At 68.4% G+C, this 55,055-nt stretch carries 52 protein-coding genes, 4 tRNA genes and 1 pseudogene (2 of these 57 only partly in view); 38 read left to right on the top strand and 19 right to left on the bottom strand.

Annotation, left to right across the window (positions count from 1 at the left end):
* Positions 1-112 carry the beginning of an MFS transporter gene (locus tag FOZ74_RS01330; RefSeq protein WP_146911310.1) on the bottom strand. 1,106 nt of this gene lie to the left of the window's left edge, so only the first 112 of its 1,218 coding nucleotides appear in the window; it begins with the start codon at positions 110-112; the stop codon falls past the left edge of the window.
* Between the two features lie 88 nt (positions 113-200).
* Here FOZ74_RS01330 and FOZ74_RS01325 point away from each other — a divergent pair, with 88 nt between their 5' ends.
* The 10 genes and pseudogenes from FOZ74_RS01325 to plsY all read left to right on the top strand — a co-directional run bounded on the left by FOZ74_RS01325 (position 201) and on the right by plsY (position 8,941).
* Entirely contained in the window at positions 201-2,171 is a 1,971-nt protein-coding gene (locus FOZ74_RS01325) for a DNA topoisomerase IV subunit B (protein ID WP_146911308.1), read from the top strand.
* A gap of 49 nt (positions 2,172-2,220) precedes the next feature.
* Positions 2,221-2,466, top strand: coding sequence for a type II toxin-antitoxin system CcdA family antitoxin (locus tag FOZ74_RS01320; RefSeq protein WP_146911307.1), 246 nt, complete (start codon positions 2,221-2,223; stop codon positions 2,464-2,466).
* A gap of 19 nt (positions 2,467-2,485) precedes the next feature.
* Positions 2,486-2,815: a CcdB family protein gene (locus FOZ74_RS01315; protein ID WP_146911305.1), complete on the top strand. Its 330-nt coding sequence runs from the start codon at positions 2,486-2,488 to the stop codon at positions 2,813-2,815.
* A 71-nt stretch (positions 2,816-2,886) separates the two neighbouring features.
* A pseudogene (locus FOZ74_RS01310) lies at positions 2,887-3,051 on the top strand (type II toxin-antitoxin system RelE/ParE family toxin); the annotation flags it as partial.
* Between the two features lie 12 nt (positions 3,052-3,063).
* Positions 3,064-3,366: a HigA family addiction module antitoxin gene (locus FOZ74_RS01305; RefSeq protein ID WP_146911302.1), complete on the top strand. Its 303-nt coding sequence runs from the start codon at positions 3,064-3,066 to the stop codon at positions 3,364-3,366.
* 213 nt (positions 3,367-3,579) lie between these two features.
* On the top strand, positions 3,580-5,964 hold the full coding sequence (gene parC / locus FOZ74_RS01295) for a DNA topoisomerase IV subunit A (RefSeq protein WP_146911300.1): 2,385 nt from the start codon (positions 3,580-3,582) through the stop codon (positions 5,962-5,964).
* 17 nt (positions 5,965-5,981) lie between these two features.
* Positions 5,982-6,149: a hypothetical protein gene (locus tag FOZ74_RS01290; RefSeq protein ID WP_255437721.1), complete on the top strand. Its 168-nt coding sequence runs from the start codon at positions 5,982-5,984 to the stop codon at positions 6,147-6,149.
* An 85-nt stretch (positions 6,150-6,234) separates the two neighbouring features.
* Positions 6,235-6,741: an aminoacyl-tRNA deacylase gene (locus tag FOZ74_RS01285; protein ID WP_146911297.1), complete on the top strand. Its 507-nt coding sequence runs from the start codon at positions 6,235-6,237 to the stop codon at positions 6,739-6,741.
* 262 nt (positions 6,742-7,003) lie between these two features.
* On the top strand, positions 7,004-8,209 hold the full coding sequence (locus tag FOZ74_RS01280) for a GGDEF domain-containing protein (RefSeq protein ID WP_146911296.1): 1,206 nt from the start codon (positions 7,004-7,006) through the stop codon (positions 8,207-8,209).
* Between the two features lie 99 nt (positions 8,210-8,308).
* Positions 8,309-8,941: a glycerol-3-phosphate 1-O-acyltransferase PlsY gene (plsY, locus tag FOZ74_RS01275; RefSeq protein WP_146911295.1), complete on the top strand. Its 633-nt coding sequence runs from the start codon at positions 8,309-8,311 to the stop codon at positions 8,939-8,941.
* A 10-nt stretch (positions 8,942-8,951) separates the two neighbouring features.
* On the opposite strand, the gene FOZ74_RS01270 is transcribed toward plsY, so the two are convergent.
* From FOZ74_RS01270 to FOZ74_RS01260, 3 genes are read right to left on the bottom strand one after another with little or no spacing between them, the layout of a single operon-like run.
* The gene (locus FOZ74_RS01270; protein WP_146911293.1) at positions 8,952-9,956 is read right to left on the bottom strand and encodes an HD-GYP domain-containing protein; all 1,005 of its coding nucleotides are present in this window, start codon (positions 9,954-9,956) and stop codon (positions 8,952-8,954) included.
* 13 nt (positions 9,957-9,969) lie between these two features.
* A complete protein-coding gene (locus tag FOZ74_RS01265) occupies positions 9,970-10,599 on the bottom strand; it encodes a retropepsin-like aspartic protease family protein (RefSeq protein WP_146911292.1) in 630 nt (209 codons plus the stop codon).
* A gap of 8 nt (positions 10,600-10,607) precedes the next feature.
* Entirely contained in the window at positions 10,608-11,093 is a 486-nt protein-coding gene (locus FOZ74_RS01260; protein ID WP_146911290.1) for a YajQ family cyclic di-GMP-binding protein, read from the bottom strand.
* 65 nt (positions 11,094-11,158) lie between these two features.
* Between FOZ74_RS01260 and murB the strand changes: the two genes are divergently transcribed.
* From murB to queC, 3 genes are all read left to right on the top strand, one after another.
* Complete coding sequence (gene murB, locus FOZ74_RS01255; protein WP_146911289.1) at positions 11,159-12,241, top strand: UDP-N-acetylmuramate dehydrogenase; 1,083 nt, start codon at positions 11,159-11,161, stop codon at positions 12,239-12,241.
* A 134-nt stretch (positions 12,242-12,375) separates the two neighbouring features.
* Positions 12,376-13,053 (top strand): 7-cyano-7-deazaguanine/7-aminomethyl-7-deazaguanine transporter, encoded by a 678-nt coding sequence (locus FOZ74_RS01250; RefSeq protein WP_146911288.1) that lies wholly within the window; start codon positions 12,376-12,378, stop codon positions 13,051-13,053.
* Entirely contained in the window at positions 13,050-13,760 is a 711-nt protein-coding gene (gene queC, locus FOZ74_RS01245; RefSeq protein WP_146911286.1) for a 7-cyano-7-deazaguanine synthase QueC, read from the top strand. The genes FOZ74_RS01250 and queC overlap by 4 nt, the downstream gene beginning before the upstream one ends.
* 84 nt (positions 13,761-13,844) lie before the next feature.
* Here the strand turns inward: queC and FOZ74_RS01240 are convergent, their stop codons facing one another.
* The 5 genes from FOZ74_RS01240 to FOZ74_RS01220 form a co-directional block, all read right to left on the bottom strand.
* Positions 13,845-15,956, bottom strand: a complete 2,112-nt coding sequence (locus FOZ74_RS01240) for a TonB-dependent copper receptor (RefSeq protein WP_146911285.1) — start codon at positions 15,954-15,956, stop codon at positions 13,845-13,847.
* Between the two features lie 109 nt (positions 15,957-16,065).
* A complete protein-coding gene (locus FOZ74_RS01235) occupies positions 16,066-16,458 on the bottom strand; it encodes a DUF2946 family protein (protein ID WP_146914027.1) in 393 nt (130 codons plus the stop codon).
* A gap of 112 nt (positions 16,459-16,570) precedes the next feature.
* Positions 16,571-17,911 carry an argininosuccinate synthase gene (gene argG, locus FOZ74_RS01230; RefSeq protein ID WP_146911283.1) on the bottom strand — a complete coding sequence of 447 codons (1,341 nt, stop codon included), beginning with the start codon at positions 17,909-17,911 and terminating at the stop codon, positions 16,571-16,573.
* Positions 17,912-18,000: 89 nt separating this feature from the next.
* The gene (locus FOZ74_RS01225; RefSeq protein ID WP_146911281.1) at positions 18,001-18,681 is read right to left on the bottom strand and encodes a glycine zipper 2TM domain-containing protein; all 681 of its coding nucleotides are present in this window, start codon (positions 18,679-18,681) and stop codon (positions 18,001-18,003) included.
* A gap of 126 nt (positions 18,682-18,807) precedes the next feature.
* Positions 18,808-19,170: an arsenate reductase gene (locus FOZ74_RS01220; protein ID WP_146911280.1), complete on the bottom strand. Its 363-nt coding sequence runs from the start codon at positions 19,168-19,170 to the stop codon at positions 18,808-18,810.
* Positions 19,171-19,216: 46 nt separating this feature from the next.
* Here FOZ74_RS01220 and folC point away from each other — a divergent pair, with 46 nt between their 5' ends.
* The 9 genes from folC (at position 19,217) to FOZ74_RS01175 (ending at position 26,955) form a co-directional block, all read left to right on the top strand.
* Entirely contained in the window at positions 19,217-20,674 is a 1,458-nt protein-coding gene (folC, locus tag FOZ74_RS01215; RefSeq protein ID WP_146911278.1) for a bifunctional tetrahydrofolate synthase/dihydrofolate synthase, read from the top strand.
* A gap of 119 nt (positions 20,675-20,793) precedes the next feature.
* The gene (locus FOZ74_RS01210) at positions 20,794-21,579 is read left to right on the top strand and encodes an SPOR domain-containing protein (protein ID WP_349291075.1); all 786 of its coding nucleotides are present in this window, start codon (positions 20,794-20,796) and stop codon (positions 21,577-21,579) included.
* 176 nt (positions 21,580-21,755) lie between these two features.
* Positions 21,756-22,253, top strand: a complete 498-nt coding sequence (locus tag FOZ74_RS01205) for a CvpA family protein (protein ID WP_146911275.1) — start codon at positions 21,756-21,758, stop codon at positions 22,251-22,253.
* A 27-nt stretch (positions 22,254-22,280) separates the two neighbouring features.
* Complete coding sequence (gene purF / locus FOZ74_RS01200; protein WP_146911273.1) at positions 22,281-23,786, top strand: amidophosphoribosyltransferase; 1,506 nt, start codon at positions 22,281-22,283, stop codon at positions 23,784-23,786.
* 100 nt (positions 23,787-23,886) lie between these two features.
* A complete protein-coding gene (locus FOZ74_RS01195; protein WP_146911272.1) occupies positions 23,887-25,107 on the top strand; it encodes an O-succinylhomoserine sulfhydrylase in 1,221 nt (406 codons plus the stop codon).
* The gene (gene gltX / locus FOZ74_RS01190; protein ID WP_146911271.1) at positions 25,104-26,513 is read left to right on the top strand and encodes a glutamate--tRNA ligase; all 1,410 of its coding nucleotides are present in this window, start codon (positions 25,104-25,106) and stop codon (positions 26,511-26,513) included. The genes FOZ74_RS01195 and gltX overlap by 4 nt, the downstream gene beginning before the upstream one ends.
* Positions 26,514-26,669: 156 nt before the next feature.
* Positions 26,670-26,745, top strand: a tRNA-Glu gene (locus FOZ74_RS01185).
* Positions 26,746-26,796: 51 nt separating this feature from the next.
* Positions 26,797-26,873 (top strand) — tRNA-Asp (locus FOZ74_RS01180).
* 6 nt (positions 26,874-26,879) lie between these two features.
* Positions 26,880-26,955: transfer RNA gene (locus tag FOZ74_RS01175), tRNA-Ala, on the top strand.
* Positions 26,956-27,171: 216 nt separating this feature from the next.
* On the opposite strand, the gene FOZ74_RS01170 is transcribed toward FOZ74_RS01175, so the two are convergent.
* The 3 genes from FOZ74_RS01170 to FOZ74_RS16190 form a co-directional block, all read right to left on the bottom strand.
* Positions 27,172-27,247: transfer RNA gene (locus FOZ74_RS01170), tRNA-Ala, on the bottom strand.
* Positions 27,248-27,328: 81 nt separating this feature from the next.
* Complete coding sequence (locus FOZ74_RS16195) at positions 27,329-27,691, bottom strand: GGDEF domain-containing protein (protein ID WP_255437717.1); 363 nt, start codon at positions 27,689-27,691, stop codon at positions 27,329-27,331.
* Positions 27,691-28,032, bottom strand: coding sequence for a hypothetical protein (locus tag FOZ74_RS16190; RefSeq protein ID WP_255437716.1), 342 nt, complete (start codon positions 28,030-28,032; stop codon positions 27,691-27,693). Before FOZ74_RS16190 ends, FOZ74_RS16195 begins: the two co-directional genes overlap by 1 nt.
* Before the next feature lie 149 nt (positions 28,033-28,181).
* Between FOZ74_RS16190 and uvrC the strand changes: the two genes are divergently transcribed.
* The gene (uvrC, locus tag FOZ74_RS01160) at positions 28,182-30,143 is read left to right on the top strand and encodes an excinuclease ABC subunit UvrC (RefSeq protein WP_146911269.1); all 1,962 of its coding nucleotides are present in this window, start codon (positions 28,182-28,184) and stop codon (positions 30,141-30,143) included.
* 265 nt (positions 30,144-30,408) lie between these two features.
* On the opposite strand, the gene pdxH is transcribed toward uvrC, so the two are convergent.
* Both pdxH and FOZ74_RS01150 read right to left on the bottom strand, forming a co-directional pair.
* Complete coding sequence (gene pdxH, locus FOZ74_RS01155) at positions 30,409-31,062, bottom strand: pyridoxamine 5'-phosphate oxidase (RefSeq protein ID WP_146911267.1); 654 nt, start codon at positions 31,060-31,062, stop codon at positions 30,409-30,411.
* On the bottom strand, positions 31,059-31,679 hold the full coding sequence (locus FOZ74_RS01150) for a gamma-glutamylcyclotransferase (protein ID WP_146911265.1): 621 nt from the start codon (positions 31,677-31,679) through the stop codon (positions 31,059-31,061). The genes pdxH and FOZ74_RS01150 overlap by 4 nt, the downstream gene beginning before the upstream one ends.
* 190 nt (positions 31,680-31,869) lie before the next feature.
* Here FOZ74_RS01150 and greA point away from each other — a divergent pair, with 190 nt between their 5' ends.
* From greA to kdoO, 3 genes are read left to right on the top strand one after another with little or no spacing between them, the layout of a single operon-like run.
* Positions 31,870-32,346: a transcription elongation factor GreA gene (gene greA / locus FOZ74_RS01145; protein ID WP_146911264.1), complete on the top strand. Its 477-nt coding sequence runs from the start codon at positions 31,870-31,872 to the stop codon at positions 32,344-32,346.
* Between the two features lie 9 nt (positions 32,347-32,355).
* Positions 32,356-32,796 carry a DUF4149 domain-containing protein gene (locus tag FOZ74_RS01140; protein ID WP_146911262.1) on the top strand — a complete coding sequence of 147 codons (441 nt, stop codon included), beginning with the start codon at positions 32,356-32,358 and terminating at the stop codon, positions 32,794-32,796.
* Complete coding sequence (kdoO, locus tag FOZ74_RS01135) at positions 32,777-33,670, top strand: Kdo hydroxylase KdoO (protein WP_146911261.1); 894 nt, start codon at positions 32,777-32,779, stop codon at positions 33,668-33,670. The genes FOZ74_RS01140 and kdoO overlap by 20 nt, the downstream gene beginning before the upstream one ends.
* 46 nt (positions 33,671-33,716) lie before the next feature.
* Here kdoO and FOZ74_RS01130 read toward each other — a convergent pair whose 3' ends face one another.
* Both FOZ74_RS01130 and yhbY read right to left on the bottom strand, forming a co-directional pair.
* Positions 33,717-34,469: a glycosyltransferase gene (locus tag FOZ74_RS01130; RefSeq protein ID WP_146911260.1), complete on the bottom strand. Its 753-nt coding sequence runs from the start codon at positions 34,467-34,469 to the stop codon at positions 33,717-33,719.
* The gene (gene yhbY / locus FOZ74_RS01125; protein WP_146911258.1) at positions 34,469-34,939 is read right to left on the bottom strand and encodes a ribosome assembly RNA-binding protein YhbY; all 471 of its coding nucleotides are present in this window, start codon (positions 34,937-34,939) and stop codon (positions 34,469-34,471) included. Before yhbY ends, FOZ74_RS01130 begins: the two co-directional genes overlap by 1 nt.
* A gap of 19 nt (positions 34,940-34,958) precedes the next feature.
* Between yhbY and FOZ74_RS01120 the strand changes: the two genes are divergently transcribed.
* The 6 genes from FOZ74_RS01120 to FOZ74_RS01095 all read left to right on the top strand — a co-directional run bounded on the left by FOZ74_RS01120 (position 34,959) and on the right by FOZ74_RS01095 (position 42,985).
* Positions 34,959-35,612, top strand: a complete 654-nt coding sequence (locus FOZ74_RS01120) for an RlmE family RNA methyltransferase (RefSeq protein ID WP_146911257.1) — start codon at positions 34,959-34,961, stop codon at positions 35,610-35,612.
* A 132-nt stretch (positions 35,613-35,744) separates the two neighbouring features.
* On the top strand, positions 35,745-37,661 hold the full coding sequence (gene ftsH, locus FOZ74_RS01115) for an ATP-dependent zinc metalloprotease FtsH (protein WP_146911255.1): 1,917 nt from the start codon (positions 35,745-35,747) through the stop codon (positions 37,659-37,661).
* A gap of 64 nt (positions 37,662-37,725) precedes the next feature.
* Positions 37,726-38,571: a dihydropteroate synthase gene (folP, locus tag FOZ74_RS01110; protein WP_146911253.1), complete on the top strand. Its 846-nt coding sequence runs from the start codon at positions 37,726-37,728 to the stop codon at positions 38,569-38,571.
* 25 nt (positions 38,572-38,596) lie between these two features.
* On the top strand, positions 38,597-39,928 hold the full coding sequence (gene glmM, locus FOZ74_RS01105) for a phosphoglucosamine mutase (RefSeq protein WP_146911252.1): 1,332 nt from the start codon (positions 38,597-38,599) through the stop codon (positions 39,926-39,928).
* Positions 39,929-39,970: 42 nt separating this feature from the next.
* Positions 39,971-41,578: an HD family phosphohydrolase gene (locus tag FOZ74_RS01100; protein WP_146911250.1), complete on the top strand. Its 1,608-nt coding sequence runs from the start codon at positions 39,971-39,973 to the stop codon at positions 41,576-41,578.
* 87 nt (positions 41,579-41,665) lie between these two features.
* Entirely contained in the window at positions 41,666-42,985 is a 1,320-nt protein-coding gene (locus tag FOZ74_RS01095) for a tetratricopeptide repeat protein (protein WP_146911248.1), read from the top strand.
* Between the two features lie 19 nt (positions 42,986-43,004).
* Here FOZ74_RS01095 and FOZ74_RS01090 read toward each other — a convergent pair whose 3' ends face one another.
* Positions 43,005-43,562 carry an HNH endonuclease gene (locus tag FOZ74_RS01090; RefSeq protein WP_146911247.1) on the bottom strand — a complete coding sequence of 186 codons (558 nt, stop codon included), beginning with the start codon at positions 43,560-43,562 and terminating at the stop codon, positions 43,005-43,007.
* Between the two features lie 155 nt (positions 43,563-43,717).
* Here FOZ74_RS01090 and FOZ74_RS01085 point away from each other — a divergent pair, with 155 nt between their 5' ends.
* The 3 genes from FOZ74_RS01085 (at position 43,718) to lspA (ending at position 48,217) form a co-directional block, all read left to right on the top strand.
* A complete protein-coding gene (locus FOZ74_RS01085) occupies positions 43,718-44,755 on the top strand; it encodes a bifunctional riboflavin kinase/FAD synthetase (protein WP_146911245.1) in 1,038 nt (345 codons plus the stop codon).
* A gap of 83 nt (positions 44,756-44,838) precedes the next feature.
* Positions 44,839-47,694, top strand: a complete 2,856-nt coding sequence (ileS, locus tag FOZ74_RS01080; protein WP_146911244.1) for an isoleucine--tRNA ligase — start codon at positions 44,839-44,841, stop codon at positions 47,692-47,694.
* Entirely contained in the window at positions 47,687-48,217 is a 531-nt protein-coding gene (lspA, locus tag FOZ74_RS01075) for a signal peptidase II (RefSeq protein WP_255437714.1), read from the top strand. The genes ileS and lspA overlap by 8 nt, the downstream gene beginning before the upstream one ends.
* A gap of 70 nt (positions 48,218-48,287) precedes the next feature.
* Here lspA and FOZ74_RS16005 read toward each other — a convergent pair whose 3' ends face one another.
* Together FOZ74_RS16005 and FOZ74_RS01065 are read right to left on the bottom strand one after the other, a co-directional pair.
* Positions 48,288-49,148, bottom strand: coding sequence for a hypothetical protein (locus FOZ74_RS16005; protein WP_186764628.1), 861 nt, complete (start codon positions 49,146-49,148; stop codon positions 48,288-48,290).
* Between the two features lie 227 nt (positions 49,149-49,375).
* Positions 49,376-50,242, bottom strand: coding sequence for a Kae1-like domain-containing protein (locus tag FOZ74_RS01065; RefSeq protein ID WP_146911242.1), 867 nt, complete (start codon positions 50,240-50,242; stop codon positions 49,376-49,378).
* Between the two features lie 98 nt (positions 50,243-50,340).
* Here FOZ74_RS01065 and FOZ74_RS01060 point away from each other — a divergent pair, with 98 nt between their 5' ends.
* The 3 genes from FOZ74_RS01060 to FOZ74_RS01050 form a co-directional block, all read left to right on the top strand.
* Positions 50,341-52,005 carry a Na/Pi cotransporter family protein gene (locus tag FOZ74_RS01060; protein WP_146911240.1) on the top strand — a complete coding sequence of 555 codons (1,665 nt, stop codon included), beginning with the start codon at positions 50,341-50,343 and terminating at the stop codon, positions 52,003-52,005.
* 244 nt (positions 52,006-52,249) lie between these two features.
* Entirely contained in the window at positions 52,250-54,772 is a 2,523-nt protein-coding gene (locus FOZ74_RS01055; protein ID WP_146911239.1) for a ribonucleoside-diphosphate reductase subunit alpha, read from the top strand.
* 17 nt (positions 54,773-54,789) lie between these two features.
* Positions 54,790-55,055, top strand: the start of a protein-coding gene (locus FOZ74_RS01050) for a ribonucleotide-diphosphate reductase subunit beta (protein WP_146911238.1). Its footprint extends 832 nt past the window's final position; the window shows 266 of its 1,098 coding nt (coding positions 1-266); its start codon is at positions 54,790-54,792; its stop codon lies beyond the right edge, outside the window.

Raw genomic sequence — 55,055 nt, 5'->3', positions numbered from 1 at the left:
TCGGCAGCATCCACAGGCCGAAGCCGTGGCGTATGCCCAGCGAGAGGGTGACGATGATGCCGCCGCACAGCAGCACCTGCGTGGCGGGAAGGGTGCGCGGCGTTTTTTGCATCACGGCAAATGTAGCGAAATTGCGCTGGGCCCGTGGGCAGCAGGGCGCATGAAAACTGGTTTTATATCCAGTCATACAATCCGCCGCCATGGCGAAATCACCCACCCCCGAATACTCCGAAAGCACGATCCGCGTTCTCAAGGGCCTGGAGCCGGTCAAGCAGCGCCCGGGCATGTACACCCGCACCGACAACCCGCTGCACGTCATCCAGGAAGTGATAGACAACGCCGCCGACGAGGCGCTGGCGGGCTACGGCAAGAAGATCCGCGTGACGCTGCATGCCGATGGCTCGGTCGGCGTGGAAGACGACGGCCGCGGCATCCCCCACGGCCTGCACCCCGAGGAAAAGGCGCCGGTGCTGGAGCTGGTCTTCACGCGGCTGCACGCGGGCGGCAAGTTCGACAAGGGCAAGGGCGGCGCCTACAGCTTCTCGGGTGGGTTGCATGGCGTGGGCGTGTCGGTGACCAATGCGCTGGGCAGGCGCATGGAGGTGCAGAGCCTGCGTGACGGCGTGGTGGCCAGCATGGTGTTCGAGGGCGGCGAGGTGGTGCAAAAGCTCAAGGTCCGGGCGCAGGCGGAGGGCGAGCGCAAGCACGGCACCACGGTGCGCGTCTGGCCCGACGCCAAGTACTTCGAGTCGGCACAGTTGCCGATGGCGGAGCTTGCCCACCTGCTGCGCAGCAAGGCGGTGCTGTTGCCGGGCGTGAAGGTGGAGCTGATCGACGAGAAAAAGAAGGACACGCAGAGCTGGCAGTACAAGGGTGGCCTGCGCGACTACCTGGAGCAGAGCCTGCCAGCCGACCCGGTGGTGCCGCTGTTCGAGGGCGAGGGCTATGCGGCGGCGGACGACGACCACTTTGCCGAGGGCGAGGGGGCGCAATGGGTGCTGGCCTTCACCGAAGAGGGCCACCCGGTGCGCGAGAGCTATGTCAACCTGATTTCCACGACGGCGGGCGGCACGCACGACAGCGGCCTGCGCGACGGGCTGTTCCAGGCGGTGAAAGGTTTCATCGAGCTGCATGCGCTGCTGCCCAAAGGCGTCAAGCTCATGCCCGAGGACGTGTTTGCACGCGCCAGCTATGTACTCTCGGCCAAGGTGCTTGATCCGCAGTTCCAGGGCCAGATCAAGGAGCGGCTGAATTCACGCGATGCGGTGCGGCTGGTGAGCGGCTTCGTCAAACCCGCGCTGGAGCTTTGGCTGAACGCCAACGTCGAGTGGGGCAAGAAGCTGGCCGAGCTTGCCATCAAGGCCGCGCAGACGCGCCAGCGCGCCGGGCAGAAGGTGGAAAAGAGGAAGAGCAGCGGCGTGGCCGTGCTGCCCGGCAAGCTCACCGACTGCGAGAGCCGCGACCTTGCCTTGAATGAGGTGTTCCTGGTCGAGGGCGACTCGGCTGGCGGCAGCGCCAAGATGGGGCGCGACAAGGAAACGCAAGCCATCCTGCCGCTGCGCGGCAAGGTGCTCAACACCTGGGAGGTGGAGCGCGACCGCCTGTTTGCCAATACCGAAATCCATGACATCTCGGTCGCCATCGGCGTCGATCCGCACGGGCCGGAAGACGAAGTCGATTTGAGCGGCCTGCGCTACGGCAAGATCTGCATCCTGTCAGATGCCGATGTGGATGGCGCGCACATCCAGGTGCTGCTGCTGACGCTGTTTTTCCGGCACTTTCCGAAGTTGCTGGAGGCCGGCCATGTTTACGTGGCACGCCCGCCGCTGTATCGCATCGATGCCCCCGCGCGCGGCAAGAAGCCTGCCGCCAAACTCTACGCGCTGGACGATGCGGAGCTCGCCGCGATCACCGAGAAACTGCGCAAGGACGGCGTGCCCGAAGGCAAATGGAGCGTGAGCCGCTTCAAGGGCCTGGGCGAGATGAATGCCGAGCAGTTGTGGGACACCACGCTCAACCCCGACACCCGGCGCCTGCTGCCGATTCAGCTGGGTGCGATGGGCCTGCAGCCCACGCAGGATTTGATGACCCGGCTGATGGGCAAGGGCGAGGCGGCGGCGCGGCGCGAGCTGATGGAGCTGCATGGGGATGCGGTGGAGGTGGATGTGTGACACCTTGCTTGTCATCATGCGCATAGAATGCGCATAAAGGAGCCAAACCATGACCGCCCTGGAATCTGCCGCCAAAAAACCCGTCAATCTGTCCCTCAATGAGGCGCTGGTGCGCGAGTCACGCGCCTATTGCGGCAACCTGTCCGCCAAGGTTGAGGAAATGCTGCAAGCTTATGTGGACGCGCAGCGACAGGTGCGCAGCCAGCATCGGCAGCAGGCGCAAGCGGCAGTGGTCGACTGGAATGCGCTGCATGATGCAGCCGGCTCGTTTGCGGATGCGCATTCCATCTTGTAAGTCCTTTGCACACTCTGTCATGCCGCAGTTTGACGTTCACCTCAACCCCGGCCCACAGCGCGATACCGTACCCATGGTGGTGCTGGTGCAGTCGGCGCTGTTCGACGGCTACCGCCGCCGCGTCGTCGTGCCGCTGGTGCGCCGCTCGGCCCTACCGGCTGGCGGCCGCGTGGTCGGAACGCGCATGAACCCCGTCTTTGAAATCGGTGGGCAGACCGTGGTGCTGCACCCGCTGGACATGGTGTCTGTCGCCATGGATCAGCTCGGGCCGGTGGTGGGAAACCTGGCAGAGCAGGGGCAGGTGATCAGCGACGCGCTGGATGAGCTGTTGACGCGCAGCTGGGGTTAGTGATTCGCTATGCGGATGGGTGAAATTTGAATGTTTTTGGACTCTGGCGTGGGACTCCACGTTCAACCCAGGCAACCGTGCTGGACGACTTGCGCATCCCGCCCGGCAACCGCCTGGAGGTATTGCAAGGCGACCGCAAAGGCCAGCACAGCATCCGCATCAACGATCAATGGCGCGTGTGCTTTGTCTGGCAGGGCGGGCACGCCACGCAAGTGCAAATCGTTGACTACCACTGAAAGGAATACGCCATGACCGCAAAAGTCCCATGGCCGCACCCTGGCGAAATCCTGCTGCATGAATTCCTGGAGCCCATGGGTCTGACCCAGTACCGGCTGGCCAAGGAAATTGGCGTGCCGCAGCGGCGCATCGGCGAAATCGTCGCGGGCACGCGCTCCGTCACTGTCGATACGGGCTTGCGCCTGTCCCGCTTCTTTGGCACGTCCGACGAGTTCTGGGCCGGGCTGCAGCTTGATTACGACGCGGCGGTAGCCAAGGAAAAAATGGCCGATGTACTGGGGCAGATCAGGCGGTTTGAGCACCAGCCCGCTTGAGCAAAATTGCCTCGTGCGCAGCAAGACCATCAAGCTAACGCCCGAGGAGGCCGTACGCCAGCTTTACCTGCGCGCGCTGCAAAGCGACCTGGGTTAGCCCCCCCATCCCGACCTTCCCCAGACGGGGGAAGGGGTGCGAAACCCATTGAAAATCAAGATGAATTGGCCTTTTGCGCCCAGTCATAAAGCGCAAACAGCTATTGTTTTTGAATCATGTCTGACCAACCCGTTTTCGATTTCGAAGTCCCCGAAGCGGACGATTCCCTCGCCAGCTACGCCCAGCGCGCCTACCTGGAATACGCGCTTTCCGTGGTCAAGGGCCGCGCGCTGCCCGACGTGGCCGATGGGCAAAAGCCGGTGCAGCGGCGCATCCTGTACGCGATGGAGCGCATGGGGCTCGGTTATGGCGGCGCGGGCGGCAACGTGCCGGCGCGGCCGGTCAAGAGCGCGCGCGTGGTGGGCGACGTGCTGGGGCGCTTTCACCCGCATGGCGACTCGGCCGCGTACGACGCGCTGGTGCGCATGGCGCAGGATTTTTCGCAGCGTTACCCGCTGATCGACGGCCAGGGCAACTTCGGTAGCCGCGATGGCGACGGCGCAGCGGCGATGCGTTATACCGAAGCGCGCCTGGCCAAGATCACGCGGCTGTTGCTGTCCGAAATCGACCAGGGCACGGTGGATTTCGTGCCCAACTACGACGGCAGCACCGAAGAGCCCAGGCAGTTGCCCGCGCGCCTGCCGTTTGCGCTGCTCAATGGCGCGAGCGGCATTGCGGTGGGCCTGGCGACCGAAATCCCCAGCCACAACCTGCGCGAGGTGGCCGATGCCTGCGTGGCGCTGGTGAAGAACCCCAGGCTGGACGACGACGCGCTGTTTGCGCTGCTGCCGGGGCCGGACTATCCGGGCGGCGGGCAGATCATCAGCAGCGAAGCCGACATCCGCGCGGCGTACGAGAGCGGGCGCGGCAGCCTGAAGGTGCGCGCACGCTGGCAGATCGAGGACCTGGCGCGCGGGCAGTGGCAGATGGTGGTGACCGAGCTGCCGCCGGGCACGTCCACGCAGAAGGTGCTCGAAGAGATCGAGGAGCTCACCAACCCCAAGCTCAAGAGCGGCAAGAAGGCCTTGACGCAGGAGCAGAACCAGCTCAAGAGCACCATCCTTGCGGTGCTCGACGGCGTGCGCGACGAGTCGAGCAAGGATGCGCCGGTGCGCCTGGTGTTCGAGCCCAAGAGCCGCACCATCGGCCAGGACGAACTGGCCAACACGCTGCTGGTGCACACCAGCCTGGAGACGTCGAGCCCGATCAACCTCACCGGCATAGGGCTCGATGGCCGGCCGGTGCAGAAGTCGCTGCGGCAGATGCTCACCGAATGGGTGGCCTTTCGCCAGCAGACGATCACGCGGCGCAGCGAACACCGCCTGGCCAAGGTGCTGGAGCGCATCCACATCCTCGAAGGGCGCCAGCTCGTGCTGCTCAACATCGACGAGGTGATTGCCCTCATCCGCACGGCCGACGAGCCCAAGGCGGCGCTGGTGGCGCGCTTTCATCTCACCGAGCGCCAGGCCGACGACATCCTGGACATCCGCCTGCGCCAGCTCGCGCGGCTGGAGGCGATCAGGATCGAGCAGGAACTGGCCGAGCTGCGCAAGGAGCAGGGCCAGCTGGAGGACGTGCTGGCCATCCCGGCCACCTTGCGCCGGCTGATGGTGAAAGAGATCGAGGCCGACGCCGGGGAGTTTGCCGACGCGCGCCGCACCCTGATCCAGGCGGAAAAAAAGGCCGTGGCCGAGGTCCGGGTGGTCGATGAGCCGGTGACCGTGGTCGTCAGCGAAAAGGGCTGGGTGCGCGCGCGCCAGGGCCATGGGCACGATGCGGCAGGCTTTGCCTTCAAGGCGGGCGACGCGCTCTATGGCACCTTCGAATGCCGCACGGTCGATCACCTGCTGGCGTTCGGCAGCAATGGGCGGGTGTACAGCGTGGCCGTGGCGCTGCTTCCGGGCGGGCGCGGCGATGGCCAGCCGATCACCACGCTGATCGAGCTGGAAGCCGGCACCGAGGCGCTGCACTACTTCGCCGGGCCGGCGCAGGCGCTGCTGCTGCTCAGCGGCACGGGCGGCTACGGCTTCGTGGCGCGCGCCGCGGACATGCTCTCGCGCCAGCGCGCGGGCAAGGCCTTCGTCACGCTGGGCGAGGGCGAGCGCATCTGCCGGCCCTCGCTGGTGCTGCTGGGTGCAGAGCCAAAAACGCCTGCAGCGCAGGAGGGGCAAGCGCAGCCAGCTATCGGCACGATAGCGGCAAGCCATGTGGTCTGCGTCTCCACCGGCGGACGCATCCTGAGCTTCGCGATGGATGAGCTGCGCCAGATGGACAAGGGCGGGCGTGGTCTGATGCTGATGGCGCTGGAAACGGGCGACAGCCTGGCCGGTGCGGCGGCCTATCTGCGCAGCGTGCGCATTGCGGGCGTGGGGCGCGGCGGCAAGGCGCGCGAGGAGCAGCTGGAGATCCGCAGCCTGAACAATGCCCTGGCGGCCCGCGCGCGCAAGGGCAAGGCGGGCAACTTCGGCTTCAAGCCGCACGACGTCGTGAGGGTGGTGTGATGCCGGGGAATCTGTCCGTGCCGGAACTTCTGCTGCTGGTCCTGCTGGGCCTGATCAGCGCGGTGCTGGGGCGCTGGGCCGGCGCGCGCTGGCGTGCGCGTCGCCACGAACGGGCGCAGGCGGCCGCGCGCGCCCGGGAAAGCCGCCAGGTGCGCCGTGCGCGCGAGCGGCGTGAACGCGACTGACGGCCTGCAAAAATTCAAGTAAAAAGCGGCTCAAACGCTTGCTGGGCAAGCGCTGACAGCTATCAAACCAGAGAAACCACCCGCCATGGCCAGGAAGGACAAAGCCAGCCACGTCAGCGAAACCCCGGCCACCCAGTGGCTGCGCGCCCATGGCGTGGCCTTCGAGGAGTTCAGCTACGAGTACGTGGAGCACGGCGGCACGCACGAATCGGCGCGCCAGCTCGGGCTCGATGAGCATGCGGTGGTCAAGACCCTGGTGATGCAGGACCAGGACGCGCGCCCGCTCATCGTGCTGATGCACGGCGACTGCAAGGTCTCCACCAAGAACCTGGCACGCCAGATCGGCGCCAAGAGCGTGCAGCCCTGCAAGCCCGAGGTGGCGCAGCGCCACAGCGGCTACCTGGTGGGCGGCACCTCGCCCTTTGGCACGCGCAAGGCCATGCCGGTCTATATCGAGCAGAGCATCCTGGAGCTGGCGCGCATCGCCATCAACGGCGGGCGGCGCGGCTACCTGGTGCAGATCGCGCCGCAGGTGTGCGTGCAGCTGCTGGGCGCGCAGCCGGTGCACTGCGCGCTGGCCGAAGAGGCCTAGGAGCCTGCCGCTCCTGGAAATCGTTGGCTGCAAATCGGCCGCAGCGGCCCATTGTTGCCGTCTTCTTGCCCAATCACTCAGCTGTTGGGCTGCACATTCGGCAAAAACGGGTCTGGCCGGTGCCAAGTTTCGCTTTCGACGCTCCAAGTCCGCCAGGCCCCTGGCATCCCGCCATCCTGGTCCGGGGCGCGCGCCTTCGCCCGGGCTGCCTTAGGATCGGCAGCCTGCCGGCGCGCCGGTCGCCCCGTTTCTGGATTCACCCATGGTTGCAACCCTCATCGTCGCGATGCTGTGCGTGCATTTGCTGTGCTTCGCGCTGATGTTCTGGCTGATCAGCCGGCGCCTGCAGGGCGGCAGGATGGGCGTGGACGCGCTGGCCCTGGGCAATGCGCTGCTGGGCCTGGCCTACGTGCTGCAACTGGCGGCCGGCCCGGCGGGCTGGAGCGCGGCCAGCGTGGCCAGCCACACGCTGACGCTGTGCGTGCCGCTGGTCTACTGGGTGGGCGGCATGCGCTTCTTCGGCCACCCCGGGCCGCTGCTGCGGCCGCTGCTGGCCTGGGCGCTGGTGGCCACCGCGGCGCAGGTGCTGGTGCAGTGGGGGCTGGGTTCGGTGGCGCGCTACGCGATGCTGTCCTTCACCATGGCGCTGATCTTCCTGGCCATGGCCGTGGCGGCGGTGCGGCTGCTTGGCGGCCCGGCCAGGGACTTGCGCGTGGAGATGGCGCTGGTGGCGCTGCTGGCGGGTATGCTGGGTGTGCTCAATGTCGTCAAGGGCGTGCGGGTGCTGGACGGCGGGCTGGCGGCGCTGGACATGGGGCAGCGCTTTCAGGTGGCCTTCTACATCTACATGTCCTTCCTGGCCACGGTGCTGGCGCCCTTGATGATCTGGCTGGTGCTGCGCCGCCTGACCGATGCGCTGCGCGCCAGCGCCGAGCGCGACCCGCTGACCGGGCTGCTCAACCGCCGCGGTCTGCTCGCCGCGCTGCACGGGCACTGGAAGGCGCGCGACGCGGCCCCGCTGCGCCTGTTGCTGCTGGACATCGACCACTTCAAGCACATCAACGACAGCCACGGCCACAAGGTGGGCGACACCGTGCTGTGCCGGGTGGCCGAGGTGCTCGCGCGCTCGCTGCGCACCGGCGACCTGGCCAGCCGCATCGGCGGGGAGGAATTCGTCGTCGTCTGCCCGGGCGGCGATAGAGCGGGCGTGCGGGCTGCGGCCGAGCGCCTGCGCAGCGCCATCGAGCGGGTGCAGATCGCGCTGGAGCACGGGCACGGGCCGCTGGGCTGCACCGTGACCATCGGCATCTCGCCGCTGCTGCACGGCCCGCAGGCCTTCGACGCCGCGCTGCAGCAGGCCGACGCGGCGCTGTACCGCGGCAAGGCGGGCGGGCGCAACCGCGTGGAGTGGGGCGACGCCGCGCCCGGCGTGCGCGTGCCGGCGCCGGAGCTGGCGGCGGCGGGCTGAGGCCGCGCCGGCCGGTGCCGGTGGCAGAATGCGGCGTTCGTTCGGGCGGCGCGCCAGGCCGCGCCGCAGCCCTGCACCCCTTTCGTCGAGAGAGCTTTCGTGCCCACCCTCTACAGCGCCCTGGCGGTCGTCGCCGCCTACCTGCTCGGTTCCCTGTCGTTCGCCGTCATCGTCAGCCGCCTGATGGGCCTGGCCGACCCGCGCAGCTACGGCAGCAAGAACCCGGGGGCGACCAACGTGCTGCGCTCGGGCTCGCGCGCGGCGGCCGTCGTCACGCTGGTGCTCGACGCCGCGAAGGGCTGGCTGCCCGTGGCGCTGGTGCGCCTGTACGGGCCGGCCTGGGGCCTGGGTGAGGGCACGCTGGCGCTGGTGGCGCTGGCGGCGTTTGCCGGGCACCTGTGGCCGGTGTTCTTCGGCTTCAAGGGCGGCAAGGGCGTGGCCACGGCGCTGGGCGTGCTGCTGGGCGTGAGCGGCTGGCTGGCCCTGGCCACGCTGGCCACCTGGCTCATCATCGTGGCCTTCTTTCGCTGGGTGTCGCTGGCTTCGCTGGTGGCGGCGGCGTTCGCGCCGTTTTTCTACCTGCTGGTGGGCGGTGTGGCCTGGGAGGTACACCCCGGCGTCGGCCTGGCGATTGCGCTGATGGCGGCGCTGCTGGCCTGGCGCCATGCGCCCAACATCCGGCGCCTGATCCAGGGCAAGGAGCCGCGGCTGGGCGAGAAGAAGAAGGCCTGAAGGCGCGGGTTCAAACCAGCGGCGGCATGCCCGACTCGCGCACCGGCAGCTCGTTGGTCATGCGCGCGGCGTACAGGCCCAGGCGCACCATCATGTGGTGGTTGATGTCGGTAGTGACGGCCGAGCGCGCCAGCGCCGCCGCCACCTGGGGCTGGCCGCGCGCGGTGTGGTAGAGCACCGGGGCGTCCAGCGCCTCGCCGTCGGCGCTGGCGACGCTGGCCACCAGCGGCTGGCTGGCCTGCTCGCTGCGGCGCAGCACCACCGCGGTGTCGCCGTTGTCCAGGCGCACGAAGGTGCCGGGCGGGCACAGGCCGACGGTGCGCATCAGCGCGGCAATCACTTCGTCGTTGTGCTGCGTGCCCTGGGCGACGATCTCGCGCACCGAGTCGCTGGCGGTGCGTTCGGTGCGTGACTTGCGCGGCGAGATCATGGCCGCGTAGCGGTCTATCGTCGAGAGGATGCAGGCCAGGCGCGTTTCCGCCGGCAGGTCGGCCAGCGTGTCGTAGGGCTGCATGGGGCTGTGGTGCGCGGCCACCACGTCCAGCCACAGGTCGTCGCGGATGTCGAGCTCTTCGAGCAGCGCCACGCTCTGCCCGGGGTGCTCGGCGATGGCCAGCTTCTGCGGCGCGCTCAGGGGTGTGCCCTGCAGCGCCAGCTCGTTTTGCAGCGCCGTCATGCTCAGGTTCATGGTGATGGCCGCGCGCACCAGGCTGTCGCGCTCGGGGCGGGGCAGCTGCAGCTCCTGCGCCAGGATCTGGCACAGCGTGGCGCAGACCAGCGCGTGTGCCGCGCTGTAGCCCACGGTGGAGGTGCTGGCGAGCTGGAACATCAGGTACAGCGCGGCGTCGATGTCGTGGCCGGTGATGTCCTGCAGCCACTGGTCGCACAGGCGCACCTTGCCAGTGAAGTCCAGCACCAGGCGCGGGTGCAGCAGCAGGGCGGAGAGCGCGGCCTCCAGGTCCTGCCACTGTGCCAGCAGGTCCTCGTAGTCGTCGTCGGCGGCTTGCACGGACATGGCGGCTTGGCTCTCAGCGCTGCAGCAGCGTCAGTTCGCTGCCCTTGCGCGCCATCTCGTAGGGCTTGAGGAAGCTGTTGCCCAGCAGCACGTAGGGCATGGGCTGCTGCACCACGATGGCCACCACGCCGCTTTGCTGCAGCGGCCCGATGCGCACCGAGTCGAGCCGCACGCGCCAGCCCGTGGCGGTGCCGTTGGCGGTGTGCATGCGCACCGGCTCGCCGGCCTGCACCCGGATGCCCAGGCGCTCGGCCTCGGCGCGGCCCAGGGCCACCGTGGTGGCACCGGTGTCCACCATGAAGCGCACCGGGCGGCCGTTGATGCTGCCCTCGTCGGTGAAGTGCCCGCCCGCGTCGGCCTGCAGCACCAGGCGCCGGCCCGGGGCGCTGCGCTCGCCTATGCTGACGGGCGCCTGGCCCAGGCGCAGCTGCCGGCGCTGGCCGCCGGCTTCGATCAGCACCTCGTCGCGCCCCACCGAGAGCACGCGCGCGCCGGCAAAGCTCTCGCCCGCGGCGACCGCGCGCGGCGCGCCGCTGCCGGCCACCAGCAGCGCCTTGGCCCCCAGGATGCCGGCCAGCTGCAGCTCCTGCGCGCACAGCGGGGCGCACAGCAGCGCGGCCATCAGCGCCAGGGCGGGTTTCATGCGGTGCTTCAGTCGCGCAGGTTGTCAAACGACAGCGGCAGCTCGGCCATTTCCTTGCGCAGCAGCGCCATCGCGGCCTGCAGGTCGTCGCGCTTGGCGCCGGTGATGCGCACCTTGCCGTCCTGGATGGCGGCCTGCAGCTTGAGCTTGCTGTCCTTGATGAGCTTCTGGATCTTCTTGCCCTGCTCGGCGTTGATGCCGTTCTTCACGTCGATGGCCTGGCGCAGCGTGTCGCCGCCGGCCTTCTGGGGCTTTTGCACGTCCAGAAAGCGCACGTCCACGCCGCGCTTGGCGAGCTTGGCGCGCAGGATGTCCTGCAGCTGCTGCAGCTGGAATTCGGCGTCGCCGGTGAGCGTGATCTGCTTGTCCTTGAGCTCGATCGCGGCCGCCGTGCCCTTGAAGTCGAAGCGCGTGCCCACCTCCTTGACGGCGTTGTCCACGGCGTTTCGCACCTCGACGAAATCGGCTTCACAAACGGTATCGAACGATGGCATCGGCTTGCCCTCCTGCGGCTGCGTGGCGCCCCGGCGGCGGATGCGCGGGTGCGACAATCTCCGGGATGTTAGTCCAGAAGAATGCCCCGCTGCAGCAGGCCAACAGCTTCGGCATCGCCGCACGCGCCCTGACGCTGGTGCGCGTCGCGAGCGAGGACGACGTGCGCGCGGCCATCGCGCGCTTCGATCTGGCCCGGGCGCCGTTTTTCGTGCTCGGCGGGGGCAGCAACATCGTGCTCACCGGCGACGTCAAGCCGCTGGTGCTGAAGATGGAGATCGCCGGGCTGCGCCTGGTCGATGAAACGCCGCGCGCCTGGATCATCGAGGCCGGCGCGGGCGAGGTCTGGCACCGGCTCGTCGCCTGGAGCCTGGCCCAGGGCTGGCCTGGGCTGGAAAACCTGGCGCTGATTCCCGGCACCGTGGGCGCGGCGCCGGTGCAGAACATCGGCGCCTACGGGGTGGAGCTGCAGGACCGCTTTCATTCGCTCACCGCCATCGATGGCCTCACGGGCGAGGGCTTCGAGCTCGACGCCGCGCAGTGCGCCTTCGGCTACCGCGACTCGGTCTTCAAGCACGCCGCGCCGGTGGCCCCCGAGGGCGCCGCCTGGCGGCGCGGCATGGGTCTGGCCGGGCGCGCCATCATCACGCGCGTGCGCCTGGCGCTGCCCAAGGCCTGGCGGCCCGTGATCGACTATCTGGACCTGCAAAAGAAGTGCGAGGAAACGGGTGTGCCCCAGCCCGATGCGCAGCAGATTTTTGACTGGGTCTGCGCGATCCGCGGCGCCAAGCTGCCCGACCCGGCGGTGCTGGGCAACGCGGGCAGCTTCTTCAAGAACCCCACCGTCACGCCCGAGCAGTGCCGCGACATCATCGCGCGCGAGCCGCGCATCGTGCACTACCCCATGCCCGACGGCAGCATCAAGCTGGCCGCGGGCTGGCTGATCGACGCCTGCGGCTGGCGCGGCAAGAGCGTCGGGCGCGCGGGCGTGTACGAGAAGCAGGCGCTGGTGCTGGTCAACCGCGGCAACCGGGCCGACCCCGAGGCCAGCGTCACCGGCGGCGAGGTGATGACGCTGGCGCGCGCGATACAGACCAGCGTGTACGAGCGCTTCGGCATCCGCCTGCAGCCCGAGCCCGTGGTGGTGTGAATTCCTGCTTTGATAGCTGCCCGCGCCCGCCGGCATTGGGCTGTGGCCTGGAAACACCTTGAATTCCTGCCTTGCGGCGGCGGCTACAATCGCACGCTCCCGGGTTCCCTCGCCCCCATCCAAAAAGGACCACCATGACTTCCCGCCAGGCCGCCGCGCCGCTGTCGGCGCGCGCGCCGCTGTACCTTCCCATCCTCGTCGCGCTGCACATCGCGATCGTCATCGCCAGCAACTACCTGGTGCAGCTGCCCGTCGATCTGCTGGGCTTTCACAGCACCTGGGGGGCCTTCAGCTTCCCCTTCATCTTCCTGGCGACCGACCTGACGGTGCGCCTGATCGGCAAGGCCAGCGCGCGGCGCGTGATCGGGCGCGCCATGCTGCCGGCGCTGGTGGCGTCCTACATCGTCGGCGTGCTGTTTCATGACGGCGGCTTCAACGGCTGGGCGGCGCTCGCGGAGTTCAACACCTTCGTCTTCCGCATCGCCTTCGCCAGCTTTGCCGCCTACGTGCTCGGGCAGTTGCTGGACATCCAGGTGTTCGACCGCATCCGCCAGAAGAGCGCCGTCTGGTGGCTGGCCCCGGCCGCGTCGGCGGTGGTCGGGCAGTGGTTCGACACCGCGGCCTTCTTTTCCCTCGCCTTCTGGCACAGCAGCGACGCCTTCATGGCGGCCAACTGGGTGGAAATCGCCTGGGTGGACTACGCCATCAAGCTCAGCGTGAGCCTGGCGGTCTTCGTGCCGGCCTATGGCGTCGCGCTGGCAGCCATCATGCGCTGGCTGCGGCCCGAGCCGCCCATGGCCGTGGCGCCATGACGCCCGACCCGCGCCGCGCGCTGGTGCTGTTTTCGGGCGGGCAGGATTCGGCCACGTGCCTGGCGTGGGCGCTGTCGCGGTATGCCGAGGTTCAGACCATCGGCTTTGACTACGGCCAGCGCCACCAGGTGGAGCTGGCGTGCCGCGAGCGCCTGCGCAAGGGCCTGCGCACCATGCGCTGGGGCGGCGTGCTGGGTGAGGACCATGTGCTGCACGTGGGCGTGCTCAAGGAACTGGGCGCCAGTGCCATGACCGATGACGTGGCGATCGCGCTGCAGCAGGATGGTTTGCCCAACACCTTCGTGCCGGGGCGCAACCTGCTGTTCTTCACGCTCGCGGCGGCGCTGGCGTACCGGCGTGGCCTCACCGTCCTGGTGGGCGGCATGAGCGAGACCGATTACTCGGGCTACCCCGATTGCCGCGACAACACGCTCAAGGCGCTGCAGGTGGCGCTCTCCCTGGGCGTGGAGCGCCCGCTGGTGATCGAAACCCCGCTGATGTGGCGCGACAAGGCCGCCACCTGGGCGCTGGCGCACGCGCTGGGCGGCGGCGCGCTGGTGGAGCTGATCCGGCGCGAATCGCACACCTGCTACCTGGGCGAGCGCGGCGTGCCGCACGACTGGGGCCATGGCTGCGGCCAGTGCCCGGCGTGCGAGCTGCGGGCGCGCGGATGGCGCGCCTGGGCACAAGAAAACGCCAGCGTGTGAGATGGCGTTTTTGATAGCTGCTCGCGCTTGACTGGCAAGCGCTGGAGCCACTTTTTATGCTTACTTTTGTGCCGTGTCGCGCGGTCAGAACTTCACGTCCGCCCGCAGCCAGAACGTGCGCCCCGGCTCGTTGATGCGCACGCCGCCGGGGTAGCCGAAGCCCGCGTTGCCCGCCAGGTTCAGGTGCTCGGCATAGGTCTTGTCGAAGACGTTGTCGATGCCGAAGGACAGCTTCAGGCGCTGGTTCACGCGGTAGTCCGCGTGCAGCGAGAACACGCCGAAGCCGGCGCTGGGCCCCAGGTCGCGCCCCACGACGTTGCCCTGGCCCAGCGCGTAGCGGCGCTGCGCGGCCACCAGGCGCCACAGCACGCCGGCGCTCCAGGGGCCTTGCGCGTAGTCCAGGCCCAGCCGGGCTTCGAGCGGCGGCATCTGCGGCAGCGGGCGCTGGTCGGTGGTGTTGCGGCCCCAGCTGTAGGCCAGCGTGCCCTGCAGCGTCCAGGCGGCGCTCAGGCGCCGGCTGCCGCCAAGCTCGAAACCGGCGGTTTGCGCGTTCACGTTGCGCACGCTCGAACCCATGCCGGGGTAGTCGAACAGGATGTAGTCCTGCACCCGCCCGACGTAGGCCGAGCTCCAGAGTTGCCAGTCCTGGCCCTTCCAGTTCACCCCCGCGTCGACCTGCGTGGTCTTCTCAGGCTGGAGCGTGGCGAAGGCGTTGCCGCTGGCCGCGGCGCTGTTGCCGGGGGAGATCAGTTCCCAATAATCAGGAAAGCGCTGCACGTGGCCCAGGCCCACGTAGGCCGTGGTGCCCGGCTGCAGGGTGCGCTCCCAGCGCACGAAGCCGCTGGGCAGGGCCTGGCGCTCGCGGTGGTTGCCGTCCGCCGAGGCGGGCATGCCCATGCCGCCCATGCCTGAACCGCCCATGCCACCCATGCCCGCATTGCCGGCGGGATAGCGCCAGGCCTGGGAATGGTCCAGGCGCAGGCCGCTCACCCAGCGTGTGTCGGGCCGGGCCTGCCAGGTGGCTTCGGCGAACACGCCCAGGTTGTCGAATTTTGCGTCGCCCTTCCAGGGCTGATCGGCGTAGGGCATCGTGGGCGTGCCGCTGCGTGCGTCGTGCGGGCTGCGCGAAAAATCCAGCCCCGTGACCAGCGACAGGGCATCGGCCGGCTGCAGGGTGGCCGCCAGGCGCCCCCCGGTGGTGGTGCGCCTGACGTTGCTGGCCATGCCGCCGGCCATCATGCCGGTGGTGGGCGGCGTGCGCAGCGTGAAGTTGTCCATCACGTGGTCGGCCCGGTTGCGGTAGAGCTGCGCCTCCAGCCTGGTGAGCCAGGGCGTGAGGTGCTCTTTTTTGAGGCGCAGGCCCAGGCTGTCGCGGCGGAACTGGGTGCCGTCCATGCCGCGGCCGCCGTAGCGCGCCTGGCCGTCGCCCGTGCCCGCGCTCAGCTCCATCAGCGCGTGGGCATCGGGCGTCAGGCCCACGGCCACGTCGGTGTTCCATTTGTCCCAGGCCGAAGGCACGCGCCGGCCCTGGCCGTCCTCGTAGTCCTGGCTGTGCGAGTGGTTGGCCGTGGCGCGCAGGTACATGCGTTCGCTGCCCGCTGCCAGATCAGCCGTCTGGTCGTTGCGCCCCGCGCTGGCGCCCAGCAGGCTGGCGCTGAAGTGCACGCCGCCCTCGCTGAAATCGGGCCGCTCGCGGTCGAAGCGCACCAGGCCGGCCGAATTCCCCGGCCCCCAGGTGACGGTCTGCGGCCCCTTGACCAGGGTGAGGGTGTCGAAGGTCTCGGGCGAAATGTAGGAGCTGGGCGCGTCCATGCGCCCAGGGCAGGCGCCCAGCATCAGCGTGCCGTTGGTCAGCAGCGGCAGGCGCGAGCCGAACTGGCCGCGAAACACCGGGTCGCCGTTGGAGCCGCCGCTGCGGATCGCCGAGAAGCCCGGGATGGTCTTGAGGTAGTCGGCCGCGTCGCTGGCTGGCACCGGCTGGCGCGGCTGCTTGGGGTCGGCCACGACGTGGGCCGGGGAATCGTCGTGCACGGCGGTGACGACCACCTCGGGCAGCGTGTGTGCGGTCGATGGAGGATCTTCGGCCGCCATGGCAGGGCCGGTCAGCAGCAGCGCGCAGGCCAGCGCGCACGGGGTGAGGGCGGGGGGCGAAGCGGAACAGGTGCGCGCGCCCGCGAAAAAAAAGGTCGAGGTCATGAAAAGCATCCACGCCCGAACGCCAGCCACGCGCGCAGGCGCGGGCCGCGTTCGGACAAACAAAAAGAGAACCGCGCCGGGCCGCGAGGGTCTGGCGCGAGGCGAAATGTCAGGCGTGGAAGAAGGCGGGCGGTCCGCGCGCGGGCAGCGGCGCCTGCGCGCTCCAGGCCGGCGTGACCTGGGTGGGGCTGCGGCGGTCCTGGCGGGCCGCCGGCATCGGTGCGCGCCCGGCTACCAGCGCGGGTGTCGGCGGCGTGGCCAGACCGATGCACAGCAGGCAGTCCGGCGCATGGTGGTGCGTGTACCCGGCGGGTGTGTCCGCATCGCCGTTCTGGCCGTGCAGCGCATGCGCACCCTGCGTGGAGCAGACATCGGCAGCTTGGAGCTGCGCCAGTGCCGCGCGGGTCTGCGCGCCTGCGACCAGCGCCACCAGCCACGCCAGCGCAAGCACCGTGAAAACCACGGCGTGCAGGCTTCGGCGTTGGCGCAGGCGCTGGAGCATGCAGAGATTATCGACGTACATGAAAAACCGCTCGTTCGCGAAGACGGGCGGTTGTTCCTTTTCCGATAGCTGCTCGCGCTTGATGGTCAAGCGCTACAGCCGTTTTCTGTACTTATTTCTTGGCGCCGTCTTCCAGCTGCGCCAGCGCCGCGTTGCCCCCGAGCGAGAGCAGCCCCACGCGCGCGTACACCCCGAGCTTGTCGCGCGTATCCGAGATGTCCAGATTGCGCATGGTGAGCTGGCCGATGCGGTCCAGCGGGCTGAACGGCGCGTCTTCCACCTTCTCCATCGATAGGCGCTCGGGAGCGTAGGTCAGGTTGGGGCTTTCGGTGTTCAGGATCGAGTAGTCGTTACCGCGGCGCAGCTCCAGCGTGACGGTGCCGGTCACGGCGCGCGCCACCCAGCGCTGGGCGGTTTCGCGCAGCATGATGGACTGCGGGTCGAACCAGCGGCCCTGGTAGAGCAGGCGCCCGAGCTTGAGGCCGTTCAGGCGGTACTGCTCTATCGTGTCCTCGTTGTGGATGCCGCTCACCAGGCGCTCGTAGGCGGCGTGCAAGAGCGCCATGCCGGGGGCTTCGTAGATGCCGCGGCTCTTGGCCTCGATGATGCGGTTTTCGATCTGGTCGCACATGCCAAGGCCGTGGCGCCCGGCTATGCGGTTGGCTTCCACGAAGAGCTCCACCGGGTCGTCGATCTCGTGGCCGTTGAGCGCCACCGGGCGGCCTTCGTCGAAGCTGACCGAGACTTCCTCGGCCTTCACGGGCACCTCGTCCTTCCAGAAGGCCACGCCCATGATGGGGTTGACGATGCGGATGCTGCTGCTCAGATACTCCAGGTCCTTGGCCTCGTGCGTGGCGCCCAGCATGTTGGAGTCGGTGGAGTAGGCCTTCTCGGCGCTCATCTTGTAGCCGAAGCCCTCGCGGGTCATGAAGGCCGACATCTCGGCGCGCCCGCCCAGCTCGTCGATGAAGGCCTGGTCCAGCCAGGGCTTGTAGATCTTCAGCTGCGGGTTGGTCAGCAGTCCGTAGCGGTAGAAGCGCTCGATGTCGTTGCCCTTGAAGGTGGAGCCGTCGCCCCAGATGTGCACCTCGTCTTCCTTCATGGCGGCCACCAGCATGGTGCCGGTGACGGCGCGGCCCAGCGGCGTGGTGTTGAAGTAGGTGGCCCCGCCGGTGCGCACGTGGAAGGCGCCGCACTGGATGGCGGCGATGCCCTCTTGCGCCAGTTGCGTGCGGCAGTCCACCAGGCGCGCCTTCTCCGCGCCGTATTCCATGGCCTTGCGCGGGATGGCGTCGTAGTCGTCCTCGTCGGGCTGGCCCAGGTTGGCGGTGTAGGCGTAGGGCAGGGCGCCCTTGTTCTTCATCCAGCGCAGCGCGGCGCTGGTGTCCAGGCCGCCGGAGAAGGCGATGCCGACTTTCTGGCCGGCTGGAAGCGATTGCAGGATGGTTGCCATGGCAGCGTGCGCGGCGCGGCCTTGCGCCGCGCCCTCAAGTCGTGGGTGGAAAAGCTGCCGATTCTAGGGGGCCGCGCCGGCCCCGGGGTTCAGCGCCGGTGGTGGCGCCAGCCGTGGTCCCAGCCGCCGCCGCTGCGGTATTCGATGGTTGCGGTCACGGGCGGGGCGACGTAGACGGGGCTGGTGTACACCGGCGTGGTGTAGGCGGGCGACTCGCGCACCACCACCGCGGGCTGGGGCGCGTCGTCGTAATAGCCGTAGTCCTGCGGATAGCCGGAGGCGGGCGCCACCGCGGGCTGCACCGTCACCGGGATCCATTGGCCGGGGTCGGCCTGGGTGCGCGTGGTGTACTGGCGCCCGCCGTATTCATAGACCACGTCGTAGCCCAGGAACTGGCTGTCGTAGCGCGTCTGCGTGCTGCAGCGCTGCACCGTGCGGTAGCCCGGCCCGCCGCTTTCCACGCTGTTGCCCAGCATGGCGCCGCCGATCACGCCGGCGGCGGTGGCCGCCGCGCGGCCCGAGCCGCCGCCGATGGCATTGCCCACCAGGCCGCCCGCGACCGCGCCCAGCACCGCGCCCGCGCCCGAAGGCTGGCGCGCACCGCTGTAGATGGTCTCGTCACGGCACAGCTGCTGGGGCACGGCCACCTGTTGGGTGACCGGCGTGACCGAGAGCACGCGCCCCATCTCGCGCCCCTGGGGCTGGGCCTGCGTGGGCAGCGCCATGAACGCGGCGCTGGCGACGAGGGTAAGTGCAAGGGTTTTTTTCATGGTGCGACTTCCTTTCGGCGGATGCCGGCCCACCGGGGCCGGTGTCATGAGCGACAAGTGTAGGCGGGGCTTGTGAAATTGCACCATGGGCACCGTAAAGCTGCGTAAACGGGTTGGCCGGGCGTGTCAGCCCAGGCGCCGCGCCCAGTCGCCGGCGTCGAAGCCCGCGGTGGCGGCGTCGCTCCATTCGACCACGGGACGGCGGATCAGCGAGGGCAGCGCCTGCATCAGCGCGCAGGCGCTGGCCGCGTCGTGCACGCCCTCCCGGGTGGCGGCGTCCAGCCCGCGCCAGGTGGTGCCACGCCGGTTGAGCAGCGCCTCCCAGCCCAGGGCCTGCGTCCAGCGCGCCAGTGCGCCGGCGGGCACGCCCTGCTTCTTGAAGTCGTGGAAGTCGTGAGCCACGCCCCGGGCAGTGAGCCAGGCCCTGGCCTTTTTCACGGTGTCGCAGCCGGGGATGCCGTAGAGGGTGATGGATGCAGGGTTACTCATGGGCGCAATGATCGCCCGGCGGGCGCTGCATGACAATCGCTCGCCTATGCAAACACCAAACACCCTGCAAGAGTGGCTTGCCTACTGCGAGCGCCTGCATCCGCACACCATAGAGATGGGCCTGGACCGCGTGGCGCGGGTCAAGCAGCGTTTGAACCTGCGCCTGGACTGCCCGGTGATCACCGTCGCCGGCACCAACGGCAAGGGCTCCACCTGCGCGATGATCGAGGCGGTGGCGCTGCAGGCGGGCTATCGCCCCGGGGTCTATACCTCGCCGCACCTGGTGCACTTCGAGGAGCGCTGCCGCATCCACGGCGAAACCGTGAAGGCCGAGGACTTGCTGCCCCACTTCGCGGCGGTGGAGCGCGCGCGCACCGAGGGCGAGGAGGTGCAGCTCACCTATTTCGAGTTCACCACGCTTGCCATCCTGCGCCTGATCAGCCAGGCGAGGGTGGACGTGGCGGTGCTGGAAGTGGGCATGGGCGGGCGCCTGGACGCGGTGAACGTGATCGACGCCGACTGCGCGGTCATCACCATGATCGACGTGGACCACGCCGAGTACCTGGGGCCGGACCGCGAGAGCATCGGCCGCGAGAAGGCCGGCATCATGCGCGCGGGCCGCCCGGTGGTGGTCTGCGACCCGCTCCCGCCCGAGAGCGTGGTCGAGCACGCCGCGGCCATCGGCGCGGACTTGTGGCGCTTTGGCAGCGACTTCAACTACTCGGGCGACAAGCTGCAGTGGTCCTGGGCCGGGCGCGGGCGCCGCTACGCGGGCATGGCCTACCCGGCGCTGCGCGGCGCCAACCAGCTGTTCAATGCCTCCGGGGCGCTGGCGGCGCTGGAGGCGATCCGCGACAAGCTGCCGATCTCCGCCCAGGCGGTGCGCGCAGGTTTGGCGCTGGTGGAGCTGCCGGGGCGTTTCGAGGTCGCGCCGGGCCAGCCGGTGGTGGTGCTGGACGTGGCGCACAACCCGCACGCGGTGGCCACCCTGGCCGCGAGCATGAGCACCATGGGGCATTTCCGGCTGACGCACGCGGTGTTCGGCGCGATGCAGGACAAGGACATCACCGGCATCTTCGAGAAGATGGGGCCGCTGGTCGACCGCTGGTACTTCACCGACCTGCCCACGCCGCGCGCCGAAACCGCCGCGCACCTGCAGGAGCGCTGGGAGCGCTACCACGCCCGGCAGGAGGCCTTGAATGCCCCCGCGCAGGTGGTGCAGGACGACGCGCCGCGCATGGATCTGGCCGAGGCGCTGAAGCAGCAGGACGACAAGCCCCATCTGTCGGTCACGCGCTCGCGCCGGGGCAGCAGCGGCGAGGGCGGGGGCGGGCGACGCATCGTCAAGAGCGAGGTGTTCGCCGACCCGCAGGCGGCGCTGGATGCGGCCCTCGCCGCTTCCAGGCTCACTGATAGAATCGTCGTCTTCGGATCGTTCTACACGGTCGGCGGCATCCTCAAGAACGGCGTGCCGCAGATGCACGGCAAGCACTTCGACCTTTGACCTGGCAGGCGCCGGTTTTCATGGCATTTTTCAAGTTTCCCTGGACCCCCCGAGCGCAAGAGCCGGCCAGGGCCGCGCCGCCAAAGCGGGGTCGCGCCGCGCAGGCGCAGGCCCAGAGCATGGAAGAGCTGCGTCGCAACGCCCGCCATCGCCTGATGGGGGCGGCGCTGCTGGTGCTGGTGGGGGTCATCGTCTTCCCGCTGGTCTTCGATACCGAGCCGCGCACCATGGCGGTGGATGTGGCCATGGACATCCCCGACCGCAACACGGTCGCTCCCCTGGTGGTCGGCGCGGCGCATCCGCCTGCCGAGGGCGAGCCGCCCCTGGCCAACGCCGGACTGACGCCGGGCGAAGAACAGCTGCAGGCCAGCGCGCCCAGGGCCGCCAGCGCTGCCGCGCAGCCCGAGGTGGACGCCGGCGCGGCGCACAAGGCAGCGCCTGAAGCGGCGCCCGCGGCCCCCGCCCAAGCCAGGGCGGAGCCCAAACCCGAGCCCAAACCCGAGCCCAAGGCAGAGCCCAAGCCCGAACCCAAGCCGGAGCCGGCCAAGTCCGCCCCCGCGCCGACGCCAGCCGCCAGCAGCGAGGCGCAGCGTGCGCGCGCCTTGCTCGAAGGGCACGCGCCGGCCACCGTCGCCAGTGCCGCGGCGCCAGCCGCCGCGACCGCTGGCCAGGGCGAGCGCTACATCGTCCAGGTCGGTGCCTATGCCGACCAGGGCAAGGTGCGCGAGGTGCGCGCCCAGCTCGAGCGCGCCGGCATCAAGACCTATGCGCAGGACATCCAGGGCAAGGGCGGGGTGCGCACGACGCGGGTGCGCGTCGGGCCCTTTGGCAGCCGCGCCGAAGCGGGCAAGGTGCTCGAGCGCGTCAAGGGCCTGGGGCTCGACGGCGTGGTGCTCACGCTCTAGGCAACGGAATTTCGATGAACCTGTCGCCCGAGCGCCATGCAGGCTTGCACCTCCTCGCCAGGGTCGGCGCGGCGGCCCGTGCCATGCGGCGCACGGGGAGCGCGCGCCTGCCGATGCACGGCGGCCGCCTGGGCTCGGGACGCTGACGGCGGGCGCCCGCGCACGCACGCATTGCCATGGCCGCACTCGATTGGGGCTTGCTCGCGGCGCTTCTGGTGTCCTTCGTGCTTGGCGCCTGGCGCGGCCTGGTCTTCGAGCTGCTGTCGCTGGCCGGCTGGGTGGTGGCCTTTTTCGTCGCGCGCGCCTGGGGCGCATCGCTCGGCGAGCTCCTGCCGCTGGGCGAGGCCCAGGCCGCCTGGCGCCCCGCGGCCGGCTTCGGGCTCTTGTTTGTGGCCACGGTGTTTGCCTGCGGCCTGCTGGCGACGCTGGCGCGCAAGCTGATGCTGGTGGCCGGCTTGCGTGCGGCCGACCGCGCGCTGGGCGCACTGTTCGGCCTGGTGCGCGGCGTGGCGCTGCTGCTGCTGGCCACCTGGCTGGCGTTGCACACGCCGCTGGCGCAGCAGCCGTGGTGGCAGGCTTCGCGCATGGCGGCGCTGCTGGAAGACACGGTGGCGCAGGCCGGCGTGGCGCCGGCGCAGGATTGGCTGCGGCATCTTTCCGGCCCGGAGCACTGACGCGCAAGCGGATCAAGGAATCAAGCGATGTGTGGAATCGTGGGTGTGGTCGGCCAGTCGGCCGTCAATCAACTGATCTATGACGCCTTGCTGCTGCTGCAGCACCGCGGGCAGGACGCGAGCGGCATCGTCACCGAGCAGGGCCGCAAGTTCTTCATGCACAAGGCCAGGGGCATGGTGCGCGACGTCTTTCGCACGCGCAACATGCGCGCGCTGCCGGGCAATGCGGGCCTGGGCCAGGTGCGCTATCCGACGGCGGGCAGCAGCACCAGTGAGGAAGAAGCGCAGCCGTTCTACGTCAACGCGCCGTTTGGCATCGTGCTGGCGCACAACGGCAACCTGACCAACGCCCACGCCCTGCGCCGCGAGCTGTTCGACAACGACCACCGCCACACCAACACCGGCAGCGATACCGAGGTGCTGCTGAACGTGCTGGCGCACGAGCTGGCGCGCGCCAGCAGCGGCAACCGGCTGCAGGATGCGCAGGTCTTCGATGCGGTGCGCGCGGTGCATGCGCGCCTGCGCGGCTCTTACGCGGTGGTGGCGCTGATCGCGGGATTTGGCCTGCTGGCCTTTCGCGATCCCTGCGGCATACGCCCGCTGTGCCTGGGCCGCGGCGACGATGGCACGGTGATGGTGGCCAGCGAATCGGTGGCGCTGGAGGGCACGGCGCTGCACCTGCTGCGCGACGTGGCGCCGGGCGAGGCGGTGCTGGTGCGGGGTGACGGCCGCATCGAAACCATGCAGTGCGCCCAGGCTCCCGAGCTGCACCCCTGCATCTTCGAATACGTCTACCTCGCGCGGCCCGATTCGGTGATGGACGGCATCTCGGTCTACCAGGCGCGGCTGAACATGGGCGAGACCCTGGCCAAGCGCGTCATCTCCACCGTGCCGCCGGCCGAGATCGACGCCGTCATCCCGGTGCCCGAATCGAGCCGCCCCAGCGCCATGCAGCTGGCGCAAAAGCTCGGCCTGCCCTACCGCGAAGGCTTCGTGAAGAACCGCTACGTCGGCCGCACCTTCATCATGCCGGGGCAGGCCACGCGCAAGAAGTCGGTGCGCCAGAAGCTCAACGCCATCAGCAGCGAATTCAAGGGCAAGCGGGTGCTGCTGGTGGATGACTCCATCGTGCGCGGCACGACATCCCGCGAGATCGTGCAGATGGCGCGCGACGCGGGCGCGAGCAAGGTGTACCTGGCCTCGGCCGCGCCGCCGGTGCGCCACCCCAACGTCTACGGCATCGACATGCCGACCAGCGAGGAGCTGATCGCCAACGGCCGCACGGTCGATGAAATCCGCGCCTGGATAGGGTGCGACGCGCTGATCTACCAGGACCTGGAGGCGATGAAGCGCGCCATCAGCGCGGTCAACCCGCAGGTGTCGGGCTTCGAAGCCTCCTGCTTCGACGGCCGCTACATCACCGGCCTGAGCGCGGACGAGCTTGCCGCCCTGCGCGCCGAGCGCAGCCCCGTGGCCGAGGACGAGGGCGCCGCGGGCTCGCGCCTGTCTCTGCCCAATGCCGAACCTGCTTGAAAAAGAGAGCTGGTAGCGCGCGCAGGCATTGGTTTTAAGATACAAAACTATCTGAAACCATTGTCAGGCCAGCGCTAACAGCTCCTGTTTTGGAAGAGCCATGTCTGAACCATTGTCCGACCTGCCCGAGGGTCTGCACCCCGAAACCTATGCCGTGCGCGCCGCGGTGGCGCGCAGCAGCTTTGGCGAGCACAGCGAGGCGCTGTACCTGACCAGCAGCTTCGTGCAGCACGACTGCGAAAGCGCCGCGCGCCGCTTTGCCCGCCAGGAACCCGGCTACACCTACACGCGCACCGCCAACCCCACGGTGGCCAGCTTCGAGCAGCGCCTGGCGCGCATGGAGGGCACGGAATGCGCCGTCGCCACCACCACCGGCATGGCCGCCATCCTGCTGGTGGCGCTGACGACGCTCAAGGCGGGCGACCACGTGATCGCTTCGCAGTCCATGTTCGGCTCCACCATGAAGCTGCTGGGCAGCGAGATGGCGCGCTTTGGCGTGGAGACCAGCTTCGTCTCGCAGACCGACGTGTCCGCCTGGCGCGCTGCCGTCAAGCCCAGCACCCGATTGCTGTTTGCCGAAACCCCGACCAATCCGCTGACCGACCTGTGCGACATCGCGCAGCTTGCCGACATCGCCCACGGCGCCGGTGCGCTGCTGGCGGTGGACAACAGCTTCGCCTCGCCCGTGCTGCAGCGCCCGGTGGAGTTCGGCGCCGACCTCGTCGTGCATTCGGGCACCAAGCTGATCGACGGGCAGGGCAGGGTGATGGCCGGCGCCGTCTGCGGCACGCAAAAACTCGTCGATGGCGTGATGGGCACCTTCTTGCGAAGTGGCGGGCTCAACCTCTCGCCGTTCAATGCCTGGGTGGTCCTGAAGGGGCTGGAGACGCTGGCGCTGCGCGTCAAGGCCGAAAGCGCCGCCGCGCTGGAACTGGCCACCTGGCTCGAATCGCACCCCCAGGTCGCCGCCGTGCACTACCCGGGCCTCAAGAGCCACCCGCAGCACGCGCTTGCCATGCGCCAGCAAAGCGGCATGGGTGGCACGGTGCTGGCGTTCGACGTCGCGGGCCACACGCCCGAGCAACTGCGCGCCAACGCCTTTCACGTGATCGACCGCACCCGCGTATGCTCGGTCACCGCCAACCTCGGCGACGTGAAGACCACCATCACCCACCCCGCCAGCACCTCGCACGGGCGCCTGACCGAAGAGCAGCGCCAGGCCGCCGGCGTCAAGCAGGGCCTGATCCGCATCTCGGTGGGCCTGGAACACATGGACGATCTCAAGGCCGACCTGCTGCGCGGCCTGGACACCCTGGCATGACCGAAAAGAAAGTACGCACCCGCTTCGCCCCGTCGCCGACGGGCTTCATCCACCTGGGCAACATCCGCTCGGCGCTCTACCCCTGGGCCTATGCGCGCGCCATGGGCGGGCAATTCATCCTGCGCATCGAGGACACCGACCTGGAGCGCTCCACGCAAGAGGCCGTGGACGTCATCCTCGAAGGCATGCGGTGGCTTGAGCTCGACATCGACGAAGGCCCGTATTACCAGATGCAGCGCATGGAGCGCTACAAGGCCGTGCTGGAACAGCTCAAGGCCAGCGGCCACGTCTACCCCTGCTACATGGGCCAGCAAGAGCTGGACGCGCTGCGCGAGCGCCAGATGGCCGCCAGGGAAAAGCCGCGCTACGACGGCACCTGGCGACCCGAGCCGGGCAAGACCCTGCCGCCCATCCCCGAAGGCGTGCAGCCCGTGCTGCGCTTCAAGACCCCGCAAACCGGCACGGTGGGCTGGGACGACCAGTGCAAGGGCCGCATCGAGTTTCAGAACAGCGAACTCGACGACCTGGTGATCGCCCGGCCCGACGGCACGCCCACCTACAACTTCTGCGTCTGCGTGGACGACATGGACATGGCGATCACCCACGTGATCCGCGGCGACGACCACGTCAATAACACGCCGCGCCAGCTCCACATCTACGAGGCGCTGGGCGTCAAGCCGCCGGTCTTCGCTCACCTGCCCACGGTGCTCAACGAAGACGGCGAGAAGATGAGCAAGCGTCGCGGCGCCAAGCCCGTCACCTGGTATCGCGACGCAGGCTACCTGCCCGATGCCATGGTCAACTACCTCGCGCGTCTGGGCTGGAGCCACGGCGACGACGAAATCTTCTCGCGCGCGCAATTCCTCGAATGGTTCAAGCTCGACCACCTGGGCAAGAGCGCCGGGCAGTTCGACGAGGCCAAGCTGCGCTGGGTCAACGCCCAGCACCTGAAGGCGCTGGCCGACGAAGACCTGGCGCGTCGCGTGCGCCCCTTCGTGATGCAAGAAGGCGTGAGCGAGGCGCAGCTTGATGCCGACGATCGCCTGCCGCGCATCTGCGCGCTGTTCAAGGACCGCTGCGACACCCTGGTGGACCTGGCTCGCTGGGCGCGGCTCTTCTACCTCGATGCGATCGAGCGCAATGCAGAAGATGCCGCCCAGCACCTGAGCGACGCCGCGCGCGCGCCGCTCGCCGCCTTTGCCGAGGCGATCCAGACCGTGCAGTGGACGCGCGAAGCCATCAACGCCGCCATCAAGGGCGTATTGAAGGCCCAGGGCATCAAGATGCCGCAGCTGGCCATGCCGCTGCGCGTGCTCACCATGGGGGTGGCGCACACGCCGTCGGTGGACGCGGTGCTGGAGCTGCTGGGTCGGGAAAAAATCCTCGCACGACTGCAAAACCGCTGAAAATCCACGCTACAATGCGCGTCTTTGGTGGTGACGGCCCGGTGAAAATCAGGACTGATCCAGCGGGAATGGGGCTGAAAGCGCGCTTTTGCGTCATGTACCGCAAGACAGCAGTTTCAGCCGCCTGCGCCCACCAGAAGATTTGTCTCAGGTTTTGACCCTATCGTCTAGAGGCCTAGGACACCACCCTTTCACGGTGGGTACCGGGGTTCGAATCCCCGTAGGGTCGCCAAGTTGTACGGCACTTGGTTGCTCTGTTTATCAGAGCGGCAAAAGCTGTGCTGGAGTGGTAGTTCAGTTGGTTAGAATACCGGCCTGTCACGCCGGGGGTCGCGGGTTCGAGTCCCGTCCACTCCGCCACAATTCGGGGGTATAGCTCAGCTGGGAGAGCGCTTGCATGGCATGCAAGAGGTCAGCGGTTCGATCCCGCTTACCTCCACCAATACGAAAAAAGGCCAACCGTTCGCGGTTGGCCTTTTTTTCTGCCCGTGACCCGTCCTGCCAGAGGTTGACACCTTTCCCCGCCTGGAGAGGACAGTCTCATGGAATCAGGGCGCCAGCGCACGCAGCGGGACTGCGCGCCGGCTCTTGAATTGCCCCCGTGCGAAAAGTGAGAGGCGAAAAAAAACCAACCGTGAATGGTTGGCTTTTCAAATGGTGGTGGAGAGGAGGAGGATCGAACTCCCGACCTCCGCATTGCGAACGCGGCGCTCTCCCAGCTGAGCTACCCCCCCACGAAGGAGGACGATTGTAGTGCAATTGGAACCGGCTTCCGGCAAATGGGGCGAGTCTTTCATCGCGGCAAGCAGGCCGCCTCAGGCGCGGCAGGTGCGATTGCGCCCCTGTTCCTTGGCCTGGTAGAGCGCGCGGTCGGCGCGGGCCAGCAGGTGGTCGAGCGTGTCGTCCTTGCCCTGCCAGGTGGCCAGCCCGATGCTGAGCTGGCAATCGAGCGGATGCCCGGTGGCCAGCGCGGCATGCACGCGATCGGCCACCTTCATCGCGTCGTCGGTCCGGGTTTCGGGCAGCAGCAGGACGAACTCCTCGCCGCCGTAGCGCCCCATGCGGTCGGCGCCGCGCAGCGTGGCCAGCACGCGGCCCGTGAAATGGCGCAAGACGGCGTCGCCATGCTGGTGTCCGTGGGTGTCGTTGATCGCCTTGAAATGGTCCAGATCCAGCATCAACAGGGCCGGACCCCGGCCGTTGCGCGGCCGGCCACCGCCAGCCATGCTTTGCCATGCCCCGGCACCTTGAGGAAGCGTTGACAGCCGAGGAGATAGGCGATGGCGCCCAGCATCAGCAGCAGGTTGGCCAGCACCACGGTGAGCGTGGCGGACAGGCCGGCGTTGCGGTTGCCGAACAGCAGCGCCGCCATCACCCACAGGGCCGGCGATATCGCCCAGTACCCGATGCCGTGGATATGGGCCGGATAGTGCCGGCGCATGAGCCACAGCACGATGGCCATCAGTGCCCCCATGAGGGTGGCGACGAGAATGATCGAGCGTGGGTCGAGGCCTGTCATCGTGCGTTCGGGTTGAGGGGGCTGCGGCCACGCTCTTGGTGGGTGCTTGCGGGGCATCGTAGCTGCCAATGGGCGTGGCCCGGACCTTGTTTGCCGGGTGTAATCCCTCGGTTCGGGGCAGGCCTGCGGGTGCCCGCGACAATAGCGCCATGTCCAAGGCGCATTCCGACGAACTGCTGGCCCAGGTGGCGGCGCTGCCGCCGCTGCCGGGGGTGTACCGCTATTTCGACGCACAGGACGTGCTGCTCTACGTGGGCAAGGCGCGCAACCTCAAGCGCCGCGTGGCCAGCTACTTCAGCAAGCAGCACGGCGGCACGCGCACCGGCCACATGGTGGGCAAGATCGCGCGGCTGCAGACCACGGTGGTGCGCTCCGAGGCCGAGGCGCTGCTGCTGGAAAACAACCTCATCAAGACCCAGCGCCCCAGGTACAACATCCTGTTTCGGGACGACAAGAGCTATCCCTATCTGAAGATCAGCGGCGTGGCGGCCAGGGACGGCACGACGGACGACCCCTCGCAGCGCTATCCGCGCATCTCCTACTACCGCGGCAGCGTGGACAAGAAGAACCGCTACTTCGGTCCCTACCCCAATGGCTGGGCGGTCAAGCAGACGATAGAGCTGATCCAGAAGGTGTTTCGCCTGCGCACCTGCGAGGACACGGTGTTCGCGCACCGCACGCGCCCCTGCCTGCTCTACCAGATCAAGCGCTGCAGCGCGCCCTGCGTCGGCTACATCTCGCCCGAGGACTACGCCGAGGACGTGCGCGGCGCCGAGGCGCTCTTGCGCGGCGAGACCGACGAGCTGCTCAAGAAGCTGGAGGCGCGCATGCTGGCGCACGCCGAAAAGCTGGAGTTCGAGCAGGCCGCCGCAGTGCGCAACCAGATCACCGCGCTCTCGCGCGTGCTGCACCAGCAGGCGGTGGAGAGCGTGGGCGACAAGGACGTGGACATTCTGGCGGTGCGCGTGCAGGGCGGGCGCGCCTGCGTCAACCTGGCGATGGTGCGCGGCGGGCGCCATCTGGGCGACCGCGCCTATTTCCCCACGCAGGTGGAAGAAGCCGCGGGCGTATACAGCGCCGAAGAGGCCGAGGACGCGGCGCGTGCCGAGCAGGGCGTGGGCGCGCAGGTGGCGGTGCAGGTGCTCGAGGCCTTCATCGCACAGCATTACCTGGACGTGCCCGTGCCGCCGGTGCTCATCACCAGCGAGCCCGTGGCTCCCGCGCTGGTGGCGGCGCTCACCGAGCAAAGCGGCGTGCGCGTGTCGGCGGTGCACCAGCCGCGCGAGCAGCGGCGCGTGTGGCTGGAGATGGCGCAGGCCAATGCCAGGATCCAGCTCGCGCGCTTGCTGGCCGAGGAAGGTTCGCAGCAGGCGCGCACCCATGCGCTGGCCGAGGCGCTGGGGCTGGACGTAGAGAACCTGGATGAGCTCACGGCCGAGTGTTTTGACATCTCGCACACCGCTGGCGAGCAGACGCAGGCCTCGTGCGTGGTGTTCCAGCACCACAAGATGCAGCACGGCGCCTACCGGCGCTACAAGATCGAGGGCATCACGCCGGGCGACGACTACGCCGCGATGCGTCAGGTGCTGCAGCGCCGCTACGCCCCGGTGGCGCGGGCGCAGCAGGAGGCGGGCGGCATCGAGGTGACGCGCCGCGAGCTGCGCCTGCCCGACCTGGTGCTGATCGACGGCGGGCGCGGCCAGGTGGCGATGGCGCGCGAGGTCTTCGAGCAGCTGGGCCTGGACATCTCGCGCATCGTCGGCGTGGAAAAGGGCGAGGGGCGCAAGGTGGGCCTGGAAGAGCTGGTGTTCGCCGACGGGCGCGAGAAGGTCTACCTCGGGCACGATTCGGCGGCGCTGATGCTGGTGGCCCAGATCCGCGACGAGGCCCACCGTTTTGCCATCACCGGCATGCGCGCGGCGCGCGCCAAGGTGCGCACCGGCGGCAGCCGGCTTGAAGACATTCCCGGCATAGGGCCGCGCCGGCGTGCGCGCCTGCTGCAGCGCTTTGGCGGCGCGCGCGGCGTGCAGGATGCGAGCGTGGCGGACTTGATGACGGTGGACGGCATCTCGCGCCAGCTGGCCGAGACCATCTATCGTGCGCTGCGCTGACAGGGCAAAGCCGCGCCGGCGCGCGGCCTTGCCCCGGGTTCAGCAGACGGCGCAGAGGGCGTCGACGATGCGCCGCTCGCGACGGCCCAGCAGCCGGTAGCCGACGGCGCGCAGGTGGCGCATGGCGCGGTTGATCTCCAGGTCGCTGAATCGCATGGCGGTCTCCCCCTTGGCGTGGTTTGCGCCACAACATACGCCCGCGCGTGGTGGGCAAAGGGGCGATGAAGCTGCCCGGGCCGCGGCTGTTCGCGCGATCGGGCCGTGCTCAGGGCGCCAGGCGCTGCAGCGTCCAGCCCTGGGCGCCCGGCAGATAGCGCAGGCGGTCGTGCAGCCGGCTCCTGCGCCCCTGCCAGAACTCCCAGCGGTCGGGCTGCAGGCGGTAGCCGCCCCAGTGCGGCGGGCGCGGCGGCGCGCTGCCGAACTGCGCGCCGTAGTGCGCCACGCGCTGCTCCAGCAGCGCGCGGTCTGCGATCACCTGGCTTTGCGGGCTGGCCCAGGCGCCGATGCGCGAATCCAGCGGGCGGCTGTGAAAGTATTCGTCGCTCTGCGCGCCGCTGACCTGCTCTACCCGCCCCTCGATGCGCACCACGCGCTCCAGCGGTACCCAGTGAAATTGCAGCGCCGCATACGGGTTGCCGGCCAGCTCCTGCCCTTTGCGGCTGTCGTAGTTGGTGAAGAACACGATGCCGTGCTCGTCGTAGCCCTTGATCAGCACCACGCGCGTGCTCGGGCGCAGGTCGCTGCCCACGGTGGCCAGGGTCATGGCGTTGGCGTCGGCCACGCCGGCGTCCAGCGCCTGCGTGAGCCAGAGGCCGAACTGGCGCAGCGGGTCGCGGTCGCAGGCGTCCTCGTCGAGGGCCGAGCGCTCGTAGCTCTGGTGCAGGTCGGCGATGGAGGCGGCGGACGATGGGTGGTTCATGGCGTGATTGTGCCCGCGCCCGCAATGCCGACGATGCGTTCCAGCGCCCGGTCGCGGATGCCGCGCCGGCGCAGTTCGTGCAGCGTCTGCTCGGCGTAGTCGCGCGTGCTGCCGTAGCGCCCCTGCGCGCTGTGGAAGATGCGCCGGTAGTCCGCGTCCGAGAGCGTGCCGGTCCAGGCCGGGTGCGCGCGCGAGAGCGTGAAGCCCAGCGCCTGCACCTGGCCGCCGGCGGTGCGGCAGCGCAGCCAGCGCGGCTCATAGACGGGCAGCGGCATCTCGCGCTGCCACAGCTGCGGGAAGACTGCGGGCACCTGCGCCCGCGGCACCCTGAAGGCCACGCCGCGGCAGCTGCCGCCCGAAAGCAGCGCAAACACCAGGCCGGGCTGCTCGGCCGTGCCGCGGTTGACCCGGCTCCACATCTGCAGCGCGCGGTGCCAGCCGTGCACGGCGGCGGGGCGCTGCTCGCTGTAGGGCAGGTCGGGGCGCCAGATGAGCGAGCCGTAGCCGAAGACCCAGAGGTCTTCGCCGCGCGCCTGCCATTGCTGCAGGATGCGCTGCGCCAGCGCGTCGCTCGCGCCGTCGCAGGTGTCGTGGAAAGAGGGTGCGGTGGCGGTCATGGATTGCGCGTGATTCTAGGGTTGTGCCGCATGCGCCTGGCGCGAAAGCACGGCCCAGGCGCGCCGGCCCGGCCTGCGCCGCCCCTGGCAGAGGGCCTTGGGCAGGAACTAGAATGCATGGATTCACGGGGCCATCTGCGCAGCACGCAGATGGTCTCTTGTTTTGGCTTCCTCATCGGTGTGATTTTTCATGGCTACCCTTCCCATCACCAAGCGCGGCGCGGAAAAGCTCAAGGCCGAGCTGCAGCGCCTCAAGACCAAGGAGCGCCCGGCCGTGATCGCCGCGATTGCCGAGGCGCGCGCCCAGGGCGACCTGAGCGAGAACGCCGAGTACGACGCCGCCAAGGACCACCAGGGCTTCGTCGAGGGGCGCATCGCCGAGATCGAGGGCAAGCTGTCGGCCGCGCAGATCATCGACCCGGCCGCGCTGGACGCCGAAGGCCGCGTGGTTTTCGGCGCCACGGTCGATCTGGAAGACGTGGACACGGGCGATGCGGTCACCTACCAGATCGTCGGCGAGGACGAGGCGGATCTGAAGCACGGCCTGATCAACATCGGCAGCCCGATCGCGCGCGCGCTCATCGGCAAGGAAGTGGGCGACACCGCCGACGTGCAGGCGCCGGGCGGCGTGCGCTCCTACGAAGTCGTGGCCGTGCGCTACGTCTGAGTGCGCGCGATGTTCCAGCGCCTGCCCGTATTTGCCGCCGCCCTGTGGTGGAGTAGCCTGTCGGTGATCGGCTTCGTGGCCGTGCCGCTGGTCTTCATGCGCGTGCCGCAGAAGATGCTGGCGGGTTACGTGACGGCAGGCCTGTTCGAGGCGCAGACCTGGATTTCCGTAGCATGCTGCGCGCTCCTGCTGGTCGTTTCAAGGCCAAAACACTCTGAAACCGTTGCCCCATGGGCGCGAGCAGCTCTCATTTTCGTGATTCTGGGCATGCTGCTGGCGCTGTTGCTGCAATTTGGCGTCGCGCCCAAGGTCATTGCCTACCACGGTGTGCGGCTGTGGCATAACGCGGCCACCGTGATGTATTTCGGGCAATGGCTGTGCGCCAGCGTGGTGCTGTGGCGGTTGGCCGGGCCCGCGGGAGCGAAGGCAGATGCAGTCTCCGATCGTTGAAGCCGACCTCGTCGCCTGGGACGCCGCCCGGGCGCATCCTGAATGGACCGCCGCGGTCGAGGCCGGCAAGGTGCTGTTCTTTCCGGCGCTGGCCTTCGAGGTCTTGCCCGGGGAGCAGGCGCTGCTGCGGCCCGACATGCTCGCGCCCCGTTCGCGCAACGTCAGCCTGGACGCGAGTGGCGCGCTCAAGGGCGCGGGCGGCAGCGCGCAGGAGCGCGAGCGGCTGGCCGGCATGGTCGGGCGTTTTCGCGCGCAGGCGCTGGCGCTGGTCGACGGCCTGTTCCCCGAATACCGCGGCGTGCTGCGCATCGCGCCCACCAGCTTTCGTCCGCGCCAGGTGCAGACGCGCCAGCAGTCGGTGCGCGCCGACGACAAGCGCCTGCACGTGGACGCCTTCCCCTCGCGCCCCAACTACGGCGAGCGCATCCTGCGCGTCTTCGTCAACATCCACCCGCAGGGGGCGCCGCGCGTGTGGCGCGTGGGCGCGGACTTCGAGACCGTGGCCAGGCAGTTCCTGCCCCGGGCCAAGCCCTACCGCCTGTGGCAGGCGCGCGCGCTGCAGGCCCTGCACGTCACCAAGTCGCTGCGCAGCGAATACGACCACCTGATGCTGCAGCTGCACGACCTGATGAAGCGCGACGAGCACTACCAGCAGCACGGCGCGCAGTGGAAGGCGTCGTTTCCCGCCGGCAGCTGCTGGGTGTGCTATTCCGACCAGGCCGTGCATGCGGTGATGAGCGGCCAGTACATGATGGAGCAGACGCTCTACCTGCCGCCGGGGCGCGAGGTGAACCCCGCCGCCAGTCCGCTGCAGATCCTCACGCGGCTCGTCGGGCGCCCGCTGGCGGGCGTGGGCGCGGGCCTGGCGAGCTGAGCAGGTCCATGGCGGGCGGGAGCCCGGCCCTGGCGACGCGCGGGTTTCAGCTGCCCCAGGCCTCGGCCACCCAGCGCGCGGGGCGCATGTAGTGCCAGCGCTTGTTGCGCCGCCCGGCCAGCGCGTCCGGCGGGTTCACCTCGCCGTGGAAGATCACGATGCGCGCGCCTTCGGGCACGGCGGGCTCGCGCCAGTAGTTGGCCGGCCAGGCGGGGATGCAGTCGTACTTGAAGCTCGGGCACCAGCCCCGGGGCCAGTAGGCGAGCTTGCCCTGGCGGTGCAGGAAGTGCGACAGGAAATGCTGCTCGTTGCGGTGCTTGCGCTGCACCTCTTGCATGTGGCCGCGAAAGTGCGCCAATACGTCCGCATGCGCGCCCAGCTCAAAGCGGTAGACCGATGAATTGCCGACGATGCGCGGCCCGAAGCGCCACGGGCGCGGGTAGTCGTGGATGATGAGGAAATCGCCCGGCTGCTCGAAGAAGCCGTCGAGCGAGCCGACCACCACCACGTCCAGATCGAGGAACAGCGCCGTGCCCCTGAGCCCGTGCAGGTCGGCTTCGAAGGTGGTCAACTTCTTCCAGGCGCCATCGCGCTGGCCGGGCTTGAGGTTCAGGTTCAGCGGCGGTATCGGCAGGCATTGCACCTCGGGCGTGACGCCGCTGGCGTCGTCGGTCAGGCAGACCATGTGAAAGTCGCCGCTCAGGTGGCGGCGCACCATGGCGTAGAGGCGGTTGACGTAGTGCGGGCCGTACTTGGTGCCCCACTTCATGCACAGGATGTGGCGCTGCGCGTCAGCCATCACTTGCCCTGGCGCTTCTTGACCGACTTCTGTTTGGGCTTGGCCCGCTTGACCTGCCCGCCCGCCGTCAGGCGCTGGTTGCCCAGCACCTTGAGCTGCTTGACCTCGGGGCGCTGGCCGGGGCGGCCGAACTTGAGCACCTTGACCTCGCGCGGTCCCTTCTTGCGGTCTTCGTCCACCGCCTTGGGCTTTTCGGGGATGGGGCGCCAGAGCACCAGCAGCTTGCCGATGTGCTGCACCTGGGCGGCGTTCAAGTCCCGGGCCAGCTGCTCGTACATCGCCTCGCGCTCGCCGCGCTCGTCGTTGAACACGCGCACCTTGATCAGGCCGTGGGCATTGAGCGCGGCGTCCACCTCCTTGCGCACGGCCTCGCTCAGGCCGTCGCCGCCCACCATCACGACGGGGTCCAGGTGGTGGGCGTCGGCCCGGTGGGCGCGCCGCTCGGCGGCGCTCAAGACGATTTTCGGCATCGCCGTATTATCCCCGCCAATGAAAGTCCAAACCAAGAGCAAGAAGGTCAACAAGGCCTGGCTGCAGCAGCAGGCGAGCGACCCCTGGGTGAAACTGGCGCACAAGGAAGGCTACCGTGCGCGCGCCGCCTACAAGCTCAAGGAAATCGACGAACGCCTGCGCCTGTTCAAACCCGGCCAGGTGGTGGTGGACCTGGGCAGCACGCCCGGTGCCTGGAGCCAGTACGCGCGCAGGCAGCTCGCGCCCCGGGGGGCGGCCGTGGGCGCGCTCGACGGCAGCCTGGTGGCGCTGGACCTGCTGCCCATGGAGCACATCGAAGGCGTGGACTTCCTGCTGGGCGACTTTCGCGACGAGGCGGTGCTGGCGCAGCTGCAGGAGCGCGTGCGCGGGCGGCCCGTGGACGTGGTGATGTCGGACATGGCGCCCAACCTCTCGGGCATCGCCTCGGCCGACGCGGCGCGCGTCTCCCACCTGGTGGAGCTGGCGGTGGATTTCGCGCTGCACCATCTGCAGCCCGACGGCGCGCTGCTTGCCAAGGTGTTCCACGGCCCGGGTTACGACGAGCTGGTGGCGCTGTTTCGCCGGCACTTTCGCCAGTACAAGGTCATCAAGCCCAAGGCCTCGCGCGACCAGTCGGCCGAAACCTATCTGGTCGGGCTGGGCCTGCGCTGAATCCGCCTCCAATTGCCCGACGAGCGTAGGGGCGCTCCAGAGGGGCGCATGGGTTGAAACGCCTACAATGAACCCCAATTGCCCCCTGAGATTTCCCGGCGGCGCGCACAGCCGCCTCTATTGGAGTTGCGCTTGAACAATCAGTGGTTCTCGAAGATTGCCGTGTGGCTGGTGGTGGCCATGGTGCTGTTTACCGTCTTCCGGCAATTTGACACCCGCGCGACCATGGGAGCGGGCAACGTCGGCTATTCCGACTTCCTCGAACAGGTCAGGGGCAATCGCATCCGCTCGGCCACCATCCAGGAAGGCCCCGGGGGCACCGAAATACTGGCCGTCACCACCGACGACCGGCGCATCCGCACGACGGCCACCTACCTCGACCGCGGCCTGGTGGGCGACCTGATCGACCACGACGTGAAGTTCGACGTCAAGCCGCGCGAGGAAGGCTCGCTGCTCATGACCCTGCTGGTCAGCTGGGGGCCGATGCTGCTCCTGATCGGCGTGTGGATCTACTTCATGCGACAGATGCAGGGCGGCGGCAAGGGCGGCGCGTTCAGCTTCGGCAAATCCAAGGCGCGCATGCTCGACGAGAACAACAACACCGTCACCTTCGCCGACGTCGCGGGCTGCGACGAGGCCAAGGAGGAGGTGCAGGAAGTCGTCGATTTCCTGAAAGACCCGCAGAAATTCCAGAAGCTCGGGGGGCGCATCCCGCGTGGCCTGCTGCTGGTGGGCCCGCCAGGCACCGGCAAGACCTTGCTGGCCAAGTCCATCGCGGGTGAGGCCAAGGTGCCGTTCTTCTCGATCTCGGGCTCGGACTTCGTCGAGATGTTCGTCGGCGTGGGCGCGGCCCGCGTGCGCGACATGTTCGAAAACGCCAAGAAGAACGCGCCCTGCATCATCTTCATCGACGAGATCGACGCGGTGGGCCGCCAGCGCGGCGCGGGTCTTGGCGGCGGCAACGACGAGCGCGAGCAGACCTTGAACCAGATGCTCGTGGAGATGGACGGCTTCGAGACCAACCTCGGCGTGATCGTGGTCGCGGCCACCAACCGGCCGGACATCCTGGACGCCGCCCTGCTGCGCCCGGGCCGTTTTGACCGCCAGGTCTACGTGACGCTGCCCGACATCCGCGGGCGCGAGCAGATTCTGGGTGTGCACATGCGCAAGATCCCCGTGGGGCAGGACGTGAACCCGAGCATCATCGCGCGCGGCACCCCCGGCATGAGCGGGGCCGACCTGGCCAATCTGTGCAATGAGGCCGCCCTGATGGCCGCGCGGCGCAACGCCCGCGTGGTCGAGATGCAGGACTTCGAGCGCGCCAAGGACAAGATCATCATGGGCCCCGAGAGGAAGAGCATGGTGATGCCCGAGGAAGAGCGGCGCAACACCGCCTACCACGAGAGCGGCCACGCCTTGATCGGCCGGCTGCTGCCCAAGTGCGACCCGGTGCACAAGGTCACCATCATCCCGCGCGGGCGGGCGCTGGGCGTGACCATGGCGCTGCCCGAGCAGGACCGCTATTCCTACGACAAGGAGTACATGCTCAACCAGATCGCCATGCTGTTCGGCGGGCGCATCGCCGAAGAGGTCTTCATGCACCAGATGACCACCGGCGCGAGCAACGACTTCGAGCGCGCGACCAACCTGGCGCGCGACATGGTCATGAAGTACGGCATGACCGAGGCGCTCGGCCCCATGGTCTATGCCGAGAACGAAGGCGAGGTCTTCCTTGGCCGCTCGGTCACCAAGACCACCAACATCTCGGAAGAGACCATGCAGAAGGTGGACGCCGAGGTGCGCCGCATCATCGACGAGCAGTACACGCTGGCGCGCGGACTGATCGAGGACAACCAGGACAAGATGCACGCCATGGCCAAGGCGCTGCTCGACTGGGAAACCATAGACATGGAGCAGCTCGACGACATCATGGCCGGCAAGGAGCCGCGCCCGCCCAAGGACTGGACGCCGCGCACTCCGCCACCGGGCGGCAGCGGTCCGGGCAATCCGCCCCCGGTCAAGACCGACCCCGCGCCCACCGCGGCGTAAAGCGACAGACCAGCACATGGGGCGCCAGCGAGCGCCCCATGTGCCATCGTGCAGAGCCCCTTTCATGTACTGGCAGACCACGCGCTTTGCGATCGACCTGGCGCAGCCGCGCGTGATGGGCATCGTCAACGTCACGCCCGACTCCTTCTCCGACGGCGGCGAGCACGCGAGTGCCGAGGCCGCCATCGCCCACTGCGAGCAGCTGGTGGCCGAGGGCGCGGACCTCCTGGACATCGGCGGCGAATCCACCCGCCCCGGCAGCCCGCCGCTGCCGCTGGAAGAGGAGCTCGCGCGCGTGCTGCCCGTGGTGCGCGCCGCGCTCACGCTGGGCGTGCCGGTCTCGGTCGATACCTACAAGCCCCAGGTGATGCAGCGGGTGCTGGACCTGGGCGTGGACATCGTCAACGACATCTGGGCGCTGCGCCAGCCCGGTGCGGCGCAGGTGGTGGCAGCGCACCCCAGCTGCGGCGTCTGCCTGATGCACATGCATGGCGAGCCGCAGACCATGCAGCTCGCTCCCATGCAGGGCGACGCTCTGGTGCAGGTACTCTCGTTTTTGCAGCATGCAGCGCAGGCCCTGCAAGGGCTGGGGGTCGAAAAACATCGTATCGCCATCGATCCCGGCATAGGCTTTGGCAAGACGGTGGAGCAGAATTTCACGCTGCTCGCCGGACAGCGCGTGCTGCAGGCGGCGGGCTATCCGCTGCTGGTGGGCTGGTCGCGCAAGTCCTCGCTGGGCGCGGTCACGGGCCTGGCGGCGCGCGAGCGCGTGGCGGCCAGCGCGGTGGCCGCGGTGCTGGCGGTGCAGCGCGGCGCGGCCGTGGTGCGCGTGCACGACGTGAAGGAAACCGTGGCGGCCCTGTCCGTGCTGCGCGCCGCGCAAGCCGGGGACGCCGCCGGGCAGGCCTGAGAAGAAGAGCAAACCGGAGGAAAAATTGACGCGCCGATACTTTGGAACCGACGGCATACGCGGCACCGTGGGCCGCGAGCCGATCACGCCGGACTTCGTGCTGCGCCTGGGCCACGCGGTGGGCCGGGTGCTCAAGCGCCAGGGCGAACGCCCGCGCGTGCTGATAGGCAAGGACACGCGCATCTCGGGCTACATGCTCGAATCGGCGCTGGAATCGGGCCTGAATTCCGCCGGCGTGGACGTGGTGCTGCTCGGGCCGCTGCCGACCCCGGGCGTGGCCTATCTGACGCGGGCGCTGCGCGCCGATCTGGGCGTGGTGATCTCCGCCTCGCACAACCCCTTTGCCGACAACGGCATCAAGTTCTTCGACGCGCGCGGCTCCAAGCTGCCCGACGCCTGGGAGCTCGACGTCGAGCAGGCGCTGGAGCAGCCCGCGCAGTGGGTCGGCGCGGCCGAGCTGGGCAAGGCCTGGCGGCTCGAGGACGCGGCGGGGCGCTACATCGAGTTCTGCAAGAGCACCTTTGCCCATGAGCTCACGCTCAAGGGCCTGAAGATCGTCGTCGATGCGGCGCATGGCGCGGCCTACCACATCGCGCCCAAGGTGTTTCACGAACTCGGCGCCGACGTGATCGCGATCGGTTGTGCGCCCGACGGCCTGAACATCAACGACGCGGTGGGCGCCACCCATCCGGATGCGCTGGTGCGCTCGGTGCGCGCCAACCATGCAGACTTCGGCATTGCGCTCGATGGCGACGCCGACCGCCTGCAGATGGTCGACGCCGCCGGGCGGCTGTACAACGGCGACGAACTGCTCTACGTGATCGCCATGGACCGCCTGCAGCGCGGTGAAGCAGTGGGCGGCGTGGTCGGCACCTTGATGACCAACATGGCGGTGGAGCGCGCGCTCACGCAGCAGGGCGTGCAGTTCGTGCGCGCCAAGGTGGGCGACCGCTACGTGCTCGAAGAGCTGCTCGCGCGCGGCTGGCGCCTGGGCGGCGAAGGCTCTGGCCACCTGCTGGCGCTGGACAAGCACAGCACGGGCGACGGGCTGGTCAGCGCCCTGCAGGTGCTGCAGGCCTGCGTCGGGCGTCGCCTGGCGCTGGCCCGGCTGCTGGGCGACGTGGTGCTCTACCCGCAGGTGCTGCTCAACGTGCGCCTCGTCCCGGGTCAGGATTGGCGTGCGAGCACCGCCCTGGCCCAGGCCACGCGCCAGGTGCAGGACGAGCTGGGCGAGCGCGGGCGGGTGCTGGTGCGCGCCAGCGGCACCGAGCCGCTGCTGCGCATCATGGTCGAATCGCCCGATCAGGAGCAGGCCGATCGCTGCGCGCGCCAGCTCGCCGACGCGCTGCGGACCTGAGCGCTGCGCCCACGCTACCATCGCGGCTGCAAGGAGGTGGCGATGGCAGACAAGGATGATCTTCGCTCTCTGCTCAAGCGGCTGGAGCAGCTCAATGCCGTCGGCGCGGCGCTTTCGCGCGAGCGCGATCTGGGACGCCTGCTGGAGCTGATCCTTGACGCCGCCCAGACCCTCACCGGGGCCGACGGCGGCACGCTGTACCGCGTGACGGAAGACGGCAGCGCCTTGCGCTTCGTGCTCATGCGCACGCTCTCGCTGGGCGTGCGCAAGGGCGGGCAGGGCGAGGAGCCGCTCGATCTGCCCCTGCTGCCCTTGTATCTGCAGGATGGCACGCCCAACGACCACCTGGTGGCCGTGCATGCCGCGGTGCACGACACCACCGTGGCCATCGACGACGCCTACGACAGCGCGCGCTTTGATTTTTCCGGCACCCGGTCGTTCGATGCGCGCACCGGCTACCGCTCGCGCTCCTTCCTCACCGTGCCGCTGAAGAACCACGACAGCGAAATCATCGGCGTGCTGCAGCTCATCAACGCGAGCGACGCGCAGACGGGCGCGGTGCGGCCGTTTTCCGCGGGCGAGCGGCGCATTGCCGAATCGCTGTCCTCGCAGGCGGCGATCGCGCTGACCAACCGCCTGCTGATCGATCAGCTCGAGCGCCTGTTCGAGTCCTTCGTCAACCTGATCAACCAGGCAATAGACGAAAAATCCCCCTACACCGGTGGCCACTGCCAGCGCGTGCCCCGGCTCACCATGATGCTGGCCGAGGCCGCGCACGAGACTGCCGAAGGCCCGCTGGCGGCGTTCTCCATGACCGAGCGCGACCGCTACGAACTCAAGATGGCCGGCCTGCTGCACGACTGCGGCAAGATCACCACGCCGGTGCACGTGGTGGACAAGGCGACCAAGCTGCAGACCATCTACGACCGCATCGGCCTGGTGGACACGCGCTTCGAAGTGCTCAAGCGCGACGCCGAGATCGACGCGCTGCGCCGCCAGCTCGCGCTGCGACCGGTGGTCGACGAGACGGCCGAGCGCGGGCTGCTCGACGGCCTGCGCCGCCAGGGGCAGGAGCTGGACGCCGAGCGCGACTTCCTGCGCGCCTGCAACGTCGGCAGCGAATCGATGTCGGCGGCCGACCAGGAGCGTCTGCGCGCCATCAGCGCCCGGCGCGAGTGGCGCAACCCCGAAGGCGTGCCCACCGCGCTGCTCAGCAGCGACGAGCTGGAAAACCTCGGCATCCGCAAGGGCACGCTGACCCAGGCCGAGCGCGACATCATCAACTACCACATCGTGAGCACGATACGCATGCTCGAGAGCCTGCCCTGGCCGCGCCACCTGCGCAACGTGCCCGAATACGCCGGCGGCCACCACGAGCGCATGGACGGCAAGGGCTATCCGCGGGGCCTGACGCGCGAGCAGATGTCCTGGCAGGCGCGCATGCTCGGCATTGCCGACATCTTCGAGGCGCTCACCGCGGTGGACCGTCCCTACAAGCACGGCATGAAGCTGTCGCAGGCGCTGGCCATCATGCGCGGCATGCGCGAGGGCGGGCACATCGATCCCGACCTCTTCGACGTCTTCGTCAAGGAAAAGGTCTACCTGCGCTATGCGCGCGAGTTTCTCGATCCGGCCCAGATCGACGTGTAGGCGCTGGCAGCGGGGATAATCCGCCGTCTTCCCTCCTTTACCGCCAGCCGGCATGCCGCCGGCTGCGCCCCTGGTCTTTTTTTTCACATGAATACCACCGCCGCCCAGGCCGACCCGATACGCCCCTACCTTGAAACCGCACGCACCCAGATGGGGCAGGGACAGCTGCGCGAGGCGGCATTGACGCTCAACGAGGCGCAGAAGATCGCGCCGGGCGACGCGCGCATCTTCATGCTGGCAGGCCTCATGGCCGAGAAGTCGGGCAACGTCAAGGGCGCCTTCGAGATGCTGCGCAAGAGCGTGGCCACCGCACCCGGCTGGAGTCCGGGCCTGCTGGAGTTGGCCCTGCTGCTGGCGCGCCAGAATCAGTTTGCCGAAGCGCTGGAAAAGGCCGAGGAAGTGGCCCGGCTGGAGCCGAAAAACCCGCTGGTGCTGGCGGGGGTGGTGGATATTGCCCACCGCGCCGGCCACACCGAAATGGCCGTGCGCCACCTGCGCCGCGGTCTGGAGCTGGTGCCCGGCGATCCGCAGTTGCGCCGCCTGCTCGCGCGCGACCTCAGCACCCTGGGCCAGTACGACGAAGCATTGCAGGTCTGGGGCGGCTTGCTTGCGCAAGATCCCCATGACCGCGAAGCGCTGTTCGGGCGCGTGAACACCTGCGTGGCGATGGGTCGGCCGACGGACGCGGCGGCCGACACCGCCACGCTGGCTCAGCTCCTGCCCGACGACCCGGTCGTCGCCTACTACGGCCAGCTGGCCAGCGGCGAGACGCCCGCGCACCAGCCGGTGGAGCTCAATCGCGCGCTGTTCGACGGCATGGCCGAGCTCTACGACCAGCACGTGGTGCGCGGCCTGGGCTATCGCCTGCCCAAGATCGTGGCCGACAAGATCCTGCAGCGCTACCCGCAAAAGCACCTCAACGTGCTGGACCTGGGCTGCGGCACCGGCCTTCTGGGCGTCTGCCTGGGGCGGCTCGACGGCTTTCTGATCGGCGTCGAGGTGTCGCAGAAGATGATCGAGCAGGCCGCGCGCCACAAGGTCTACGACCGCTTTCACACCGTGGACCTGAACGAGGCGCTGGCCGCCACCCCCGAGGCGCAGTACGAGGTGCTGGCCGCGCTGGACGTGTTCATCTACACCGGCGAGCTCTCGCGCGCCATGGCCGACGCCCACCGCATCCTGCAGCCCGCGGGCGACTTCTATTTCTCCTGCGAGCTGGCGCCCGAGGAGGGCGCGGATCTCATCCTGCAGCCCAATGGCCGCTATGCGCACAAGCGCAGCCATGTGGCGCGCCTGTGCCGCGAGGCCGGCTTCGAATCCGTCGAGATCGAAGAGCTGGACCTGCGCCGCGAGGCCGGGGCGGCGGTGCGCGGCATCCTGGTGCGCGCGCACAAGGCGCCCGCCTGAGCGCGGCGGCGCCGGCCCTTCAGTTGAGCAGCCGCGACGAGTGCGGCACGTGCGCCATCAGGAAGTCCATCTGGTCGGCCAGGATGCGGCGGTTGCGGAGGATGAAGTCTTCCCACAGGCTGGGCACGTAGGGCGCGTAGAGGAGCGGCATGTGCGCCTGCTCGGGCGTGCGCGAGGCCTTGCGGTGGTTGCAGGCGCGGCAGGCGGTGACCACGTTCATCCAGTGGTTGGGTCCCCGGCTGGCCACGGGCACGATGTGCTCGCGCGTCAGGTCCTCGTCCTTGAAGTGGCCGCCGCAGTAGGCGCAGAGGTTGCGGTCGCGCTGGAACAGCTTGGCATTGGTCAGGCTGGGCTGCAGCTCGAAGGGGTTGATGTCGGGCACGCCGCGGGTGCCGATGATGCTGCTGACCTCGATGCGCGACTGCCTGCCGGTGCGGGCATTGTGGCCACCGCGGAACAGCGCCACGCGGCTGCCCAGCTCCCAGCGCACGTCGCCGGCGGCGTAGTGGGTGACCGCCTGCTCGGGCGTGATCCAGGATTGCGGCAGACCCCGGGCCGACAGCTTCAAGACTTTCACGAACAGCTCCATCGCATGCACAGGCGCAAGCGCGCCGGCGACCCGCCTGCATGCCATTGCCGGCCGCCAGCGCGCAATATACTCGCCTTCGTAGCGCAATTGCCATCCAGCCCGTGAAGGCAAAGCGCTGCAAGCTATCAAAATTGAGTGCGCGAATGAAAATCTTCCACGGCCTGCAGGCCAGCGGCCTGGCGCCCGCCTGCGCCCTGACCATAGGCAATTTCGACGGGGTGCACCGTGGGCACCAGGCGATGCTCGCGCTGCTCGCGGCCGAGGCGCGCCAGCGCTCGGTGGCGAGCTGCGTGCTCACCTTCGAGCCGCATCCGCGCGACTATTTCGCGGCCGAGCAGCGCAAGCCCGACCTGGCGCCGGCGCGCATAGGCACGCTGCGCGACAAGCTCGCGGGGCTGGCGCGCTGCGGCGTGGACCAGGCGGTGGTGGTGCGCTTCAACGCGCAGCTGGCGCAGCTGCCGGCACAGGCTTTCATCGACGAGGTGGTGGTGGAGGCGCTGGGCGCGCGCTATGTGCTCGTCGGCGACGACTTTCGCTTCGGCGCGCGGCGCGCGGGCGACTACGACATGCTCGACGCCGCCGGACGCGCTGCGGGGTTTGACGTGGCGCGCATGCTCAGCTACGAAGTGCATGGCGAGCGCGTCTCCAGCACCGCGGTGCGCGAGGCGCTGGCCGCTGGCGACATGGATGCGGCCGCGCGGCTGCTGGGGCGTCCCTACGCCATCTCCGGCCACGTGGTGCGCGGGCGGCGGCTGGGGCGCGAGCTCGGGGCCAGCAGCGCCGGGGCCGGCGACGGCTTTCGCACGCTGAACCTGCGCTTCAGCCACTGGAAACCCGCGGCCAGCGGCATCTTCGCGGTGCTCGTGCATGGTCTGGGCGCCGCGCCACTGCAGGGCGTGGCCAACTTGGGCGTGCGCCCCTCGCTCGATCCGCGCGACGTGAACGCGGGCCGCGTGCTGCTGGAGACGCACTGCCTGGACTGGCCCGCCGAGCTCGGCGCCGAAGGGGGCTACGGTAAAATCATCTGCGTGGAACTGCTCTGCAAATTGCACGACGAATTGCGCTACGAAAGCCTGCAGGCGCTCACCGAAGGCATAGCGCGCGACCGCGACGCGGCGCGCGCGTATTTCGCCACCACCTACCTGCAAACCCGCCGCCAGACGACGCGCGACCGAATTTGACGCAGGCTCGCACAGCCTGGCCCGTCACCTTCCCCTGCTTGCCGGTACAGCGCCCGCAAGTGCCAAGTTCTTGAAAGTCTTCCATGCCCGATTCCAAACCCAAGCACGCGCCCGAGAGCGCCTACCGCGCCACGTTGAACATGCCGGACACGCCGTTTCCGATGCGCGGCGACCTGCCCAGGCGCGAACCCGGCTGGGTCACGGAATGGAACGACAAGGGCCTGTACAAGAAGCTGCGCGACGCCCGCCATGGTGCGCCGAAATTCATCCTGCACGACGGCCCGCCGTATGCCAACGGCCAGATCCACATCGGCCATGCGGTCAACAAGATCCTCAAGGACATGATCGTCAAGGCGCGCCAGCTCGAAGGCTACGACGCGCTCTACACGCCGGGCTGGGACTGCCACGGCCTGCCGATCGAGAACGCGATCGAGAAGAAGTACGGGCGCAAGCTGCCGCGCGATGAGATGCAGGCCAGGGGCCGGGCCTTTGCCACCGAGCAGATCGCCCAGCAGATGCAGGACTTCCAGCGCCTGGGCGTGCTCGGCGAGTGGGAGCACCCCTACAAGACCATGGACTTCGCCAACGAGGCCGGGGAGCTGCGCGCGCTCAAGAAGGTGATGCAGCGCGGTTTTGTCTACCGCGGTCTCAAGCCGGTGTACTGGTGCTTTGACTGCGGCTCGTCGCTCGCGGAGTTCGAGATCGAATACCAGGACAAGGGCAGCCAGACGCTGGACGTGATGTTCCCCGCCGCCGATCCGGGCCGGCTGGCGGCGGCGTTTGGCCTGGCCAGGCTGGACAAGCCCGCGTTTGCCGTGATCTGGACCACGACCGCCTGGACGATTCCGGCCAACCAGGCGCTCAACGTCAACCCCGAACTCGAATACAGCCTGCTCGATACCGAGCGCGGGCTGTTGATCGTCGCCTCGGCGCTGGTCGAGAAGTGTCTGGAGCGCTGGCAGCTCCAGGGCAAGGTGATCGCCACCACCGTGGGTGCGAAGCTCGACCACATGCCCTTTCGGCATCCGCTCGCCCACGTGGACCAGGGGTTTGACCGCCTCTCGCCCGTCTACGTGGCCGACTACGCCACCGCCGAGGACGGCACCGGCATCGTGCACAGCGCGCCCGCCTATGGCGTGGAGGACTTCAACTCCTGCGTGGCCAACGGCATGAAGGTGCAGGACATCCTCAACCCGGTGCAGGGCAATGGCGTGTACGCGCCGGACCTGGGCATGTTCGCCGGCCAGTTCATCTGGAAGGCGGTGCCGCTCATCATCGATGCTTTGAGAGTGGCCGGGCGGCTCATGGACACGCGCGCCATCACGCACAGCTACCCGCATTGCTGGCGCCACAAGACGCCGGTCATCTACCGCGCTGCCGCGCAGTGGTTCGTGCGCATGGACGAAGGCGAGGGCGTGTTCACCGATCCAGCACAAAAACCGGCCCAAACGCTGCGCCAGATTGCGCTGGCAGCTATCGAAAACACCAGTTTTTACCCGGAAAACGGCAAGGCGCGGCTGCGCGACATGATCGCCGGCCGGCCCGACTGGTGCATCTCGCGCCAGCGTTCCTGGGGCGTGCCGCTGCCCTTCTTCCTGCACAAGGACAGCGGCGAGCTGCATCCGCGCACGCTCGCGATCATCGACCAGGCGGCCGATATCGTGGAGCAGGGCGGCATCGAGGCCTGGAGCCGCCTGAGCGCCGAAGACGTGCTCGGCGCGCAGGAGGCACAGTCCTACACCAAGAGCACCGACATCCTGGAGGTGTGGTTCGACTCGGGCTCCACCTTCTGGCACGTGCTGCGCGGCACGCACCCGCAGCTGCACCACGACGAAGGCCCCGAGGCCGACCTGTACCTGGAAGGGCACGACCAGCACCGCGGCTGGTTCCATTCCTCGCTGCTGCTGGCCAGCGCCATCTACGGGCGCGCACCCTACCGCGGCCTGCTCACGCACGGCTTCACCGTGGACGGCCAGGGCAAGAAGATGAGCAAGTCGCTGGGCAACACCGTCTCGCCGCAGGAGGTCAGCTCTCGCCTGGGGGCCGAGATCATCCGGCTGTGGTGCGCCTCGACCGACTATTCCGGCGACCTGGCGATCGACGACAAGATCCTCGCGCGCGTGGTCGACGGCTACCGGCGCATCCGCAACACCCTGCGCTTCCTGCTGGCCAACGTGAGCGACTTCGACCCGGCGCGCGACGCGGTGGCGACCGAGGAAATGCTGGAGATCGACCGCTGGGCGCTGGCGCGCACCGCCGCCTTGCAGCAGGACATCCTTGCGCATTACAAGGTCTACGAATTCCACCCGGTGGTGGCGCGGCTGCAGCTCTTCTGTTCGGAAGACCTGGGCGGCTTCTACCTGGACGTGCTCAAGGACCGGCTCTACACCACCGCCCCCAAGAGCCTGGCGCGGCGCAGCGCGCAGACCGCGCTGCACGCCATCACCCACGCCATGCTGCGCTGGATGGCGCCCTTCCTGTCGTTCACCGCCGAGGAGGCCTGGAAGGTGTTCGGCGGCTCCGGGTCCATCTTCCTGGAGACCTATTGGAAGCCGGCCGAGGTGGACGAGGCGCTGCTCGCCCGCTGGCAGCGCATCCTGGAGATCCGCGCGGCGGTGAACAAGGAGATCGAAAACCAGCGCGAGGCGGGTGTCGTCGGCTCGTCGCTGCAGGCGGTGGTGGCGCTGGCGGCCGGGCCCGAGGACCACGCGCTGCTGGCCAGCCTGGGCGATGACCTGAAGTTCGTGTTCATCGTCTCTGCTATCGAACTCAAAGCTGCCGACGCTTTGCAGATCAGCGTTTCAGCCAGTTCCGAGCACAAATGCGAGCGCTGCTGGCACTACCGCGCGGACGTCGGCCAGGATGCGGCGCATCCGACGATCTGCGGGCGCTGCGTGAGCAACCTGTTCGGCGATGGCGAGCGTCGCGTTCATGCCTGAGGCGGCAAAGGGCGCGGGCGCCGCGCGCCAGGCATTGCCCTGGCTGGCCTGGGCGGCGGTCGTGGTGGTGCTCGACCAGCTCACCAAGCTGCTCATCCTGCGCGCCTACCAGCTGGGCGAGGCCACGCCGGTCACCGGCTTCTTCAACATCGTGCGCGCGCACAACAGTGGCGCCGCGTTCTCCTTCCTGGCGGGTGCCAGCGGCTGGCAGCGCTGGCTCTTCGTCGGCCTGGGCCTGGTCATTGGCGCCTTCATCGTCTGGCAGCTGCTGCGCCACCCGGGCCAGAGGCTGTTTTCCTTTGCGCTGGCCAGCATCCTGGGTGGCGCCGCGGGCAACGTGCTGGACCGTCTGCAGCACGGCTACGTGGTGGATTTCCTCGATTTCCACTGGTCCTGGCTCGCGGGCATCTTCTACCGCGGGCACTTCCCGGCCTTCAACCTCGCGGATTCGGCGATCACGCTCGGCGCGGTGTGCCTGATCGTGGATGAGGTGCGGCGCAGCAGGACGGCGCCGGCAAAATGAAAATGCACATTGCTGTGCAATGTGCATTTGCTCGGGCAAGCCGCACCGGAGCGCTCCGGTGCGGTCCGCGTTACAGCGAAGCGTTGTTCAGGCGGCTACTGGGCATCAACTCCATGATGACGTCCTGAACCTCATCCTGAGGGCCAAAGTATTTCAGCGGGATCCCGTTGCCGACGCCTAGCCAGTGCGTGGTCTTGCTGCCGTCACCCTCGGTGATTTCAAACTTGCAGGTGTCGAAGGTGCCGGCCGGAATGGAGATTCTCTCCTGGCCCACGTAGGTGGACTTCAGCGTTTCCTGGCTCACCTGGGTCGGCGCCAGGGAACTCGAAACGGTTGCCGTGGTGCTGGCAACTGCTGTGCCACCCGGCGCCAGTGTCAACTTTTCGTCTCTCAGAGGGGGGTCGTAGGTGGTCGTGACATTGAAGCTCATGTCCATCACCGCCACGTCCGCGGTAGAGCCGACTTGAATCGATGTCACGCCGTCCAGCTTCGCGTAAGTGTGGACCGTCGAAGTCGTGGGGCCGGCCGCTGCCAGTGGCGCAGGTGAGGAAAACTGGGTGACCGCGACGGATTTGTGGTCAAACAGGCCGGAGTGCCCGTTGAAGGTCGCGCCCGTGGAAACGGAAATCTGGTGCGAGCTCGTCCCGGTTGCGCCGCCGGTGAGCTGGTAGTCGAGCAGCGCGGTCGCGCCATCGTGAAACAGCGCATCGCTGAAGCAGTCCGATGCGGTGCCGGTGCCGGGAGCCGGCGCCGGCGTGGGAGCGGGTGTCGGGGTGGGTGCTGGAGTCGGCGCAGGCGCCGGGGTTGGCGCTGGCGCTGGCGCGGGGGTGGGCGCCGGGCCGGGGTCGGAACTGCTGGAACCGCCACCACATGCCGCCAAGGCGGCGGTCGCGATGATCAAGGCCGGTATCTGAAAATATCTTTTTTGCATGGCTCTTCCTTTGATGCTTGCGTGCCCACGCCGCTGGCTTCAGCCTGAAGCCCAAGCCCAAGCCCAAGGCGAGACGCTTTCCCCCTCTGGAAAACGTTTCTGGGCGCGGCCATGGTAACGAATGGCGTATTGACCTTGGAAGAAGGCGGAAAGGCGCGGCCCTCCAGGCGGCGTGAATGGCCGGTTTCAAAACCCGATGGGCGGTCTGCGGCTTGGGGTCGCGGGCGTCAAGCCAAGTGGCCGTAGCCCAGCAGCGCCGCCAGCGCAATGCGTGCGCTGGCCGACGGTTGGCGCGCCGGGACGATCAAGCGGCAATGGGCTTGCAGCGTCTGGCGCAAGGCCCGGTTGCGCGTGACGCCGCCGCTCAGCGCCACCTGGCTCAGGCCGCTGCGCCGCAGGGCTTCAAGCGTGGGCGCCAGCAGTTGGCGCACCACCGCAGCCTGCACTGCGGCGGCCAGGTCGGCGCGAGGCTGTTCACAGGGGCTGCCTTCCAGTTCCCGCACGCGCGCCAGGGCGGCGGCGCGCAGGGGGGCAAAGACAAAACCGGTTTGCGCCTTGGTCTGGTCCGCCTCGGGCAGTTCCACGGCACCGGCGTTGCCGAAGTCCGCGAGACGCTCGATCGTCGGCCCACCCGGCGCTTCCATGCCCAGCGCCAAGGCCAGGGCATCGAAGACCGCGCCGGCGGACAGGTCCAGCGCATGGGTGAGGACGCTGCAGTGCGCGGGGTCGTCCACCCGCGCGAGCACGGTGTGCCTGGCCGTGGCCACCAGTGCCAGATAAGGGCCGGCCGGTGGCGTTTCATAGGCCAGCGGCGCCAGCAGGTGGGCCAGCGCCGGGTCCACCGCCTGGGTGCGGGCGGCGGAAAACAGCGTGGCCAGCGCCGGGTTCATGCTGGAGCAGCCTGCGCCGACCACGCGGGGCGACGGCAGGGGTGCGCCCTGCGCGTCGTGCAGCGCGCGCAGTTCCTCCAGGCGGGCGCATTGCCCCTGGCCCAGCAGCGCCGGCCTGCCGCTGTGGTCATCGATCAGCGTCCAGGTGATCTTGCCGCCCCGCGAGGCAATGCCCAGGGCGGGTCCGTGTTGCGCGTGTGTCATGCCGCGGGCGAGTGTAGGCGCCGCGCCGATGGCTGCGGGTATGCTGTGCGCTTGCACGCACGGGCAACGAGGGATTGCCCCGTGCTGCGCTAGTATCCATGAAGCACCTTCTGAATCTGCTGGCCGCGATCGCCCTGCTGGTGTGGGGCATGCACCTGGTACGCACCGGGGTGCTGAGGGTGTTCGGCGCCAATTTGCGTGCCTGGCTGGCGCGCAGCCTGGGCAACCGCTTTACCGCGGCGCTGTCGGGCATAGGGGTGACGGCGCTGGTGCAGTCCAGCACCGCCACGGCCCTGATGACGGCCTCTTTCGTCGGGCAGGGGCTGATCTCGCTGCCGGCCGCGCTGGCGGTGATGCGCGGGGCGGACATAGGCACGGCGCTGATGGCGGTGCTGCTGTCGTTCGACCTGTCCTGGCTGTCGCCGATGTTCATCTTCGTGGGCGTGGTGCTGTTCATCACGCGCCAGGCCAGCACCGCCGGGCGGGTGGGGCGCATCTTCATCGGGCTGGGGCTGATGCTGCTGGCGCTGGAGCGCATCGTGCAGGCCAGCGACCCCATGCTCGCCTCGCCCGTCACCGCCGTGGTGCTGGAAGCCCTGGGCAAGGACCTGCTGGCCGAGATTCTCATCGGTGCGGTGCTGGCCATCATTTCCTACTCCAGTCTGGCGGTGGTGCTGCTGATCGCGGCCATGGCCGCGTCGCAGGTGGTGCCGGTGGACATGGCGCTGGGCCTGGTGCTCGGCGCCAATGTCGGCAACGGCCTGGCCGCGGTGCTGACGCTGGCGGGTGCGGACACCGAAGTGAAGCAGGTGACCGTGGGCAACCTGCTGTTCAAGCTGCTGGGCGTGGCGGTGATGGCGCCCTTCGTCGGCCTGTGGCTGCGCCTTGTGCAGCCGCACATGCCGGGCGTGGGGCATGGCGTGGTGCTGTTTCACCTGGCCTACAACGTGATCATCAGCGTGGGCTTCATCGGGCTTACCCAATGGGTGGCGCGGCTGATTGCGCGCCTGCTGCCCAAGCCGGCGCGGCTGCCGGGCCAGCGGCCGCACCACCTGGACCCCTCGGCGCTGTCCACGCCGTCGCTGGCCATGAGCCTGGCGGTGCGCGAGGCGCTGACGCAGGCCGACGTGGTGGAAAACATGCTGACCGGTGTGATGGAGGTGATACGCCGCAACGACGAGTCGCTGGCCATGCGGCTGCGCGAGATGGACGACGAGGTGGACAGCCTGTATTCCGCGATCAAGTACTACCTGACCAAGATCCCGCGCGACGACCTGGGCGAGAAGGAGAGCCGGCGCTGGGCCGACATCATCAGCTTCACGATCAACATGGAGCAGATCGGCGACATCATCGAGCGCATCGTGCAGGACGTGGAAGAAAAGAAGATCAGCAAGGGGGTGGAGTTTTCCGAAGCCGGCATGGCCGAGATCTCGGACCTGCATGCCCGCCTGGTAAACAACCTGCGCCTGAGCATGGGGGTGTTCCTGGACGGCACGGTGCGCGACGCCCAGCGCCTGCTGGAAGAAAAGGGGCACTTTCGCGCGCTGGAGCGCACCTACGCGGCCAACCACCTGGCGCGCCTGGCCGAGCGCGCGACGCAGAGCATGGAAACGAGCTCGCTGCACATCGACCTGCTGTCGGACCTGCGGCGCATCAACTCGCTCATCAGCGCCACCGCCTACCCCATCCTGGAGCAGGCCGGCGCCCTGCCTTCGGGGCGCGAGCGCGCCGTGGGACATGAAGGCGGACTGCCCAAGGTCTGAAGCCTGAGCCGCGGCCCGGCGCACCCACGTGCCGGAGGGCTCCGACCCACCTTTGGCCACTGGCGGCACCCTTTGTTGCAAATTGGCCAAAGCCAGCGAAGGCGCGCGTCAGCGCCGGTTTTGCCGCGCCCCGCGGCAACGTGGCGGCTCTCTTTTCCCCACTAGATGTTGTGTTAGGCTGCTTACAAAACTACTATACGTAGTGTTTTATGAACTGCCACACACCACAGGAGAGCAAGCCGCCATGATCGAATCCGTCACCAAGCGCGATGGCCGCGTAGAGCCATTCACCCCGTCCAAGCTCAACGGCTGGGGCGAATGGGCCGCCAAGGCCCTGGGGCCGGATATGGACTGGTCCTCGGTGGTGCTGGAGACGGTCACGGACATGCCCGAGCAGGTGACGACCACCATGCTGCAGCAGCAGCTCATCAAGAACTGCCTGCAGTCCGACTCGTGGCTGTACAACCGCATGGCCGGGCGCCTGTACGCCGCGCTGATGCACAAGGAGGTGCACGGCGTCTTCATGCCCACGGTGCTGCAACTGCACCGGCGCCTGCAAAAGCTGGGCTACATGGAGGTGCTGGACTATTCCGACGAGGAATACGCCGAGGTCGAGAAGCTCATCGACCACGACCGCGACTACAGCTACGCGCACTACCAGTTGCACACCCACCTGTCGAAGTACGCGATCGCCGACCGGGTGAAGAACCGCATCTACGAGACCTCGCAGTTCATCTACATGCGCATGGCCATGGCGCTGGCAGTGGACCAACCGCGCGAGCGGCGCATGCATGACGTGGCGCGTTTTTACGAGCACCTGTCGATGAACCGCATCAACGCGCCCACGCCCAACCACATCAACCTGGGCACCCCCCTGCGTGGCTACGCCAGCTGCTGCCTCTACACCACGGCCGATTCGGCGCGCTCTATTGCCGTGGGCAATCACATCGCCTACACCATGACCTACATGAGCGCGGGCATCGGCTCGCACATGAACCTGCGCTCGGTCAACGACCCGGTGCGCGGCGGCGTGATCCGCCACCAGGGCAAGCTCCCCTACCTGCGCGCGGTGGTGTCCGAGGTCAAGTCCAGCCTGCAAAACGGCCGCGGCGGCGCCTGCACCAGCTATTTCTCGATCTACGACCCCGAGATCGAAACCCTGCTGCGCCTGAAGAACCCCATGTCCACCGAGGACAAGAAGATCCGCGGCATGGATTACTCGTGGGGCAGCAACCGCCTGTTCGCGCGCAAGGTGGCGCGCAACGAGGACATCTTCCTGTTCAACAGCTTCACCGCGCCCGATCTGTACGAGGCGCTCTACAGCAACGACGAAGAACGCTTCGAGCAGCTCTACCAGAAGTACGAGAAGAACCCGCTCTTCCCCAAGCGCTTCGTCAATGCGCGCGAGCTGCTCATCACCGCCTGCAACGAATGGAACGAAACCGGGCGCATCTACGAGCACAACATCCACGAGATGAACCGGCACACGCCGTTCAAGGAGACCATCTACAGCTCCAACCTGTGCTCCGAGATCGACCTGCCCACCGGCGCCTACAACCACATCACCGAGATCTACCAGGACGCGGACGTGTCCTTCGTCGAGTTCGAGGATGAAGAGGGCGGCACGCACCGCCTGAGTGGCGCGCACGCCGTGCGAACCGGCCGCGGCATGGTCTATCCGCTGGAACTGCGGGAGGGTGACGAGGTGAACGGCGTCACCGTCCAGAAGATCCTGCAGCGCTCTTCGCCCGAGGTGGCCACCTGCAACCTGGCGGGCATCTGCGTGGACAACATCGAAAGCGACGCGCAGTACGAGGAAGTCGCCTACTACGCGCTCCTGATGATCGACAAGTGCATCCACCTGGCCGAATACGAGCTGCCGCACATCGGCTACACCTCCAAGGCGCGCCTGAACGCCGGCGTGGGCATTCTGGGCCTGGCGCACCTGATGGCGCGCGAGCACAAGCGCTACACCACCGCTGAAGGCAAGCAGTTCATCCACCTGGCGGCCGAACGCCACTTCTACCACCTGGTGCGCGCCAGCCTGCGCCTGGGCAAGGAACTGGGCAACGCCCCCTGGATGCACAAGACCCGCTGGCCCGAAGGCTGGATGCCGCTGGATACCTACAACCGCAACGTCGACCAGATTGCCGACTTCACCAACCACTACGACTGGGACGCGCTGCGCCTGGAGGTGGTGGCCAACGGAGGCATCCGCAATTCGGTGCTGGCCGCGCACATGCCCACGGAGACCTCGGCCAATGCCTCGGGCACGACCAATGGCGTGTACCCGATCCGCGAGCTGACCATGATCAAGACCGACAACCAGCGCGTGAACTACTGGGCCGCGCCCGAGGGCGAAGAGCTGGCCGAATGGTACGAATCGGCCTGGAACATCCCCGCCAGGGACATGACCGAGGCCTACGCCATCATCCAGAAATGGACCGACCAGGGCATCTCGGCGGACTTCTACCGCAAGGTCATCGGTGACGCCTTCATCGGCTCCAGCGAGATGATCCGCGACTACCTCTACCGCATCAAGATGGGCCTCAAGAGCAAGTACTACATGAACCAGAAGACCTCGGCCGGCTTCAAGCCCCTGAACGAGGCCGAGGCCGAACGCAAGGAACTCGTCGACCGCATGGTCGGCAGCGCCATGGCCGCCGCCGACAAGAAGGAGGGGGCCGGCAGCACCGACAGCGACGCCGCCGCCACCGTCAGCGTGCTCGACGCCGACCCCGAATGCAACGGCTCTTGCACGCTCTGAAGCAAGGAAAACACACCATGACCGCCAACGTCTTCAACTACGGCAAGACCGACTACGACAAGCCGCTGCTCTTTCTCGGCGAAAAGCAGGGCCTGTTCGACACCATCAACCGCCACTACCCGCGCATCTGGGAGCTTTACAAGACGCAGAAGTCGCTGGACTGGGACGAAAACGAATTCGACTACTCCAGCTGCAACGCCGACTTCAAGAAAGCCAGCCGCTCCACCTACGACATGATGATCAAGACGCTGGCCTGGCAGTGGGAGGCCGACAGCGTCGCCAG

The sequence above is a fragment of the Comamonas flocculans genome (assembly GCF_007954405.1).
Lineage (GTDB): Bacteria > Pseudomonadota > Gammaproteobacteria > Burkholderiales > Burkholderiaceae_C > Comamonas_C > Comamonas_C flocculans.
This window is presented reverse-complemented; position numbering and strand designations above follow the sequence as displayed.

Coding starts and splice junctions, on each gene's coding strand:
- FOZ74_RS01325 (WP_146911308.1), top strand. CDS start 201: ATGGCGAAATCACCCACCCCCGAATACTCCGAAAGCACGATCCGCGTT.
- FOZ74_RS01320 (WP_146911307.1), top strand. CDS start 2,221: ATGACCGCCCTGGAATCTGCCGCCAAAAAACCCGTCAATCTGTCCCTC.
- FOZ74_RS01315 (WP_146911305.1), top strand. CDS start 2,486: ATGCCGCAGTTTGACGTTCACCTCAACCCCGGCCCACAGCGCGATACC.
- FOZ74_RS01305 (WP_146911302.1), top strand. CDS start 3,064: ATGACCGCAAAAGTCCCATGGCCGCACCCTGGCGAAATCCTGCTGCAT.
- parC (WP_146911300.1), top strand. CDS start 3,580: ATGTCTGACCAACCCGTTTTCGATTTCGAAGTCCCCGAAGCGGACGAT.
- FOZ74_RS01285 (WP_146911297.1), top strand. CDS start 6,235: ATGGCCAGGAAGGACAAAGCCAGCCACGTCAGCGAAACCCCGGCCACC.
- FOZ74_RS01280 (WP_146911296.1), top strand. CDS start 7,004: ATGGTTGCAACCCTCATCGTCGCGATGCTGTGCGTGCATTTGCTGTGC.
- FOZ74_RS01270 (WP_146911293.1), bottom strand. CDS start 9,956: ATGTCCGTGCAAGCCGCCGACGACGACTACGAGGACCTGCTGGCACAG.
- FOZ74_RS01265 (WP_146911292.1), bottom strand. CDS start 10,599: ATGAAACCCGCCCTGGCGCTGATGGCCGCGCTGCTGTGCGCCCCGCTG.
- FOZ74_RS01260 (WP_146911290.1), bottom strand. CDS start 11,093: ATGCCATCGTTCGATACCGTTTGTGAAGCCGATTTCGTCGAGGTGCGA.
- murB (WP_146911289.1), top strand. CDS start 11,159: ATGTTAGTCCAGAAGAATGCCCCGCTGCAGCAGGCCAACAGCTTCGGC.
- FOZ74_RS01250 (WP_146911288.1), top strand. CDS start 12,376: ATGACTTCCCGCCAGGCCGCCGCGCCGCTGTCGGCGCGCGCGCCGCTG.
- queC (WP_146911286.1), top strand. CDS start 13,050: ATGACGCCCGACCCGCGCCGCGCGCTGGTGCTGTTTTCGGGCGGGCAG.
- FOZ74_RS01240 (WP_146911285.1), bottom strand. CDS start 15,956: ATGACCTCGACCTTTTTTTTCGCGGGCGCGCGCACCTGTTCCGCTTCG.
- FOZ74_RS01235 (WP_146914027.1), bottom strand. CDS start 16,458: ATGCTCCAGCGCCTGCGCCAACGCCGAAGCCTGCACGCCGTGGTTTTC.
- argG (WP_146911283.1), bottom strand. CDS start 17,911: ATGGCAACCATCCTGCAATCGCTTCCAGCCGGCCAGAAAGTCGGCATC.
- FOZ74_RS01225 (WP_146911281.1), bottom strand. CDS start 18,681: ATGAAAAAAACCCTTGCACTTACCCTCGTCGCCAGCGCCGCGTTCATG.
- FOZ74_RS01220 (WP_146911280.1), bottom strand. CDS start 19,170: ATGAGTAACCCTGCATCCATCACCCTCTACGGCATCCCCGGCTGCGAC.
- folC (WP_146911278.1), top strand. CDS start 19,217: ATGCAAACACCAAACACCCTGCAAGAGTGGCTTGCCTACTGCGAGCGC.
- FOZ74_RS01210 (WP_349291075.1), top strand. CDS start 20,794: ATGGAAGAGCTGCGTCGCAACGCCCGCCATCGCCTGATGGGGGCGGCG.
- FOZ74_RS01205 (WP_146911275.1), top strand. CDS start 21,756: ATGGCCGCACTCGATTGGGGCTTGCTCGCGGCGCTTCTGGTGTCCTTC.
- purF (WP_146911273.1), top strand. CDS start 22,281: ATGTGTGGAATCGTGGGTGTGGTCGGCCAGTCGGCCGTCAATCAACTG.
- FOZ74_RS01195 (WP_146911272.1), top strand. CDS start 23,887: ATGTCTGAACCATTGTCCGACCTGCCCGAGGGTCTGCACCCCGAAACC.
- gltX (WP_146911271.1), top strand. CDS start 25,104: ATGACCGAAAAGAAAGTACGCACCCGCTTCGCCCCGTCGCCGACGGGC.
- FOZ74_RS16195 (WP_255437717.1), bottom strand. CDS start 27,691: ATGCTGGATCTGGACCATTTCAAGGCGATCAACGACACCCACGGACAC.
- FOZ74_RS16190 (WP_255437716.1), bottom strand. CDS start 28,032: ATGACAGGCCTCGACCCACGCTCGATCATTCTCGTCGCCACCCTCATG.
- uvrC (WP_146911269.1), top strand. CDS start 28,182: ATGTCCAAGGCGCATTCCGACGAACTGCTGGCCCAGGTGGCGGCGCTG.
- pdxH (WP_146911267.1), bottom strand. CDS start 31,062: ATGAACCACCCATCGTCCGCCGCCTCCATCGCCGACCTGCACCAGAGC.
- FOZ74_RS01150 (WP_146911265.1), bottom strand. CDS start 31,679: ATGACCGCCACCGCACCCTCTTTCCACGACACCTGCGACGGCGCGAGC.
- greA (WP_146911264.1), top strand. CDS start 31,870: ATGGCTACCCTTCCCATCACCAAGCGCGGCGCGGAAAAGCTCAAGGCC.
- FOZ74_RS01140 (WP_146911262.1), top strand. CDS start 32,356: ATGTTCCAGCGCCTGCCCGTATTTGCCGCCGCCCTGTGGTGGAGTAGC.
- kdoO (WP_146911261.1), top strand. CDS start 32,777: ATGCAGTCTCCGATCGTTGAAGCCGACCTCGTCGCCTGGGACGCCGCC.
- FOZ74_RS01130 (WP_146911260.1), bottom strand. CDS start 34,469: ATGGCTGACGCGCAGCGCCACATCCTGTGCATGAAGTGGGGCACCAAG.
- yhbY (WP_146911258.1), bottom strand. CDS start 34,939: ATGCCGAAAATCGTCTTGAGCGCCGCCGAGCGGCGCGCCCACCGGGCC.
- FOZ74_RS01120 (WP_146911257.1), top strand. CDS start 34,959: ATGAAAGTCCAAACCAAGAGCAAGAAGGTCAACAAGGCCTGGCTGCAG.
- folP (WP_146911253.1), top strand. CDS start 37,726: ATGTACTGGCAGACCACGCGCTTTGCGATCGACCTGGCGCAGCCGCGC.
- FOZ74_RS01100 (WP_146911250.1), top strand. CDS start 39,971: ATGGCAGACAAGGATGATCTTCGCTCTCTGCTCAAGCGGCTGGAGCAG.
- FOZ74_RS01095 (WP_146911248.1), top strand. CDS start 41,666: ATGAATACCACCGCCGCCCAGGCCGACCCGATACGCCCCTACCTTGAA.
- FOZ74_RS01085 (WP_146911245.1), top strand. CDS start 43,718: ATGAAAATCTTCCACGGCCTGCAGGCCAGCGGCCTGGCGCCCGCCTGC.
- ileS (WP_146911244.1), top strand. CDS start 44,839: ATGCCCGATTCCAAACCCAAGCACGCGCCCGAGAGCGCCTACCGCGCC.
- lspA (WP_255437714.1), top strand. CDS start 47,687: ATGCCTGAGGCGGCAAAGGGCGCGGGCGCCGCGCGCCAGGCATTGCCC.
- FOZ74_RS16005 (WP_186764628.1), bottom strand. CDS start 49,148: ATGCAAAAAAGATATTTTCAGATACCGGCCTTGATCATCGCGACCGCC.
- FOZ74_RS01065 (WP_146911242.1), bottom strand. CDS start 50,242: ATGACACACGCGCAACACGGACCCGCCCTGGGCATTGCCTCGCGGGGC.
- FOZ74_RS01060 (WP_146911240.1), top strand. CDS start 50,341: ATGAAGCACCTTCTGAATCTGCTGGCCGCGATCGCCCTGCTGGTGTGG.
- FOZ74_RS01055 (WP_146911239.1), top strand. CDS start 52,250: ATGATCGAATCCGTCACCAAGCGCGATGGCCGCGTAGAGCCATTCACC.